Origin of the sequence: Mesorhizobium sp. M0340, from assembly GCF_040321535.1 — a bacterium.
In the GTDB taxonomy this organism is placed as follows: domain Bacteria; phylum Pseudomonadota; class Alphaproteobacteria; order Rhizobiales; family Rhizobiaceae; genus Mesorhizobium.
The window spans coordinates 1-55,479 of record NZ_JAMYRR010000022.1 but is presented as its reverse complement, the minus strand read 5'-3'; the positions used below and the strand labels follow the sequence as shown (position 1 = coordinate 55,479).

54 protein-coding genes, 1 tRNA gene and 1 pseudogene (1 of these 56 only partly in view) are annotated in these 55,479 nt (G+C 62.9%); 28 read left to right on the top strand and 28 right to left on the bottom strand.

The window, feature by feature from the left end:
- Positions 1-495, top strand: partial view of a LysR family transcriptional regulator gene (locus tag NKI79_RS25760; RefSeq protein ID WP_352649318.1) — the 3' portion only. It extends 363 nt beyond the left edge of the window; the window shows 495 of its 858 coding nt (coding positions 364-858); its start codon lies off the left edge, out of view; it ends in the stop codon at positions 493-495.
- A 71-nt stretch (positions 496-566) separates the two neighbouring features.
- On the opposite strand, the gene NKI79_RS25755 is transcribed toward NKI79_RS25760, so the two are convergent.
- Positions 567-3,182 (bottom strand): TIGR02302 family protein, encoded by a 2,616-nt coding sequence (locus NKI79_RS25755; RefSeq protein ID WP_352805548.1) that lies wholly within the window; start codon positions 3,180-3,182, stop codon positions 567-569.
- A gap of 212 nt (positions 3,183-3,394) precedes the next feature.
- Entirely contained in the window at positions 3,395-4,336 is a 942-nt protein-coding gene (locus NKI79_RS25750) for a threonine/serine dehydratase (protein ID WP_352476277.1), read from the bottom strand.
- Between the two features lie 63 nt (positions 4,337-4,399).
- Here NKI79_RS25750 and NKI79_RS25745 point away from each other — a divergent pair, with 63 nt between their 5' ends.
- The gene (locus NKI79_RS25745) at positions 4,400-4,702 is read left to right on the top strand and encodes an ArsR/SmtB family transcription factor (RefSeq protein ID WP_254816660.1); all 303 of its coding nucleotides are present in this window, start codon (positions 4,400-4,402) and stop codon (positions 4,700-4,702) included.
- A 10-nt stretch (positions 4,703-4,712) separates the two neighbouring features.
- Here the strand turns inward: NKI79_RS25745 and lysA are convergent, their stop codons facing one another.
- The 3 genes from lysA to argH all read right to left on the bottom strand — a co-directional run bounded on the left by lysA (position 4,713) and on the right by argH (position 7,677).
- Positions 4,713-5,981: a diaminopimelate decarboxylase gene (gene lysA, locus NKI79_RS25740; RefSeq protein ID WP_352476278.1), complete on the bottom strand. Its 1,269-nt coding sequence runs from the start codon at positions 5,979-5,981 to the stop codon at positions 4,713-4,715.
- 17 nt (positions 5,982-5,998) lie between these two features.
- A complete protein-coding gene (locus tag NKI79_RS25735; RefSeq protein WP_352476279.1) occupies positions 5,999-6,205 on the bottom strand; it encodes a hypothetical protein in 207 nt (68 codons plus the stop codon).
- 71 nt (positions 6,206-6,276) lie between these two features.
- The gene (gene argH, locus NKI79_RS25730; RefSeq protein ID WP_254816662.1) at positions 6,277-7,677 is read right to left on the bottom strand and encodes an argininosuccinate lyase; all 1,401 of its coding nucleotides are present in this window, start codon (positions 7,675-7,677) and stop codon (positions 6,277-6,279) included.
- A gap of 35 nt (positions 7,678-7,712) precedes the next feature.
- Between argH and tlpA the strand changes: the two genes are divergently transcribed.
- Positions 7,713-8,393 carry a thiol:disulfide interchange protein TlpA gene (tlpA, locus tag NKI79_RS25725; protein ID WP_254816663.1) on the top strand — a complete coding sequence of 227 codons (681 nt, stop codon included), beginning with the start codon at positions 7,713-7,715 and terminating at the stop codon, positions 8,391-8,393.
- 2 nt (positions 8,394-8,395) lie between these two features.
- On the opposite strand, the gene NKI79_RS25720 is transcribed toward tlpA, so the two are convergent.
- On the bottom strand, positions 8,396-10,828 hold the full coding sequence (locus tag NKI79_RS25720) for a bifunctional diguanylate cyclase/phosphodiesterase (RefSeq protein WP_352805546.1): 2,433 nt from the start codon (positions 10,826-10,828) through the stop codon (positions 8,396-8,398).
- Positions 10,829-11,121: 293 nt separating this feature from the next.
- Between NKI79_RS25720 and ugpB the strand changes: the two genes are divergently transcribed.
- The 4 genes from ugpB (at position 11,122) to ugpC (ending at position 15,330) form a co-directional block, all read left to right on the top strand.
- The gene (ugpB, locus tag NKI79_RS25715; RefSeq protein ID WP_352805544.1) at positions 11,122-12,432 is read left to right on the top strand and encodes a sn-glycerol-3-phosphate ABC transporter substrate-binding protein UgpB; all 1,311 of its coding nucleotides are present in this window, start codon (positions 11,122-11,124) and stop codon (positions 12,430-12,432) included.
- Between the two features lie 81 nt (positions 12,433-12,513).
- Complete coding sequence (ugpA, locus tag NKI79_RS25710) at positions 12,514-13,398, top strand: sn-glycerol-3-phosphate ABC transporter permease UgpA (RefSeq protein ID WP_352805607.1); 885 nt, start codon at positions 12,514-12,516, stop codon at positions 13,396-13,398.
- 8 nt (positions 13,399-13,406) lie between these two features.
- Complete coding sequence (gene ugpE / locus NKI79_RS25705) at positions 13,407-14,255, top strand: sn-glycerol-3-phosphate ABC transporter permease UgpE (protein WP_352476283.1); 849 nt, start codon at positions 13,407-13,409, stop codon at positions 14,253-14,255.
- Between the two features lie 7 nt (positions 14,256-14,262).
- Positions 14,263-15,330: a sn-glycerol-3-phosphate ABC transporter ATP-binding protein UgpC gene (gene ugpC / locus NKI79_RS25700; protein WP_352805542.1), complete on the top strand. Its 1,068-nt coding sequence runs from the start codon at positions 14,263-14,265 to the stop codon at positions 15,328-15,330.
- A gap of 22 nt (positions 15,331-15,352) precedes the next feature.
- Here ugpC and NKI79_RS25695 read toward each other — a convergent pair whose 3' ends face one another.
- From NKI79_RS25695 to NKI79_RS25685, 3 genes are all read right to left on the bottom strand, one after another.
- Positions 15,353-16,435, bottom strand: a complete 1,083-nt coding sequence (locus tag NKI79_RS25695; protein WP_352805539.1) for an ABC transporter ATP-binding protein — start codon at positions 16,433-16,435, stop codon at positions 15,353-15,355.
- The gene (locus NKI79_RS25690) at positions 16,432-18,015 is read right to left on the bottom strand and encodes an ABC transporter permease (RefSeq protein WP_352737905.1); all 1,584 of its coding nucleotides are present in this window, start codon (positions 18,013-18,015) and stop codon (positions 16,432-16,434) included. The genes NKI79_RS25695 and NKI79_RS25690 overlap by 4 nt, the downstream gene beginning before the upstream one ends.
- 166 nt (positions 18,016-18,181) lie before the next feature.
- On the bottom strand, positions 18,182-19,189 hold the full coding sequence (locus tag NKI79_RS25685; RefSeq protein WP_352805536.1) for an iron ABC transporter substrate-binding protein: 1,008 nt from the start codon (positions 19,187-19,189) through the stop codon (positions 18,182-18,184).
- Between the two features lie 201 nt (positions 19,190-19,390).
- Here NKI79_RS25685 and NKI79_RS25680 point away from each other — a divergent pair, with 201 nt between their 5' ends.
- Together NKI79_RS25680 and NKI79_RS25675 are read left to right on the top strand one after the other, a co-directional pair.
- A complete protein-coding gene (locus NKI79_RS25680) occupies positions 19,391-19,933 on the top strand; it encodes a sigma-70 family RNA polymerase sigma factor (RefSeq protein WP_254816670.1) in 543 nt (180 codons plus the stop codon).
- A 2-nt stretch (positions 19,934-19,935) separates the two neighbouring features.
- The gene (locus NKI79_RS25675) at positions 19,936-20,574 is read left to right on the top strand and encodes an NrsF family protein (protein ID WP_352805534.1); all 639 of its coding nucleotides are present in this window, start codon (positions 19,936-19,938) and stop codon (positions 20,572-20,574) included.
- Positions 20,575-20,583: 9 nt separating this feature from the next.
- Here the strand turns inward: NKI79_RS25675 and NKI79_RS25670 are convergent, their stop codons facing one another.
- The 7 genes from NKI79_RS25670 to NKI79_RS25640 form a co-directional block, all read right to left on the bottom strand.
- Positions 20,584-21,462, bottom strand: a complete 879-nt coding sequence (locus NKI79_RS25670; RefSeq protein ID WP_352476291.1) for a 3-hydroxybutyryl-CoA dehydrogenase — start codon at positions 21,460-21,462, stop codon at positions 20,584-20,586.
- A 114-nt stretch (positions 21,463-21,576) separates the two neighbouring features.
- Positions 21,577-22,506 carry an electron transfer flavoprotein subunit alpha/FixB family protein gene (locus tag NKI79_RS25665; protein ID WP_352805532.1) on the bottom strand — a complete coding sequence of 310 codons (930 nt, stop codon included), beginning with the start codon at positions 22,504-22,506 and terminating at the stop codon, positions 21,577-21,579.
- 18 nt (positions 22,507-22,524) lie between these two features.
- Positions 22,525-23,274, bottom strand: coding sequence for an electron transfer flavoprotein subunit beta/FixA family protein (locus NKI79_RS25660; protein ID WP_352805529.1), 750 nt, complete (start codon positions 23,272-23,274; stop codon positions 22,525-22,527).
- Between the two features lie 198 nt (positions 23,275-23,472).
- Positions 23,473-24,276 carry a rhomboid family intramembrane serine protease gene (locus tag NKI79_RS25655; protein ID WP_352805527.1) on the bottom strand — a complete coding sequence of 268 codons (804 nt, stop codon included), beginning with the start codon at positions 24,274-24,276 and terminating at the stop codon, positions 23,473-23,475.
- 22 nt (positions 24,277-24,298) lie between these two features.
- A complete protein-coding gene (locus tag NKI79_RS25650) occupies positions 24,299-24,880 on the bottom strand; it encodes a cob(I)yrinic acid a,c-diamide adenosyltransferase (protein WP_352805524.1) in 582 nt (193 codons plus the stop codon).
- Positions 24,881-24,905: 25 nt separating this feature from the next.
- Positions 24,906-25,097 (bottom strand): twin transmembrane helix small protein, encoded by a 192-nt coding sequence (locus NKI79_RS25645; protein ID WP_023677950.1) that lies wholly within the window; start codon positions 25,095-25,097, stop codon positions 24,906-24,908.
- A gap of 23 nt (positions 25,098-25,120) precedes the next feature.
- Positions 25,121-25,987 carry an SDR family oxidoreductase gene (locus NKI79_RS25640; RefSeq protein WP_352476295.1) on the bottom strand — a complete coding sequence of 289 codons (867 nt, stop codon included), beginning with the start codon at positions 25,985-25,987 and terminating at the stop codon, positions 25,121-25,123.
- A gap of 57 nt (positions 25,988-26,044) precedes the next feature.
- Between NKI79_RS25640 and NKI79_RS25635 the strand changes: the two genes are divergently transcribed.
- On the top strand, positions 26,045-26,896 hold the full coding sequence (locus NKI79_RS25635) for a YihY/virulence factor BrkB family protein (RefSeq protein WP_254816677.1): 852 nt from the start codon (positions 26,045-26,047) through the stop codon (positions 26,894-26,896).
- Between the two features lie 45 nt (positions 26,897-26,941).
- Here NKI79_RS25635 and NKI79_RS25630 read toward each other — a convergent pair whose 3' ends face one another.
- Positions 26,942-27,817 carry a DMT family transporter gene (locus tag NKI79_RS25630; RefSeq protein ID WP_352476296.1) on the bottom strand — a complete coding sequence of 292 codons (876 nt, stop codon included), beginning with the start codon at positions 27,815-27,817 and terminating at the stop codon, positions 26,942-26,944.
- Positions 27,818-27,966: 149 nt separating this feature from the next.
- Complete coding sequence (gene gluQRS, locus NKI79_RS25625) at positions 27,967-28,842, bottom strand: tRNA glutamyl-Q(34) synthetase GluQRS (RefSeq protein WP_352805521.1); 876 nt, start codon at positions 28,840-28,842, stop codon at positions 27,967-27,969.
- Between the two features lie 123 nt (positions 28,843-28,965).
- Between gluQRS and NKI79_RS25620 the strand changes: the two genes are divergently transcribed.
- Positions 28,966-29,607, top strand: a complete 642-nt coding sequence (locus NKI79_RS25620) for a DNA-3-methyladenine glycosylase family protein (RefSeq protein ID WP_254816680.1) — start codon at positions 28,966-28,968, stop codon at positions 29,605-29,607.
- 129 nt (positions 29,608-29,736) lie between these two features.
- Positions 29,737-30,294 (top strand): HNH endonuclease, encoded by a 558-nt coding sequence (locus NKI79_RS25615; protein WP_254816681.1) that lies wholly within the window; start codon positions 29,737-29,739, stop codon positions 30,292-30,294.
- 220 nt (positions 30,295-30,514) lie between these two features.
- Here NKI79_RS25615 and NKI79_RS25610 read toward each other — a convergent pair whose 3' ends face one another.
- Positions 30,515-31,033, bottom strand: a complete 519-nt coding sequence (locus NKI79_RS25610) for a disulfide bond formation protein B (RefSeq protein ID WP_352805518.1) — start codon at positions 31,031-31,033, stop codon at positions 30,515-30,517.
- Positions 31,034-31,062: 29 nt separating this feature from the next.
- The gene (locus tag NKI79_RS25605) at positions 31,063-31,650 is read right to left on the bottom strand and encodes a YqaA family protein (protein ID WP_352805515.1); all 588 of its coding nucleotides are present in this window, start codon (positions 31,648-31,650) and stop codon (positions 31,063-31,065) included.
- 274 nt (positions 31,651-31,924) lie between these two features.
- On the opposite strand from NKI79_RS25605, the gene NKI79_RS25600 reads away from it, so the two are divergent.
- Positions 31,925-32,009 (top strand) — tRNA-Leu (locus NKI79_RS25600).
- Positions 32,010-32,125: 116 nt separating this feature from the next.
- Here the strand turns inward: NKI79_RS25600 and NKI79_RS25595 are convergent.
- From NKI79_RS25595 to NKI79_RS25585, 3 genes are all read right to left on the bottom strand, one after another.
- Positions 32,126-32,734 (bottom strand): hypothetical protein, encoded by a 609-nt coding sequence (locus NKI79_RS25595; RefSeq protein WP_352476299.1) that lies wholly within the window; start codon positions 32,732-32,734, stop codon positions 32,126-32,128.
- A gap of 557 nt (positions 32,735-33,291) precedes the next feature.
- Positions 33,292-34,572, bottom strand: a complete 1,281-nt coding sequence (locus NKI79_RS25590) for a GNAT family N-acetyltransferase (protein WP_254816685.1) — start codon at positions 34,570-34,572, stop codon at positions 33,292-33,294.
- The gene (locus NKI79_RS25585; RefSeq protein ID WP_352805512.1) at positions 34,572-35,972 is read right to left on the bottom strand and encodes a lipopolysaccharide biosynthesis protein; all 1,401 of its coding nucleotides are present in this window, start codon (positions 35,970-35,972) and stop codon (positions 34,572-34,574) included. The genes NKI79_RS25590 and NKI79_RS25585 overlap by 1 nt, the downstream gene beginning before the upstream one ends.
- A 141-nt stretch (positions 35,973-36,113) precedes the next feature.
- Between NKI79_RS25585 and NKI79_RS25580 the strand changes: the two genes are divergently transcribed.
- Genes NKI79_RS25580 through NKI79_RS25570 form a run of 3 tightly spaced genes read left to right on the top strand, consistent with a single transcriptional unit; the run spans position 36,114 to position 40,671 of the window.
- Positions 36,114-36,986, top strand: a complete 873-nt coding sequence (locus tag NKI79_RS25580) for a DNA methyltransferase (protein WP_352805510.1) — start codon at positions 36,114-36,116, stop codon at positions 36,984-36,986.
- Positions 36,983-38,125 (top strand): DNA methyltransferase, encoded by a 1,143-nt coding sequence (locus tag NKI79_RS25575; RefSeq protein WP_352805508.1) that lies wholly within the window; start codon positions 36,983-36,985, stop codon positions 38,123-38,125. Before NKI79_RS25580 ends, NKI79_RS25575 begins: the two co-directional genes overlap by 4 nt.
- Positions 38,122-40,671, top strand: coding sequence for a DEAD/DEAH box helicase family protein (locus NKI79_RS25570; RefSeq protein WP_352805506.1), 2,550 nt, complete (start codon positions 38,122-38,124; stop codon positions 40,669-40,671). The genes NKI79_RS25575 and NKI79_RS25570 overlap by 4 nt, the downstream gene beginning before the upstream one ends.
- Before the next feature lie 151 nt (positions 40,672-40,822).
- Here the strand turns inward: NKI79_RS25570 and secA are convergent, their stop codons facing one another.
- Complete coding sequence (secA, locus tag NKI79_RS25565; RefSeq protein WP_352805504.1) at positions 40,823-43,555, bottom strand: preprotein translocase subunit SecA; 2,733 nt, start codon at positions 43,553-43,555, stop codon at positions 40,823-40,825.
- A gap of 252 nt (positions 43,556-43,807) precedes the next feature.
- On the opposite strand from secA, the gene NKI79_RS25560 reads away from it, so the two are divergent.
- Positions 43,808-44,725: a peptidylprolyl isomerase gene (locus NKI79_RS25560; RefSeq protein WP_352476303.1), complete on the top strand. Its 918-nt coding sequence runs from the start codon at positions 43,808-43,810 to the stop codon at positions 44,723-44,725.
- 43 nt (positions 44,726-44,768) lie between these two features.
- On the opposite strand, the gene NKI79_RS25555 is transcribed toward NKI79_RS25560, so the two are convergent.
- Positions 44,769-45,425 (bottom strand): TetR/AcrR family transcriptional regulator, encoded by a 657-nt coding sequence (locus tag NKI79_RS25555; protein WP_352805605.1) that lies wholly within the window; start codon positions 45,423-45,425, stop codon positions 44,769-44,771.
- Positions 45,426-45,588: 163 nt separating this feature from the next.
- On the opposite strand from NKI79_RS25555, the gene NKI79_RS25550 reads away from it, so the two are divergent.
- The gene (locus tag NKI79_RS25550) at positions 45,589-45,774 is read left to right on the top strand and encodes a putative antibiotic biosynthesis monooxygenase (RefSeq protein ID WP_352805502.1); all 186 of its coding nucleotides are present in this window, start codon (positions 45,589-45,591) and stop codon (positions 45,772-45,774) included.
- Between the two features lie 3 nt (positions 45,775-45,777).
- Here NKI79_RS25550 and NKI79_RS25545 read toward each other — a convergent pair whose 3' ends face one another.
- Positions 45,778-47,004, bottom strand: a complete 1,227-nt coding sequence (locus NKI79_RS25545) for a caspase family protein (protein ID WP_352805499.1) — start codon at positions 47,002-47,004, stop codon at positions 45,778-45,780.
- A gap of 180 nt (positions 47,005-47,184) precedes the next feature.
- Here NKI79_RS25545 and argJ point away from each other — a divergent pair, with 180 nt between their 5' ends.
- The 5 genes from argJ to NKI79_RS25520 all read left to right on the top strand — a co-directional run bounded on the left by argJ (position 47,185) and on the right by NKI79_RS25520 (position 50,362).
- Positions 47,185-48,426, top strand: a complete 1,242-nt coding sequence (gene argJ, locus NKI79_RS25540) for a bifunctional glutamate N-acetyltransferase/amino-acid acetyltransferase ArgJ (protein WP_352805497.1) — start codon at positions 47,185-47,187, stop codon at positions 48,424-48,426.
- Entirely contained in the window at positions 48,426-49,205 is a 780-nt protein-coding gene (locus NKI79_RS25535; RefSeq protein ID WP_352805496.1) for a GNAT family N-acetyltransferase, read from the top strand. The genes argJ and NKI79_RS25535 overlap by 1 nt, the downstream gene beginning before the upstream one ends.
- Positions 49,202-49,624: a (deoxy)nucleoside triphosphate pyrophosphohydrolase gene (locus NKI79_RS25530; protein WP_352491816.1), complete on the top strand. Its 423-nt coding sequence runs from the start codon at positions 49,202-49,204 to the stop codon at positions 49,622-49,624. Before NKI79_RS25535 ends, NKI79_RS25530 begins: the two co-directional genes overlap by 4 nt.
- A 126-nt stretch (positions 49,625-49,750) precedes the next feature.
- Positions 49,751-50,056 (top strand): hypothetical protein, encoded by a 306-nt coding sequence (locus NKI79_RS25525; RefSeq protein WP_254816695.1) that lies wholly within the window; start codon positions 49,751-49,753, stop codon positions 50,054-50,056.
- Positions 50,057-50,182: 126 nt separating this feature from the next.
- On the top strand, positions 50,183-50,362 hold the full coding sequence (locus NKI79_RS25520; protein ID WP_352476309.1) for a Flp family type IVb pilin: 180 nt from the start codon (positions 50,183-50,185) through the stop codon (positions 50,360-50,362).
- A 47-nt stretch (positions 50,363-50,409) separates the two neighbouring features.
- Here the strand turns inward: NKI79_RS25520 and NKI79_RS25515 are convergent, their stop codons facing one another.
- Positions 50,410-51,282, bottom strand: a complete 873-nt coding sequence (locus tag NKI79_RS25515) for a methyltransferase domain-containing protein (RefSeq protein ID WP_352805492.1) — start codon at positions 51,280-51,282, stop codon at positions 50,410-50,412.
- A gap of 54 nt (positions 51,283-51,336) precedes the next feature.
- Here NKI79_RS25515 and NKI79_RS25510 point away from each other — a divergent pair, with 54 nt between their 5' ends.
- From NKI79_RS25510 to NKI79_RS25495, 4 genes are read left to right on the top strand one after another with little or no spacing between them, the layout of a single operon-like run.
- On the top strand, positions 51,337-52,137 hold the full coding sequence (locus NKI79_RS25510) for a ComF family protein (protein ID WP_352805489.1): 801 nt from the start codon (positions 51,337-51,339) through the stop codon (positions 52,135-52,137).
- A gap of 37 nt (positions 52,138-52,174) precedes the next feature.
- Entirely contained in the window at positions 52,175-52,444 is a 270-nt protein-coding gene (grxC, locus tag NKI79_RS25505) for a glutaredoxin 3 (RefSeq protein ID WP_254816699.1), read from the top strand.
- A gap of 10 nt (positions 52,445-52,454) precedes the next feature.
- Positions 52,455-53,339, top strand: a complete 885-nt coding sequence (locus NKI79_RS25500) for a carbon-nitrogen hydrolase family protein (protein WP_352649345.1) — start codon at positions 52,455-52,457, stop codon at positions 53,337-53,339.
- Positions 53,336-53,761, top strand: coding sequence for a DUF1178 family protein (locus NKI79_RS25495; protein ID WP_352805486.1), 426 nt, complete (start codon positions 53,336-53,338; stop codon positions 53,759-53,761). Before NKI79_RS25500 ends, NKI79_RS25495 begins: the two co-directional genes overlap by 4 nt.
- A gap of 144 nt (positions 53,762-53,905) precedes the next feature.
- Here the strand turns inward: NKI79_RS25495 and NKI79_RS25490 are convergent, their stop codons facing one another.
- Positions 53,906-54,706 (bottom strand): SDR family NAD(P)-dependent oxidoreductase, encoded by an 801-nt coding sequence (locus tag NKI79_RS25490; RefSeq protein ID WP_352805483.1) that lies wholly within the window; start codon positions 54,704-54,706, stop codon positions 53,906-53,908.
- Between the two features lie 180 nt (positions 54,707-54,886).
- Here NKI79_RS25490 and NKI79_RS25485 point away from each other — a divergent pair.
- Positions 54,887-55,384: pseudogene (locus NKI79_RS25485) on the top strand (helix-turn-helix domain-containing protein); the annotation flags it as partial.
- Positions 55,385-55,479 lie beyond the last annotated feature (95 nt).

Below are 55,479 nucleotides of genomic sequence, written 5' to 3'. Positions count from 1 at the left end.
GTCGACATCACCGTCCGCTACGCGCATTCCGGTGCGCAGATCGCGGCGCTCGCCGCTGGCGAGCTCGATCTGGCGGTGGTGTTCGAATGGCAGGATCTGTCGGGCGGTGAGGTGCTGATGCATGACCCGACCGTATGGGTGACGTCAGAGCTGCATCACATGCATGAGGAGCGGCCGGTGCCGATCGCGCTCTACAACCGTGCCGGTTGGTGCAAGGATTTCGCGATAAAGTCGCTGGAACAGCGCGATCTCGCCTATCGTGTCGCCTACACCAGCGATACCAATGGCGGCCTGCGGCTCGCCGTCACCTCCGGGCTGGCGATTGCGCCGATCTCGCGCAGCAACATCCCGGCCGGCTGCCGCGAGCTTACGACCGCCGACGGGTTCGGCGACATCGATTCCTCGAACGTGGTGCTGCGGCGCAACCCGAACGCTTCCGGCGAGGCCATCGACGGCATGGAAGAGGCGATCCGCGAGGCTTTCACCAACCGTTAAAGAATGCCGCTCAGTCCGGCGGTGGCGGCCAGCACGGACCGCGCGCGGCGATCTTCCGAATACAGGCAGCCTTACTTCAGCTCCAGCAGCCGCTCCAGATAGCTGCGCTCGATATCGGGGCTGAGTGCATTGCCGAGCCGCTTGCGGATCGCTTCGAGGATTTGGCGGGCACGCTGCACGTCGATCTCGTCAGGCACTCTCACCGAACTCCCGTCATCGGGACCCTCGCTGGTGCGGGGCCGCCCGAGCGGGTCACGATCGGCATTCTGCTGTCGTCCGCCCTGGCCGTTGCCGCCCTGGTCGCCTTGCATCGCCTGCAATTGCTTCATCATGTCCTTGGCGCCCCTGCGCAAGGCTTCCAATGCGCGGCCCTGGTGACCGACGGCCTGGTCGCCTTCGCCTTCGCCGAGCGCCTGTTCGGCATTGCCCATGGATTTGCCGGCCTCGCCAAACCCCTCATTGGGGTCGAGGCCCATGCCTTCGAGGCTCTTCCTCAATTGATCGAGCTCGCTCTGCAGCTTGCCCTGGCCTTCCTGCAACTGCTTCATCGCATCGGCGAATTCCTGCGGCGTCATCTGCCCCGGCCGGCCGAGCGGATCGCGGTCGTCGCCCAGGCCGGGCTTGCCCTGTTCGTCCATCGGGCCCGGCTCACCGTTCTCGCCGAGCTGCTCGTCGCGGTTCTGCCCGCGCTGTTGCTGGCCACGCTGCATCTGGTCCATGCGGAAGGTGTCGTTCATCATCTCCTGCTGGCGCCGCATGATCTCGCCCAGCTTATCCATCTGCTGACGCATCTCGCTGTCCTGCTGACCGCCTTGTTGCTGGCGGCCTGCCTGCAGATTGTTCATCATGTCCTGCAGCTCAGACAGCAATTGCTGCGCCTGGTCGCGATTGCCGGATTTCGCCAGGTTCTCGATCTGGTCCATCATGCGGTCGATGTCGCTCTGGCGCAGTTCCCGGCCGTTCTGCTGCATCTGTGGCGCATTCGGATTCTGCTGCGCCCGCGCCGTGAATTCCTGCAGGAACTGGTTCATCGCCTCGCGCAGTTCCTTCATCGCCTTCTCGATCTCCTGGTCGCTGGCGCCGTTCTTGATCGCATCCTGCAGCGCCTGCTGCGCCTGGCGCAGCCGCTTCTCGGCCGCCGACAGATTGCCTTCCTCGATGCCGAGCGCGATCTCCCAGAGGTAAGCGACCTCGTCGCGCAATTGATCGTCGCTGCCGGCCATCTTCAGCCGGGTGCGGGCGCTCATGATGGCGAGGTAGTGCGTCATGTTGTCGAACGTGTCTTCGGGCCTGAGCGTGATCGCATCCATCAGGTCGAGCACGCGGTCCTTGGCATAGGCGTCGAGCGCCAGCATGCGGCGCTGCTCGACCACAGCCCGCGCCAACGGGTTGGAGAATGGCCGCTCCGGCATCACCAGCGTCTTGGTTTCGCTGGTCGCCGTATGTCCGGCACCGTCGGTGGCGACAAGCGACAGCTTGACGTTGCCACCGGCCCAGGCATGGTCGGTCAGGTCCTTCGTCGTCTTAGCGGCATTGGCCTTGCCGCCGCGGCGCGGCAACGTCAGCGGCATTTCCGGCGGGCCATAGAGCGGATGCGCGTTGGGCGCCTGCGGATCGGCCAATGCGAAAACCGCCTTGGCGGAGGCCGCGCCATAGTCGTCGTCGATCTGGTAGTTGAGTTCGAAGGCGCCGTTGACGGCGCGCTTCGGCTCGCCGACAAAGCGGATCTGCGGCGGCTTGTCGGGAATTATGGCGAAGGCCCAGCGGCCGAGCTCGCCGTCGCCGGACTGCAGCGTCAGCGTGCCGTCGGCCGTCAACTTGCCGCTGAACTGGCGCACGGTGGAAGGCGTTGCCGGAGCTGCCTCAGTCTTGGCGGCTTGCGGCCCGGTCGGATCGATGGCGCGGGTGTTGCCGCCAGTGTCGGCGTAGCTCAGCGTTTCCTCGCCCGAACCGCCGGTGACGCGCAGCGACACATCGCTGCCCTCCGGAACGGTGAAGGTCGGCGCCGCTTGAGTGGCGTTGTTGGCAAGGACTGGGGCGTTCAGGAATATCGGCGGCCTGCCGGTATAGGCCGGCGGCGTCACCCAGGCATCAATGCGCGGCGGCACGACGTCGCGGGCGGTACGGGCAACAAAGCCGTCGCCCAGCCTGCCGCCCGACGGCCCGAAGGAGAAGGCAAAGGCAGTGACCAACAAAAGCGCCGCAACGGCGCGCAACGCCCACGGGTCGCGTTCCGGCACGCGTGTGCGCGGCACGTCGCCGCCAAGCTCGCCCAGCCGGTCAGCCATGCGCCGCTGATGCTCGCGCCACAGGGCTTGCGAAAAAATGCTTTCCTTGCCGCTCGGACGATCGGTCTGGACCTGCACCGGGCTGTGCAGGAGCCGGTTGGCCGCCTCGATGCGGCGGTCGACCTCGGCACTGGATGGCGTGCGGAAGAAACGCAGCGGATAGAGTGCGGCAAGCGCTGCGACGCCGAATGCCGTGATAAGACCGATCCGCGCCAGATCGGGCAAAAATGGGAACAGGCCGAGCCACGAAATGCTGAGGAACAGGCTGGCGACGATGATCAGCGGCAGCAGCAATGGCCAGCCGCGTTCGACGATTATCGAGACCTGCGTCCCCAGCCGGCTCAAGGCAAGGCGCCTGGCCAGACTGCGATCGCTGGTGAAAATGGGTCGTTGCGTCATCGGCCCTTCCTGGCCGGGCGGGATAGCCCAGGCCTCACGAGTCTATCGCATGGGCCCGAAAAGTCGATTTCCGGGAAGCACGATGCGAAGACCTAAAATCTTAGCGCGTACTTCGTGCGTCCAAGCGGATGCACATCGCCCTAAGGATACCAACAAACACGGCGAAGGCGAGGCGGTTCCCCAAAACGTGAACAATAATGCCCCGGATATTGTCAGAATTTCGCCGGATTGGCGTTTGCGCCGCAGACCAGTACGGCAACGCGCTCGCCTCTAGCCGGTGCGTAGCGGCCGGACAGGAGCGCCGCGAAGGCGGCCGCACCGCCCGGCTCGGAGATGATTCGCACGCGGTCCCACAGCGCCGCCTGGGCGGCGACAATGTCGTCGTCGCCGACCAGGATCGAGCGCTCGACGAATGCCTCGGCGATAGGAAACATCATTTCGCCGACACGCTTTGGCGCGAGCGAATCGGCGGCGACGCCCTCAGCCGGCGCGTCGACGGGTCGGCCCGCCGCGAACGCGCGATGAAGCGTCGGCGCACCCTCCGGCTCGACCGCGATGATCCTGATGCGGCCGGAAAACCAGGCGGCGATGCCGCCGATCAGGCCGCCGCCGCCGACAGCGACCAGCAGGGTGTCGAGCTCCGGCAGGTCGGCCTCGATTTCGAGGCCGAGCGTGCCCTGCCCGACCAGCGTCTCCTCCTGGTTGAAGGCGTGGATCTGCAGGGCGCCGGATTTTTCGGCGAAGCTCTCGCTGGCGGCCAGCGCCTCGGCATAACGGGCGCCGCCGACGATCAGCTCGGCGCCGTAGCCGCGGATGCGGTCCAGCTTGGCCTGCGGGCTCACTTCGGGAACAAAGATGGTCGCCTTGTGGCCGAGTCGCATGGCGGCATAGGCGACGGCGGCGCCGTGATTGCCGCCCGATGCGGCGACGACGCCGGCCGCAGGAACCGGCCGTTCGAGGAGATTGGTGAACGCACCACGCGCCTTGAACGAGCCGGAATGCTGCAAGCACTCAAGCTTCAGGTCGACCGGCAGAGGCGGACGGCCGAAATCGGCCATGTCGACGCGCAGCACCGGCGTGTGGCGCACGAAGGGCCGGATGCGTGGTTCCATCGCCGCAATGCGCTCGCGTGTGATCGTGTGGCCGTGCAGCATGCATTCACTCCCAGGGCTGACATTCAGAGTTGACATTACTTAGTAACTTGGCAAAGTAGCTAAATGCAAGAGGTCGATGTCTTCAAAGCGATTGCCAACGAGCGCAGGCTGCAGATCCTCGATTGGCTCAAGGACCCGCGCGCGCATTTTCCGCCGCAGGCGGACGGCGATCTGGTCGACGACGGAGTCTGCGCGCTGCTGATCGCGGAAAAGCTGGGGATCACCCAGGCGACGCTCAGCGAACATATGCGTGTGCTGACCCAGGCAGGGCTTTTGCGCAGCAAGCGCATCAAGCAGTGGACATTCTATCGCCGGAACGAGAACAGGATCGCCGAAACCAGGGCGCTCATTCAGCACCGCCTGTAGCTGCAGAGTTCTACTCCAACCAGTCCGGCACCGAATCCAGTCCGATCAGCTCGTCATAGGTCTGGCGCGGGCGCACAACGTGGAAGCGGTCGCCGTCGACCAGCACTTCCGGTACCAGCAGCCTGGTATTGTAGGTGCCGGCCTGGACGGCGCCATAGGCGCCGGCGGTGGCGACAGCGATCAGGTCGCCGGATTTCAGCCGGGGCAGGTCACGGTCGAGCCCGAGATAGTCGCCGGTCTCGCAAACCGGGCCGACGACATCGACCTTCATGCGCGGTGCTGCGGCCGGCTGCTGCGCCACCGGCTTGATGTCGTGGAAAGCGTCGTAAAGCGTCGGCCGGATCAGGTCGTTCATCGCGGCGTCGACGACGAGGAAGTTCTTGGCGTCGCCCTCCTTCACGAAGATCACCGCCGAGACCAGGATGCCGGCATTGCCGACGATCAGCCGGCCTGGCTCGAACATCACTTTCAGCCCGAGCTCGGCGACATGCTTTCTGACGATCCGGGCATAGGCATCGGGCAAAGGCGGCGGGTTGTTGTCGACGCGGTAGGGAATGCCAAGGCCGCCGCCGACATCGATGTGCTCGATGGCATGACCGTCGGAGCGCAGGGCGCCGACCAGCTCCACCAGCAGCGCAAAGGCCTCGTCGAAGGGCTGCAATTCGGTGATCTGGCTGCCGATATGGGTGTCTATGCCGGTGACCTTGATGCCCGGCAGCTCAGCCGCGCGGGCATAAACCTTTCGTGCCTGCTGCCAGGGAATGCCGAACTTGTTCTCGGCCTTCCCAGTCGAAATTTTGTTGTGCGTCCTGGCGTCGACATCCGGATTGATGCGCAGCGAGATCGGCGCGATCTTGCCCAGCGCGGTCGCGCGGGCCGACAGCAGCTCCAGCTCCGGTTCGGATTCGACGTTGAAACAGAGAATGCCGGCCGAGAGCGCAAAATCCATTTCGCGCCCGGTCTTGCCGACGCCCGAAAACAGGATCTTGCTTGCCGGAATGCCGGCCGCCAAAGCGCGGCGCAATTCGCCCTCCGAGACCACGTCGGCGCCGGCGCCGAGTCTTGCCAACACCTTCAGCACGGCCTGGTTCGAATTCGCCTTCATGGCATAGCAGACGAGGGCGTCGAGCCCGGCAAAGGCCTCTGTGAAGACGCGAAAATGCCTGGTCAGCGTCGCCGTCGAATAACAATAGAACGGCGTGCCGACGCTGGCGGCGATGTCTGATATCGCCACGTCCTCGGCATGCAGCGCGCCGTCGCGGTAGTCGAAATGGTTCACGAGATTGGTCCGAAAAATCAGAGCAGCGGGTCGAGGATGAATTTCTTGTCCTCAACAGGTTTTTCCGGCTCCGGCGGCAAAGGTTGCTTGGCCTTCTCGGCGTCCTTGCGGGCCTGCACGGCGGCCGCGTAGGGCGTATCGAGCGCAGCCTTCCTGCCGCAGGCCGCAACGGTGGCCATTGCTGCCAACAGCGTCAGCGTCACCAAAATCCTGCTTTCGGTCATCGTGCCATCCGTCCGAAACTGTTGCCCGCAGCCGCTTCTAGCCGAGTTTTGCGGCCATTGCACCCCGCGTCTTACGCTTTGGCGAGTCGCTTTTTCCAGTAGCGGATCTGCTTGCGCACCTCGGACGGCGCGGTGCCGCCGAAGCTCGTGCGGCTCTTTACAGAATTCTGCACGGCAAGAACCGAAAACACGTCGGCGCTGATACCGGGGTGAATGGACTGCAGATCCTCCAGCGAAAGCCTGTCGAGCCCGATCTTCCTGTCGTCGGCCAGCGCCACCGCCCGGCCAGTGATATGGTGCGCCTCGCGGAACGGCAGGCCGAGCGTGCGCACCAGCCAGTCGGCGAGGTCGGTCGCAGTCGAATAGCCGGCGCCGGCAGCCTTTTTCATCGCCGCAGTGTTCACCGTCATGTCGCGCACCATGCCGGTCATTGCCGCCAGCATCAGGTCGAGCGTCTCGGCCGCGTCGAAGACGGATTCCTTGTCTTCCTGCATGTCCTTGCCATAGGTCAGCGGCATGCCCTTCATTACTGTCAGCAAGCCGACGAGGTGCCCGGTGACGCGGCCGGTCTTGCCGCGCACCAGTTCGGCAGCGTCGGGATTCTTCTTCTGCGGCATGATCGACGAACCCGTCGAGAAACTATCCGACAGCCTGACGAAGCCGAATTGCGGCGTCGACCAGATGATGATCTCTTCAGCCAGTCGCGACAGATGCGTCGCGCAGATCGCTGCTACGCCCAGGAACTCGAGCGCGAAATCGCGATCCGAAACGCTGTCGAGCGAATTGCGCATCGGCTCGCGGAAGCCAAGCGCCTTCGCTGTCTCGTGCCTGTCAATCGGAAAGCTGGTGCCGGCAAGGGCGGCAGCGCCGAGCGGGCTTTCATCCATACGCTCAATCGCATCGCGGACGCGAGACAGGTCGCGCGCAAACATCTCGACATAGGCCATGCAGTGATGGCCGAAGGTCACCGGCTGCGCCGCCTGCATGTGGGTGAAGCCCGGCATCACCGTTGCCGCATGCTCCTCGGCGCGATCCAGGAACGCCGTGATCAGGCCCTTCAGCGCCTCGGCGACGCGAAAGCACTCGTCCTTGACCCACAGCCTGAGGTCGACCGCCACCTGGTCATTGCGCGAGCGGGCGGTATGCAGGCGGCCAGCTGCGGGCCCGATCAAATCGGCCAGACGGGCCTCGATATTCATGTGGATGTCTTCCAGCCTGGTGGAGAACTCGAATGTGCCGGTCTCGATCTCTGCCAGGATCGTGTTCAGCCCGTGAGTGATTTTTTCTTGATCGGCCGCCGAAATAATGCCCGTTTGCGCCAGCATCTGGCAATGGGCGATCGAGCCGCGAATATCCTGCGCATAGAGTTTGCGGTCGAACGAGATCGACGCGTTGATCGCTTCCATGATTGCGGCCGGACCCGAGGCAAAACGTCCGCCCCACATCTGGTTGCTGGCCTTCTTGTCGTTCATCGCTATAACCCGTGCTCCGGAGCAGTTTTTCAAAAATGGCAGACGGCAATAGATTCTTCCCGGCTTTGCGTCTCATCCTCGCCGCTTTGGTTGCGGGCATGCTGGCCGGCGCGGTCGCGGTATATGTCAGGGAAAGCAGTTCTGGCAACAAGGCGCCCGCGCAAGTGGCCGCCGGCGGCAAGGACGACGCCGCCTGCGTCGCCAAGACCGACCGTGCCAAGAAGATCGCCGCCGCTGCTACCGGCCAGGTTGCCGCGCTTTTGCCGGCGGATCCGCCGCAATCCTTGAAAAGCCTTGCCTTCAACGGCCCCGACGGCAAGCCGACGACGATAGCCGATCATGCCGGCAAGACGGTGCTGCTCAATCTGTGGGCGACATGGTGTGCGCCTTGCCGCGCCGAAATGCCGGCGCTCGATGCGCTGCAGAAGGAGATGGGCAGCGATGCGTTTCAGGTTGTTGCCGTCAACGTCGATGCCGGCGACGATGCCAAACCGAAGAAATTCCTGGAGGACACCGGTGTCAAGTCGCTCGGCTACTATCGCGATGCCACGATGGCGCTGTTCAACGACGTCAAGACGCGCGGCCTGGCGCTAGGTCTGCCCGTCACCATGCTGATCGATGGGCAAGGCTGCCTCATCGCCCATATGAACGGCCCGGCCGAATGGTCGGGGCCGGATGCCAAGCGTCTGGTCGAGGCGGCGCTTCAGCCGGGATAGGCTCAGACCGTGCGCAGGCGCGGCTTGAGCACGGCAATGCTTGCGCCGCGTCGGCTGGCTGTGCGGATTGCCGGAGCAGCCACGCCCGTCAGTTCGCCGAACGTCTCGATCGGAGCCGGTTTGCCGAGGTAATAGCCTTGCCCGATCTCGCAAGCCTCGGCGTCCAGGAACTGCAATTCACCGGGCGTCTCGATGCCTTCCGCAAGGACCGGTAGGCCGAGACCGCGTCCAAGCCCCAGCACGGCGCGGACGATCGCCGCGAACTGGGCGTTCTTGTCGACCGATTTGATGAACGACCCGTCGATCTTGATCTTGTCGAAGGGAAAGGCACTAAGGTTGGACAGCGAAGAGTAGCCGGTGCCAAAATCGTCCATCGCTACATGCACGCCAAGCGCCTTGACCTGCCTCAAGGCTGCCAGCGCGCGGGGCATATCCTTCACCAGGGCTGTTTCGGTGATCTCCAGTTCCAGCCTGCCGGGTGCCAGGCCTGACCTCGCCAGTGCGTCATGCACCTTGCGGCTGAAGTTCGGATTGTGAAGCTGCACGGCGGAGACGTTGACAGCGACCATCAGCGGATTTGTCCAGCGAGCAGCATCGTTACAAGCCGTCGTCAGCACCCAGTCGCCGATCTGGGCGATCGCGCCACTGTCCTCGGCCACGGGGATGAAAACAGCCGGAGAAATATCGCCCCGCTCAGGGTGCTGCCACCGGACCAGGGCTTCGAAGCCGATCATCCTGCCGCCGCGGATTTCCTTCTGAGGCTGGTAGACGAGGTGGAACTCCTTGCGGGCGATGGCCTGGCGCAATTCATGCTCCATCACGCGCTTGTCGCGGGCCGCAGTGCCCATGGCTATCTCGAAAAACCGGTAAGTGTCCCTGCCTTCGGTTTTGGCGCGATGGAGTGCCGTGTCGGCATGGCTGATCAGGCCGGCCTGGTCTTCGGCATCCAGCGGAAAGAAGGCGATGCCGATGCTGGCCGAGACGAGGCCGGAGCCGACCGAAACCCTGTTTTCCTCGCGGATCGCCGCCAACAAGTCCTCGGCTATCCGGCCTGCGGCCAGGGGGTCGGGGAGGTTCGGAGCTATGATGGCAAATTCGTCACCGCCGAGACGCGCGAGCATCTGTCCGTTGCGCGGGATGCCGGAGATGCAGTGCGCGAGCTTCTGCAGCATCGCGTCACCGGCGCTGTGGCCGTAGAGGTCGTTGACTTGCTTGAACCGGTCGAGGTTAAGCAGCAGGAGCGCCAGATATCCATCCTTGCCGCCACGATCCATCGAGGCGAATTCTGCTTCCAGCCGGGAAGAAAAGCTCCGCCGATTGGCAAGCCCGGTAAGCGGATCGAAATGCGCGAGGCGGAGGATCTCTTCTTCTGCCTTCTTGCGCTCACGGATGTCGCGAACGGCAAGCACCGTATGAGGCCTGCCGCAGTAGGTGATCTTCCTGGCGATCAGCTCGACAGGAATTCTCGCGCCGTCGCTGCCCCTTAATTTCGCTTCCTGCGCCTGTTCGCCGAAGCCGGACATAGCGGCTGCGCTCTGTCCGTCGAAAAGCTCGCCGAGTTGCATCGTGTTCAGGGTGGCTGTCGCTGTTCCGGTCAGCTTCGCCATACTGTCATTGGCGCTGACGATGCGGGTGCCATCGCAAACGATCAGACCTTCCACCGCCGCATTGGCGAGATCGTGCATGCGCTCGGCCTCGAGCTTCTGGCGGCGAAAGCGCAGATCGATCCACAGCGCGGCACCTGACAGCACAAGGATTACAAGGCTGGCGACCGCTGCGGCAAAGGCCTGGGAAATGGGCTCGACGGAATGTTCGGATATTTCAATCGAGGAATCCGGAATGATCGACACCGCGGCCATCGCGATGAAATGCAAGCTGCAAATGGCCAGCGTCAAAAGCGCGGCGCCGCCGAGAGTCGCGAGTGCTGACGGGCGGCGCAAGACGACCAGGAGCGCCAGTGCCGCAAGGGTCACGCCGGCCAGAAGCGATATCGCGACAAGGAGCAGGTTCCATACGACCCGGCCTTCGACCTCGAAAGCCGCCATGCCGATGTAGTGCATCGTCGCGATGGCGCCGCCCAGAATGGCACCACCGACGAGGAAATGGTCGATGCCGCGGCGCAAGGTGGCGACCCACATCCCAAGCGCGGTCAGGATGACGGCGGCGGCAAGCGAAAAGGCGGATAATCCCGGATTGTATGCGTTCGGTATTCCCGGCGTAAACGCGGTCATGGCGATGAAATGCGTCGCCCATATGCCGAACCCGGTCGAGGCCGCGGCGATCATCAGCCAGACAAGCCGGTTTCGCTCGGTCGATCGGCCGACATGCTTAAGGAGATTAACCGCAGAGAAACAAGAAATTCCACAGACGAGTGCGGCGAGCGCAACCAGTCTCAGGTCGTGCTGATTTACGATACAATTATAGACCGTCAGCATCCTGGTTCACTCGGTCAAAACTAACAGGGGAGGTGTGACGGATTAGCTCTTGGAGATTTTAACGAATAGTTAACCCGTAGGCCATGAGGCGGGTCTTTTCGGGGGAAAACCGATGCCGCTGCGCCGAAAAAGGCGGTGATGTCGTTTCTGACGCCCGGTTTCGGTAGCGAGTGCACTTTAGGAAGGAATGGTGTTCATTGATTGGCAACAAAACCGTTGTCCGATTGTCATCAGCGCCACATATTGGCTTTGCGGAGGTGCCCCTTTCGCCAATGACAAACGGGAGATGAAACATGAAGTTCTTCGGCTTTGCGGCCGGTATCGCCGCCACCGTGACCCTGCTTTCCACCACCTCCGCCTTCGCCGTCACGCAGATCAGCTGGTGGCACGCCATGACCGGCGCTAACGCCGAGGTCGTCGCCAAGATCTCCAAGGATTTCAACGCCAGCCAGAGCGAATATGAGCTCGTTCCGGTGTTCAAGGGCACCTATCCGGAGACGCTGAATGCCGGCATCGCTGCCTTTCGTGCCGGGCAAGCGCCCGATATCCTCCAGGTGTTCGACGTCGGCACCGGCGTGATGATGGCGGCCGAGGGTGCGATAAAGCCGGTGGCCGATGTGATGACCGGCGCCGGGATGACTTTCGACAAGAGCCAGTATCTGCCCGGCATCGTCGGCTATTATTCCAAGCCGGACGGCACCATGCTGTCCTTCCCCTACAACTCCTCCTCGCCGATCCTCTACTACAACAAGGACATCTTCCAGAAGGCAGGCCTCGACGTGAACAATCCGCCCAAGACCTGGAACGAGGTTTGGGAAGCCGCCAAGAAGATCAAAACGAGCGGCGCCGCCTCTTGCGGCTATACCTCGACCTGGCTGACCTGGATCCATCTGGAGAATTTCGCGGCGTGGAATGACGTGCCTTGGGCCACCCAGCAGAACGGCCTGGCCGGCGGCGACGTCGAACTCAAGATCAATGCGCCGATTTTCGTCAACCACTTCCAGGCGCTCGCCGACCTGGCCAAGGACGGCACGTTCAAATATGGCGGACGCACCTCCGAAGCCAAGCAGATCTTCCTCGCCGGCGAATGCGGCATCTTCACTGAATCGTCGGGCGGCCTCGGCGATATCGTCAAGTCCGGCATGAATTATGGCATCGGCCAGCTTCCCTACGACAGTGACGCCAAGGGTGCCCCGCAGAACACGACGCCGGGCGGTGCCAGCCTGTGGGTGTTCGGCAACAAGTCGGACGAGGAATACAAGGGCGTTGCCGCCTTCTTTGCCTATCTGTCCAAGACTGATGTGCAGGAATACCTGCACCAGAAGTCGGGATACCTGCCTGTGACGCTCGCCGCGTACGAGGCGACCAAGAAATCAGGCTTCTATGAAAAGAACCCCGGCCGCGAGACACCCATCCTGCAGATGATCGGCAAGTCGCCGACCGACAATTCGAAGGGCGTGCGCCTGCCGAATCTGCCGCAGGTGCGCGATATCCAGAACGAGGAGCTGGAGAAGATGCTGGCCGGCCAGCAAACCGCCCAGCAGGCCCTCGACAATGCGGTCGCGCGCGGCAACGCCGCAATCAAGGAAGCCCTGGACAACTAACGAGATCGTCTCGGTCAGTCGGTTGGAATATCGCCCACGCGAGCGCGCGTGGGCGATGCCTGGATAGCGAGGGAAATCAGCCTGTCTCCACGCGTCGTCTTTCCCAACAAGATCCTGCCCTACCTGCTGGTGGCGCCACAGCTCGCCATAACCCTGGTTTTCTTCTACTGGCCGGCCGGTCAGGCGCTTTACCAGTCGATGCTCAGGCAAGACCCGTTCGGGCTGAAGAGCAGGTTCGTCTGGTTTGCCAATTTCCGGAAGGTGCTGGCCGATCCGGCCTACCTCAACTCGATCAAGGTTACGGTGGTGTTCTCGCTTGCGACCGCGATCGTTGCCATGGTTGTGGCCCTGCTGCTCGCGGTCATGGCCGAGAAGGCCGTGCGCGGCAAAGGCCTCTACCGCACACTGTTGATATGGCCTTATGCCGTGGCGCCGGCGATTGCCGGCATGCTGTGGCTGTTTCTGTTCAACCCTTCGATAGGCTCGTTGGCCTATTTGCTGAGAAGCCTCGGCATCGCATGGGACCCACTGCTCAACGGCACCCACGCCATGATCCTGCTGGTGTCGGCGGCTGCCTGGAAGCAGATCAGCTACAATTTCCTGTTCTTCGTCGCCGGCCTGCAGGCGGTGCCGAAAACGCTGATCGAAGCGGCGGCCATGGACGGCGCCGGCGAAACCAAGCGCTTCTGGACCATCGTCTTCCCGCTGCTTGCTCCGACAACCTTTTTCCTGCTGGTCGTCAACACCGTCTATGCCCTGTTCGACACGTTCGGCATCGTTCATGCCGTCACCGGCGGCGGGCCGGGCAAGACGACCGAGACGGTGGTCTACAAGGTCTACAATGACGGCTTTGTCAATCTGATCCTGGGCGACTCGGCGGCGCAGTCGGTCATCCTGATGGCCATCGTCATCGCGCTCACAGCGATCCAGTTCCGCTATGTGGAACGCAAAGTCCACTACGGCTGAGGGCAGCGATGATCGGCCAGTCCCCGCTCCGCACCTTCATCGCCCATGCCGTGCTCATCCTCGGCATATTGATCGTGGCTTTTCCGATCTACTACACTTTCGTGGCCTCGACGCACACGCTGCAAACGATCCTCAGGCCGCCGCTGCCGCTCTTGCCGGGCAGCCAGCTATGGAACAATTACAGCGAGGCACTGTTCGGCGGCATCGGCCGTATCGGCGGGGTCAGCGTCGGCAGGCTGCTCCTCAACACCACGATCATGGCGCTCGGCGTTGCGGTCGGAAAGATCTTCATCTCGATCCTGTCGGCCTACGCGATCGTGTTCTTTCGCTTTCCGCTGCGCATGACCTTCTTCTGGCTGATCTTCATCACCTTGATGCTTCCAGTCGAGGTGCGCATCCTGCCGACCTACAAGGTGATGGTCGATCTCGGCATGATCGACACCTATGCCGGCCTGATCGTCCCGCTGATCGCCTCAGCCACCGCAACGCTGCTGTTTCGCCAGTTCTTCATGACCATACCGGGCGAATTGGTCGAGGCGGCGCGTGTCGACGGTGCCGGGCCATGGCGCTTCTTCTTTGATATCCTCCTGCCGCTGTCGCGGACAAACATCGCCGCGCTGTTCGTGATCCTCTTCATCTATGGCTGGACGCAGTATCTTTGGCCGCTGCTCGTCACCAACAGCAACGACATGAACACCATCGTCATCGCGCTGAGAAAGATGGTTTCCTTCGCCGATGCCGACACCCAATGGCACCTCGTGATGGTCACGGCAATGCTGGCTATCGTGCCGCCGATTCTCGTCGTGGTGATGATGCAACGCTGGTTCGTGCGTGGCCTGGTCGAATCCGAAAAGTGAGACTCTGATGGCGACCGTCGATCTGAAGGACGTGAAGAAGGTCTATCCCAGCGGCGTCGAAGCCGTGAAGGGCGTCTCAATCGCCATTCCCGACAAGGAGCTTTGCGTGCTGGTCGGCCCGTCAGGTTGCGGCAAGTCCACGCTGCTGAGGATGATCGCCGGGTTGGAGACCATTTCGGCCGGTACAGTCGCCATCGACGGCAAGGTGGTCAACGCCATCGGCCCGACCGAGCGCGACATCGCCATGGTGTTCCAGAATTACGCGCTCTACCCACATATGAAGGTCTATGACAACATGGCCTATGGCCTGCGCAACCGCGGCACGCCGAAGGACGAGATCGACAGCAGGGTACGCTCGACGGCCAAGGTGCTGGAGCTTTCGGCGCTGCTCGACCGGCGCCCGCGCGAGCTTTCAGGCGGTCAGCGCCAGCGCGTCGCCATGGGTCGCGCCATCGTGCGCAACCCGAAGGTCTTCCTGTTCGACGAACCACTGTCCAACCTCGATGCGAAATTGCGCGGGCAGATGCGCATCGAGATCAAGAATCTGCAGCGCTCGCTTGGCGTCACCTCGGTTTATGTCACGCACGACCAGCTTGAGGCGATGACGCTGGCCGACATCCTCGTCGTCATGAACGCCGGACTGGTCGAGCAGACCGGCGCTCCGCTTGATGTGTACGAGAAACCGGCTTCGACCTTCGTCGCTTCGTTCATAGGCGCACCGCCGATGAATCTGCTGGCGCTCACAGGGGCCTCCCCAAGCTCGGTATTGGCCGACGGTACGGTGATTGGCTTGGCGCCTCGACAGGGCAAGGTGGTGACACTGGGCTTTCGTCCGGAGGACGCCGATATCACCTTCGCGGCAGAGGCGCCGGCCGGCGCGCTCGCGCTGCCTGCGACAGTGGAAGCGGTCGAACCGGTCGGTGCCGAAAGCTTCCTCCATTGCGTGGCAGCCGGCAGCCGCATCGTGGTGCGCGTCTCAGGCCGCGCCAGCGCCAAGCCAGGCGACCAATTGCGCGTCGTGGCCAGGTCCGAAAAGCTGCATTGGTTCGATCAAGCGGGCAAACGGGTCGATTGAAATCGGCCTTGCGCAAAACCGTTCAGGCAAACACATGCGCCTTGCCCGACACGGTCAGCCGCACGATCTCGCCGACCGCCGGCGCGTCCATGCCCGGCTTGCGCAGGATCAATGGCGTGTTGCCGATGGCGGCCGCGTCGGGCGGATCGGGACTGTTCAAAAGACGCACGGCGATCGTGCACATCGAGCCGGCGAACTCGGATTCCGTGACCTCGCCGAACAGCATGTCCGGCGTGCCCGACATGCCTTCACGCGAGGTTCGTTTCAGCAGCACCTGCTCGGGCCGCAGCATGATGCGGGCGATGTCGCGCCGCTCGGTGCTGTCGACGGCGATGCGGCCGAGCGGCGAGGTAGCGAAGCCATCGGCGATCCTGGCCGGCAAGACGATGGCGTCGCCGAGGAACTCGGCGATCATCCTGTCCTTCGGCCTGAAATAGAGCTCGCGCGGCGTGCCGATCTGCGAGAATTTGCCGTCGCGCATCACCGCGACCTGGCTGGCGAATGACAGCGCCTCGGCCTGATCATGGGTGACCAGGATGGTGGTGATGCCGGCGGTTTCAAGGAGCTCGGCCACGGCCTTGCGCATCGAGGCGCGCAGGCCGGTGTCGAGCGCCGAGAACGGCTCGTCGAGCAGCATCAGCCGCGGCTTCATGGCCATGGCGCGGGCGAGCGCGACGCGCTGCTGCTGGCCGCCGGAGAGTTCGTGCGGACGGCGCTTCAGGATACCTTTGTCCAGCCCGACGACATAGGCGAGCTCGGCGATGCGCTCGCTGCGCTTTTCCTCGTGACGCCCCATGCCGAAGCCGATATTGGCGGCGATGCTCAGATGCGGGAACAGAGCGCCGTCCTGCGCCACCAGCCCGATGCCGCGGCGATGCGCCGGCACGGCCGTGTCGCCATCGGCCAGCACCTCGCCATCGAGCACGATGCGGCCCTGGTCCGGCGCCTCGAAGCCGGCGATCAGCCGCAGCAAGGTGGTCTTGCCGCAACCGGATGGCCCGACGATTGCCGTACGGCTGCCGCTGGCCACGCTGAGGTCGACGCCGGCAAGTGCTGCGACAGGCCCGTAGTGCTTGTGGATGCCGCTCAGCTCGAGAAAGCTCATCGCCCGGCCATCCGCTTCGACTGGACGTAGAGCAGCCAGGTCAAAGGCAGCGACATCGCTACCATGATCAGGGCATAAGGCGCCGCCGACGCATAGTCGATCTCGCCGCTATAGGACCAGAACGCCATGGCCAGCGTGCGGGTGCCGTTGGGTGCCAGCATCTGGGTTGCGGTCAATTCGTTCATGATACCCAGCGCGACCAACGCCATGCCGGCTGCGGCGCCCGGCGCCGACAGGCGGATGGTCGTCGACCACAGCGCCTTGAGCGGCGACCGGCCTAGGCTCGAGGCGGCGCGTTCGAGCTCGACTGGCGCCTGTGCGATCGACGCCCTGAGGCTAATCAGGGCGCGCGGCAGGAACATCAGCGCATAGGCGACCAGGATGGTGAACAGGGTCTGGTAGAGCGGCATGGCGATACGCACGGCGATGGTGACCAGCGCCAGCGCGATGACGACGCCAGGCAACGCGCCGACGATATAGTTGCAGCCCTCCAGGACGCGTTGCAGCCTTCCCGGCGCGCGGATCGAGATCCACGCCATCGGCATTGCCGCGACGGTGGCGAGCAGCGCGCCGGCAATCGCCAGGAACAGCGTCTGGCCAAGCGCCAGACCGATCTCGTCGAGCCGCCAGACATTGGCGCCGCCGGCCACGAGCCAGCGGCCGATGGTGGCGAACGGCACGCCGAGCGCCAGTAGCGTGGTAATGGCAGGCAGCAGCAGGCAAGGAATGGTGGCGCGCCCAAGGCCCGTGCGCTGCTGCTGGCGCGCAGCACCCGAGCCGACGCGGGCATAGCGCTCTTCGCCGCGTACCAGCACCTCCAGCCCGAGCAGCACAAGGCAGCAGGTCACCAGCACGCCGGCCAGCATGTTGGCGGCGGGACCGTTGAAGGTCGACTGAAACTGGTCGACGATCGCGGTGGTGAAGGTGTCGAAGCGGATGAAAACGTAAAGGCCGTATTCGGCCAGGAGGTGCAGGCCGACCAGCAGCGAGCCGCCGCAAATGGCGAGTCGGAGCTGCGGCAGCACGACACGCCGAAACACGCGCCATGGGCCAAGCCCGAGGGCCGCTGCTGCATCTTCGAGAGCGGGATCGAGCCGGCGCAAAGCCGCCGCTATCGGCAGATAGAGGAACGGGAAATAAGCGATGACGGACACAAGCACGCCGGCCCACAGGCCGTGCAGTCTGGGCGCCATGGTGATCCAGGCGTAACTGTGGACGAAGGCGGGAATGGCGAGCGGCGCCACCGACAACCAGGCCCATAGGCGGGCCCCCGGCAGATCGCTGCGCTCGGTCAGCCAGGCCAGCGCCACCGACAGCACGATCGAAATCGGCACGGTCAGCACCACCAGCAGACTGGTGTTGACCAGAAGTTCCCCGACGCGCGGCCTGAACACCAGCGCCGCCACGGTTTCCCAGCCAGTCTGCACCGCCACCCAGACGATGAAGGCAAGTGGCAGCAGCGCGAAAAGCGAAACAAAGACGGCAGCCAGTGCAATCCATGAGACCGACCAACGACGTGCCCGCACGGCCGTCGTATCGGCTGGCAAGCCTGAAGGTGCAAGATCGATCGCCGACTGCATCAGATCAGACGTTGTGCCGTTTCCGCCCGAAGGCGGAAACAATCGTCGGCGAATGCGGCGAGCAGCTTGTGGTCATGGACAAATGCCATCTTGAAAACAGAGCGCTCCCGCGGAAAGCGAATTCCCACAGGAGCGCAGTCGGTTGCCCTTTTAGGACGAACGCCGGCTAAAGCAAGCCGGCCGCCGTCATCAGGTCGGTGACCTTCTTCGAGTTCAGCGTCGTCGGGTCGACTTTCGGCGCCTGCAGATCGGCCAGCGGCACCAGCTTCGGATTGGACTCAGCGCCCTTGCCGACTGCGTATTCGAACGAATCGCCTGTCTTCAGTATGTCCTGGCCGCCCTTGCCGGTGACCCATTTCAGGAAAGCCTGCGCTTCCTTCGGGTGCTTGCTCGAGGCCAGCACGCCACCGCCGGACACTGAGACGAAAGCGCCGGGATCCTGGTGCTTGAAATAGTGCAGCTCGACGTTCTTGCTGTTCTCGCCGGTCTTGGCCTGATCGCCGTAATAGTAATAGTGATAGATCACGCCGCCTTCGACCTCGCCGGCATTGACCGCCTTCATCACCGTGCTGTTGCCCTTATAGGCGGTAAAATTCTCCTTCATCGCCTTTAGCCATTCGGCCGTCGCTGCCTCACCCTTGAGCTGCAAAAGCGCGCTGACGATCGCCTGGAAATCGGCGCCGGAGGGCGATGCGGCCCAACGGCCCTTCCAGCTCGGATCGGCGAGATCGAGAAGCGATTTGGGCAGCTGGTCGGCGGCCAGCTTGGTCTTGTTGTAGGCAAAGACCGTGCTGCGCGCGGCGATGCCGACCCATTTGCCGCTCGCCGGCTGGTACTCCTGCGGAACCTGGGCCAGCGTCTCGGTGTCGACCGGTGCGAACAGGCCGGCCGCCTCGACTAATGCCATGGCCGGCGAATTCTCCGTCAGGAATACATCGGCGGGCGAAGCGGTGCCTTCCGCAACGATCTGATTGGAGAAATCGCTGTCGCCGCCATTGCGGACGGTAACCTTGATGCCGGTTTCCTTGGTGAATCCCTCCGCCCAGGCCTTGGTCAGGTTTTCGTGCTGGGCGTTGTAGACGACGATACCCTCGTCCTCTGCTATTGCCGGGCCGGCGATCAGGCTGATTGCAAGTGCTGTCGCACCGGCAAGGGCGGAAAGAGCATATTTCATGGCGTCGTCCTCGATTTCGATGGTCGTTGGCTTGGCACGCTGCACCTACCAATACATGACTAGCGCAGTCAACATTGCTGGCCCACTCAATTGCTCAAAAGGCCAAACTTTCGTGATGCTCAGCTAATTTGCCTTGGACATTATTTCGCCGGCCCCGTAACAAATCAGCGCCGAGACGCGAATATCGGGGAGTGAACTCTTGTGAGCGGCAAGGACGAAGCCGAGCTTTCACGGCTGCTGCGGGCCGCGATCGCCGGAGACGAAAGGGCCTATGCCGACTTTCTGCACCGGATCGCCGCGCTCGTTCGTGGCTTTGCCCGGCGCAAGATCGTGCAGGGTGGGGTGGATCCCGAGGATGTCGTGCAGGAAACCTTGCTGGCCATTCATGTGAAACGACACACCTGGCGCGATAATGCGCCGGTGCTGCCTTGGGTCTATGCAATAGCCCGCTTCAAGCTGATCGACGCGTTCCGGCGGCGCGGCCGGCGGATCGAGGTCGAGATCGACGAAATCGCCGAGACCTTTGCCGAGCCGGAATCGGAGACGGTGAGCGAGCGCGACGTCAACCGGGCGCTCGACAGCCTGTCGCCGGCACAGCGTTCCGTCGTCTCGGCCGTATCGGTCGAAGGCCGTTCGATCGGCGAGACGGCGGCAAAATTCGGCATTAGCGAGACGGCTGTGCGGGTGTCACTGCACCGCGGGCTTGCCGCCATTGCCAAACGGTTCGGGGCGAGGCGGGAATAAAAATGAGGACCGAAGATCTCATCAAGGCGCTCGACGCCGATGCCCGCAGCAAGGCGCTGCCGCTAGGCGCCGCCTGGTGGCTTGCCGCCGGTGCGGCCATGGTGATCGCGGCCGCGGTTTTCTGGCTGACGATCGGCCCGCGCCCCGACATTGCGATCGCCATGCACACGATGCGGTTCCTGTCCAAATTCGTCTTCACGATCGCTCTTTCGGCCAGCGCCTTTGCCCTGGTGCATGCGCTGTCGACCCCCGGTGCATCGACCCGCCGAGCGGCAAGCTGCATGATCGCCGCCCCGCTGCTGGTGATTGTGGCCGTGATTCTCGAACTCTTCGCCGTGCCTGCGTCCGACTGGGGCACACGCCTGGTCAGGACGAACATGGTCATCTGCCTGACCTTCATTCCGTTGATCGGGATCGGCCCGCTTGCCGTCTTTCTCGCGGTCCTGCGCCATGGCGCGCCGACAAGGCCGGTGCTTGCCGGTGCGGCCGCGGGCCTGCTTGCCGGCGGGCTGGCGGCGACCTTCTATGCGGCGCATTGCTTCGACGATTCGCCGCTTTTCGTCGGCACCTGGTATACGATCGCGGTCGCCATCCTTGCCGTGCTCGGGGCGCTCGGCGGACGACTTTTTGTGCGCTGGTAGCGATAAGAATCAGCGTGTCGGAACGGGATGCTCGCCGCGATAGTCGTAGAAGCCGCGCCCGGTCTTGCGGCCGAGCCAGCCGGCCTCGACATATTTGACCAGCAGCGGGCAGGGGCGGTATTTCGAATCCGACAGCCCGTCATGCAGCACCTGCATGATCGACAGGCAGGTATCGAGCCCGATGAAATCTGCAAGCTGCAGCGGCCCCATCGGATGGTTGGCGCCGAGCTTCATGGCGGTATCGATGGCGTCGACCGAGCCGACACCTTCATAGAGCGTGTAGATCGCCTCGTTGATCATCGGCAGCAGGATGCGGTTGACGATGAAGGCCGGGAAATCCTCCGAGACGGTGATCGTCTTGTCCAGCTGCTTCACATAGGTTTTTGCCGCCTCGAAGGTCTGGTCCTCGGTAGCGATGCCGCGCACCAGTTCGACCAGCTTCATCACCGGAACCGGATTCATGAAATGTATGCCGATGAAGCGTTCCGGCCGGTCGGTCTGCGAAGCCAGCCGTGTGATCGAGATCGATGACGTGTTCGTCGCCAGGATGGCCTCGGGGTTGAGCTGCGGGCAGAGCTGGGCATAGATCTTGCGCTTGACCGTCTCGTCCTCGGTCGCTGCTTCGATCACCAGATCGGCGCCCGCAAGGTCGGCCATGGCCGGCGCCGCCGAAATGCGCGCCATCGCCTCATTGCGCAGCGTTTCCTCGAGTTTGCCGGAGCCGACCTGACGGGCCATGTTGCCGCTGATCGTAGCGATGCCCTTTTCGATGCGGTCGGGCGAAATATCGTAAACCAGCACCTTATAGCCCGCCAGCGCCGACACATGGGCGATGCCGCCGCCCATCTGGCCCGCGCCGATGATGCCGATCGTCTCGATCTTGCTCATTACCCGATCCCGTCGAGGCCTTTGCGGCCCGTTTTTTGTGCAGTGCAAACTAAAAGGGCGGGGCGACTTCGTCTACCCCACCCCTCGGAATTTAATACGCTTTGGCAGAAGGCGTCAAAGCGCCTTTTGCAGTTCCGGCAGAATGACGAAGAGATCGCCGACGAGACCGTAGTCGGCGACCTGGAAGATTGGCGCCTCCTCGTCCTTGTTGATGGCAACGATCACCTTCGAATCCTTCATGCCGGCAAGGTGCTGGATGGCACCCGAGATGCCCACGGCAATATAAAGGTCGGGCGCTACAACCTTGCCGGTCTGTCCGACCTGCCAGTCGTTCGGCGCATAGCCGGCATCGACGGCGGCGCGAGATGCGCCAACCGCCGCACCGAGCTTGTCGGCGACCGGCAGGATGACCTCTTGGAACTTCTCGGAGGAGCCCAGCGCACGGCCGCCCGAGATGATGATCTTGGCCGAGGTCAGCTCTGGACGGTCGGTCTCGGAGAGCTTGTTCTCGACAAAGCTCGACAGGCCGGGATTGGCCGCCGCCTGAACCGTCTCGACCGGCGCGGAACCACCCTCGGGTGCTGCCTGGAAGGAAGCGGTGCGCACCGTGATGACCTTCTTGGCGTCACTCGACTGCACCGTCTGGATGGCGTTGCCGGCATAGATCGGCCGCTTGAAGGTGTCGGGCGACAAGACTTCGATGATTTCCGATATCTGGGCGACATCGAGCAGCGCCGCCACGCGGGGCGCGACATTCTTGCCCGACGAGGTCGCCGGCGCGATGATCGTCTCGTATGGCTCAGCAAGCGAAACGACGAGTGCCGCCAGCGGTTCGGCGAGACGCTCGGTCAGTTCGTCAGCGTCGGCGAGCAGCACCTTGGTAACGCCCTTGAGCTTGGCGGCTGCGTCCGCTGCCGGCTTGGCACCTTTGCCGGCAACCAGCACATGCACGTCCGAACCGATCTGCAGCGCCGCCGAAAGTGCCTTGGCGGTCTGGTCGGAAAGCGCAGCGTTGTCGTGTTCGGCAATCAGAAGAATTGTCATTTTTTATCCCTTCCTGGCCTACAGCACGCCGGCTTCGTTCTTCAGCTTGTCGACCAGTTCGGCGACGCTCTTGACCTTGACGCCCGCCTTGCGGCCGCCCGGCTCCTCGGTTTTGATCACCTTCAGCCGCGGCTTGACGTCGGCGCCGTAGTCGGCAGGGCTCTTCTCGTCGAGCGGCTTCTTCTTGGCCTTCATGATGTTGGGCAGCGACGCGTAGCGTGGCTGGTTCAGGCGCAAATCGGCGGTGACGATTACCGGCATCTTCAGTTCCAGCGTCTGCAGGCCGCCATCGACCTCGCGCGTCACCGTGGCCTTTTCACCGTCGAGCACGATCTTGGAGGCGAAGGTGCCCTGCGCCCAGCCGAGAAGTGCGGCCAGCATCTGGCCGGTTTGGTTGGAATCGTCGTCGATCGCCTGCTTGCCGAGAATGACAAGGCCGGGCTGTTCTGCCTCGACGACGCCCTTCAGCACCTTGGCGACGCCCAGCGGCTCAGTCTGCTCGTCGGTCTTGACCAGGATGGCGCGGTCGGCGCCCATGGCGAGCGCCGTGCGCAAGGTCTCCTGTGCCTGCTGCGGCCCGATCGACACCACGATGATCTCTTCGGCCTTACCGGCTTCCTTCAGCCGGATCGCCTCTTCCACCGCGATCTCGTCGAACGGGTTCATCGCCATCTTGACGTTGGCGAGTTCCACCGCCGAACCGTCCGCTTTCACCCGGACCTTGACGTTCGCATCCACAACCCGCTTCACGGGCACAAGGATCTTCATTTGCCTGTCACCTCTTTCACGATAGTCTTTCGGGCGCGCTATAGCAGCGTGCACCTCTTCAGAGTTGTCGAAAGCCGACATTCCGGACGGAATTCTGGTCTTCGCCACGCCAGTAGGGTGGCGCTTCCGTAGTTGCGGCGACCCCGCGCGTCAATATCCGGGGTGCACTCGGATCTTCGGCGAAGCACTCAAATCGGTTCAGTCCGGACCGGAAACGCTCCCCCGGCCCCATCGCGGCGCCGGCTGCGCAGGTTGTGGGTCGCTTGGCGCCGGCTCCACGGCTACGGGCACCTGGCCGGCGACCACCACAGTCTCTTCATCCGCCGCGGCGAGCAGTGGCACGCCGCGGCTGCGCAAGACAAGCACCAGCACGGCTCCGGCGATGATGCCGCCGATATGGCAGGCCCAGGAAACCTGATCCTCGCCACCCTGCGCGAACATGAAGATCTGGAACAGGATCCACAGGATGAGCGGGATGAAGGCGGGGATACGCAAGGGGATGCGGGCGAAGACCAGCACCCATACCTTTACGCGCGGATAAAGGATCAGATAGGCGGCGACCACACCGGCGATGGCGCCCGACGCGCCGATCAGCGGCACTTGCGAATCCCAGGCCACCAGACCCTGGAAGAAAGCGCCGGCAATGGCGCAAAGCAGGTAGAAGATGAGGTAGCGGATGTGGCCGAGTGCATCCTCGACATTGTCGCCGAATACCCACAGGAAAAGCATGTTGCCGCCGAGGTGGAAGATATCCGCGTGCAGGAAGGAATAAGTCAGGTAGCTCAGGCTCTCGGGAATGACGACGAATTGCGGAGCGAGCTCGACGCTGTCATGCACGACCGACGGGATGAAGCCGAGGCCCAGCACCGCGGCGTTGGAGAAGTCCTCACCGCCAAGCGTAGTGACAAGGTAGATCAACACATTGAGCGCGATCAGGCCGATGGTCACATATTGCAGCTTGATGTGCCGCAGCCTGTTGGTGTCGTAAAGCGGGATGAACATCGGGTCCCCAGCTCGGCGGATTTCAGCGGTTCTTGCCAGGAACCCATAGCACGTCGGCGTTTCCGTTGTCATTGACCGCGCGCGCGGCAACGAACAGGAAGTCCGAGACGCGGTTGATGTACCTTATTGCCTCGCGGTTGACGGGCTCGTTTGGGTGTTGCGACAGCGCCACCATGATGCGCTCGGCGCGGCGCGCGACCGTGCGGGCGAGGTGAAGGGCGGCGGCGGCCGGCGTGCCGCCATTGAGCACGAAGGATTTGAGCGGCTGCAGATTTTTGTTGAGGAGGTCGATGTCCTGTTCGACGCGGTCGGTCTGCGAGGCGACGATGCGCAGCGGCTCGTAGTCCAGCGGCTTGCCATTATCGGGGACTGCCAGATCGGCGCCGAGATCGAAAAGATCGTTCTGGATGCGGCCGAGCATCGCATCGATCGCCGGATTTACTGCCGCTGTATGGATGCGGGCCATGCCGATGCAGGCATTGGCCTCGTCGACCGTGCCGTAGGCGTCGATGCGAAGGTCGGATTTCAGCCGCCGCTCGCCGGAGCCGAGGCCGGTGGTGCCGTCGTCGCCAGTGCGGGTGTAGATCTTGTTGAGCTTGACCACGGGGTACCTCCCGGCTGGTGCCGCGTCACTTACGGGTGAAATACACCGCCAGCATGATCAGCACCAAGGCCACGAACTGCAAGAGCACGCGCGTCTGCATCAGCTTGTTGGAGGTCATGCTGGAGCCGCCGCGCATCATGTTGATGAGGCCGCGGATCAGCACGATCACCACTGCGACCATGACAAGAACGGCGAGGATGTTGAAGACGGTTGCCATGATGTGTTCCAGATGAATTGCGTTCAGGCGCGTTTGGCGAGCAGACGGTAGAGTGCAGATGCCGGCAGGATGCGTTTAAGGATCGCGCCGATCCTGGCCGGCACTGTTACCACATAATGCGGGCGCGGGCGCCGCGACAGAAGCGCATGGTGCAAGGCGGCATAAACCACCTCCGGCCCGGGCTTCAGCCGCGATGTGCTGCCGCCGGCCCGCAGCCGTTTGAGTTGCGCCGCATAGGCGAGGCGATGAACGGAATTCTCGTGATCGATATTCGCCAGGAACCATGCGAGGCTGTTGCTGGCGATCTTCGATTTCACCGGCCCCGGCTCGATCAGCGAAACATGGATGCCGCTACCCCGGAGTTCTTGATAGAGGGACAGCATCAGCCCTTCGATAGCGTGCTTCGATGCCGAGTAGGCGCCGCGAAAAGGCACCGGCGCGAGGCCGAGGATCGACGAGCAATGAACGAGACGACCATGGCCCTGGCGGCGCATCACCGGTACGACGCGGCGAGTGAGATCATGCCAGCCAAAGACATTGGCCTCGAACTGCTGCCGCAAAGCCTCGACCGGCAGGTCCTCGACGGCGCCGGGCTGTCCGTAGGCGCCGTTGTTGAAGAGCGCATCGAGCCGGCCGCCGGTCCGTTCCAGCACCGACGTCACCAGCGCCTCGATCGATCCGGGTTCGGTGTAGTCCAGATAGAAGGCCTCAATGCTGTCGGCCTCGAGCGCGGCGATATCCTCGGGCTTTCGGGCCGTTGCGAACACCCGCCAGCCTTCCTTCTTAAGAGCATGGGCGCAATAGGCGCCTATACCGGAAGAGGCACCTGTGACAATGATGGTGCGCAACTCTTTTCCGGGAGGAATGGTGGTTTGACCTAGGGTTGTCATTTACTGCAAACCCTTCCCATATTCGCGGCGTCCGGACAATCGAAGGGAACGCGGTTCTTGTTGCGGAAGATCGTAGCCCTTAAACGCGTCCTCTACGACGCGCTCGGCCATTTCAACACCGACGACGGCTGGGCAATGGCCAGCCATCTGGCGATCACCGCGCTGATGGCGCTTTTTCCTTTCCTGATCTTCGCTACGACGCTGGCGAGTTTTTTCGGCGCGCAGGCCTTCGCCGACACCGCCGTGCACCTTGTGTTCGACACATGGCCCGAGCAGATCGCCAAACCGATCGCGCGCGAAGTGCTCAACGTGCTTACCGTTAGGCGCAGCGACCTGTTGACGTACGGTATCGTGCTTGCCGGATACTTCGCCTCGAACGGCATCGAGGCGCTGCGCACCTCGCTCAACCGCGCCTATCGTGTCTCGGAAACGCGGGGCATCATCTACCGGCGGGTGCAGAGCATCATCTTCGTGCTGATCGCGACGGCCGGGTTTTTGGCGATCAGCGTGCTGCTGGTCTTCGCGCCGTTGCTGGCACGGCTGGCCGAGTCGCATTTCGAATGGATAAAGCCCTACATGGGCACGATCACGCTGTGGCGTTACGTCATCGCCTCGGTCGTCATCATCGGCGGCCTGTTCGCCGTGCATTTCTGGTTGCCGGCCGGCAAGCGCCGCTTCGTTTCGATCGTGCCTGGCATCATCTTCACGCTGATCGGCTGGCTTATCGGGTCGACCATCTTCGCCGCCTATCTCGATCATTTCTCGTCCTATGTGACGACCTATGCCGGCCTCGCCTCGATCATGATCGCCGTCGTATTCCTCTATATCGTCTCGGCGATCTTCATCCTCGGTGGCGAGCTCAACGCCGCGATCAGCCGCTATTTAGAGGCGCGTGCGAGAGTCGGCTGAGTTAAGCATGATCTTTTCCGAAAACCGGTTCCCACTTTTTTGGGATCATGCTTTTGGCGGCTGAGCGGTCGCCAGCCCGACGCCGAGCGTCGCGATTGCCATGCCGGCAATCTGGAGCGGGCTCAACTGCTCACCGAACAATGCCCAGGCGATGACCGCGGTGACGGCCGGCACGAGGTAAAACAGCGAGGCGACCTTCGACATCTCGCCGTCGCGGATCATCACCATCAACAGGAAGATGGCGCCGATCGACAGCACCAGCACAAGCCAGGCCATGGCAAACATCAGTTCGCCGTTGACGATGACCGTTCGGGTCTCGAAGGCGAGCGAGGCCAGAGCCATCACCGATGCGCCGCCGACATATTGCCAGAACGTGGCAGCCACCAGATCGCCGCCGGAGGCGAAACGCTTCTGCCAGATCGTGCCCGCACTCATGCCGAGTACGGAGACCAGCGAGGCGCCCAGTGTTTCGGCCGTCACCCCGCCGCCGAGCGCGCCGAGCTTCGGCCAGAGCACGATTACCACGCCGATCAACCCGAGGCCGAGACCGGCCCAGTGGCGCGGCAGGATGGCCTCGCCCAGAAGCCGGCCGGCGAGCACTGCCGTGATCAGCGGCTGCAGGCCGACGATCAGGGCTGAAAGCCCAGCGGGCATGCCCCGGTGGATGGCCCAGAACACGCCGCCGAGATAGACCCCATGCATCAGGATGCCGGCGCCGGTCGCGTGCAGCGCCTCGTCGCGGGTGGCGCGGCTCGAACCAAGTGCGGCCATCAAAGCGACAAGCAGGATTGCGGCCAGGACAAAGCGCGCGGCCAGGAAAGTAAAGGGCTCCGCCCACGGCATGGCATAGCGCGCGCCGATGAAGCCGGTCGCCCACAGGAGGACGAAAGAGGCGGGGATGAACCGCTTGAGGCTGTGCATTTTCAGGAGGCCGCGGTGAATTCGGGTGGGGGATCGACTGCCGCGATTGCTTAATGCCGTTCGGGCCGGCAAGCAAAACCAAACGGTTGATCCATAGAGTCATTTGAATTGAAGGAGCGCCATTGATGGCCGTCAGCTCGCCGGTCTAGCTAGAGACCGACCAGCCGCCTAACATCGTCGGGCGAGGCACCCGCCGCACGCTGGGCGGCAAGGCTGGTATCGCCAAGACTCTTCGACAGTTTTCGTCCGTCCGGGCCGAGGATCAGGCGATGGTGAAAATAGGCCGGCTGCGGCAGGCCAAGCAGCTGCTGAAGCAGCCGCTGCACACTGGTCGCGGAATAAAGGTCCTGGCCGCGCACGACATGGCTGACGCCCTGCAGCGCGTCATCCACGGTGACGGCGAGATGATAGCTGGTCGGGATTTCACGGCGCGCCACGACCACATCGCCCCAATCCTGCGGATGGGCTTCGACACGACGCGCTGCGGAGAGCGTCTCGTCCGTGTATTCGGCCCATGACAGGTCCTTGCCAGCGCGCCCTATTGCCGCATCGACGTTCAACCGCCAGGCAAATGGCACATTTTCGGCGATGCGCCGTTTGCGTTCGCTCGCCGGCAGCGCCTTGTCGGCGGCGGGATAGAGCGGCACGCCGTCCGGGTCGCGCGGCCAGTCGCGGCCGCGCTTTTCGCTGTCGGCGATGAAGGCGCGGATCTCGCTTCTGCTCATGAAGGCCGGATAGACAAGCTCCGCTTCGATCAGCCGCTCGAGCATCGCCCGATATTCGGCAAAATGCTCGGACTGGCGGCGCACCGGTTCCTCCCAGCCAAGCCCCAGCCATTTCAGGTCGCGAAAAATGCCTGCTTCGAATTCCGGCGTGCAGCGCGTCGTGTCGATGTCCTCGATGCGCAGCAGCAGGCGTCCGCCCGCCGCCTTTGCCAATTTCTGATTGAGCAGCGCCGAATAGGCATGGCCGAGATGCAGTTCGCCGTTCGGGCTCGGCGCGAAGCGGAATGTCAGCAGTGTCATTGTCCGGCGGGCAATCGGGTTGTGCGGCGCTTTCGCCAATTGCTACTTTGCGCCGGCGGCGTCGTGCGTCCAGAGGGACACGTGACGGAACGTGCGGCACTTTTGATTTTGGAACAAGCAGACATGCAACGCATCGCCAGCCTCGACGACATTGCGCAAGGGCTGGATAGGCTATGCTTGCTCGACCCACGCCTGGAAAAAGTGCGCGGCATGGCCGGCGAGGTGCCGCTCAGGCTGTCGGAGCCGGGGTTCAGGAGCCTTGCTTCCATCGTCGTTTCGCAACAAGTGTCGCGCGCGAGCGCCGATGCCATCTTCGGCCGCCTGACGGAACTGCTCGATCCGCTGACGCCGCAGGCGATCCTAGCCGCCGATGAGGCGATCTTTCGCAACGCGGGACTATCGCGGCCCAAGCAGCGCGGCCTGATTGCCGTCGCCCAGGCGGTGGCCGACGGGCTCGACCTCGATCACCTCTGCCGGCTCGATGCAAGCGAGGCTATCGCGGCGATGACCAGGGTGCCGGGCATCGGCCCGTGGACGGCTGAAGTCTACCTTTTGTTTGCCGCCGGACACCCGGACATCTTTCCGGCGCGCGACGTTGCTTTGCAGAGCGCGGTCGGCCATGCGCTCGGCATCGACCCGCGTCCGCCGGAGAAAATGCTGATCCGGCTTGCCGAATCATGGAGCCCGTGGCGCGGTGTCGCATCGCGGCTTTTCTGGGCTTATTATCGCGAATTGAAGGGCAGGGATGCCGCGCCTCCGGCCTGAATCAGCAAAAAAGCATTGAAATCATGCGTTTTTGAGACCCGGCATGATCGACAATCCGCTTCACATCCCTGTCATGTCGGGCTTACAGTATCCGCGTCGACCGGTTCTAGGGTGAAGGAGGTCAACGACGTGACGGTTGCCGTATCTCCGGATGGGCTTCCAGCGCTGGTGCTGAATGCGGATTACCGTCCGCTCAGCTATTACCCCTTGTCGCTCTGGTCCTGGCAGGATGCCATCAAGGCGGTGTTCCTCGAGAGGGTGAACATCGTCGCCGAATACGAACACGCCGTCTCTTCGCCGACCTTTTCGATGAAGCTGCCGAGTGTCGTCAGCCTGAAGGCTTACGTAAAGCCGTCGAGGCATCCGGCGTTTACCCGTTTCAACGTCTTCCTGCGCGACCGTTTCCAGTGCCAATATTGCGGCACGCCGGACGATCTGACGTTCGACCATGTCATTCCGCGCCATCGCGGCGGCGCCACGACGTGGGAGAATGTCGTCGCTGCCTGCTCGCCCTGCAATCTGCGGAAGGGCGGCATGATGCCGGCCCACGCCAAGATGTGGCCGCTGCAGAAGCCCTACCAGCCGACGGTGCATGATTTGCATAATAACGGCCGGCTGTTCCCGCCCAACCATCTGCACCAAAGCTGGATGGATTATCTGTACTGGGATGTCGAACTCGAACCATAGAGTTCTGCAGAGATCCGCCATTCCGGTCGCCTGACGCAGCTTTCTGCGCTTCCGGCCTTCGCCGGCCGAAGCATTCATGAGCGGTCGTGGCGTGGTGGTTAAGGCTACGGCCGGCGTAGGCCAGTGCTCACGTAGTTTAGCACGCTCCGCTCCGGTTCTCGAAAGCCACGTCATGCACTCCGGCCTGACGAATTTCTGACCGAATTCTGCGTTGTGCCACTCAGTCGCGGGCAAAGGCGCCGCGGAACGCGACGGTGGCGAGGACAAAGCTGGCGATGGCATTCCAGCCCGCCAGCGACAGGCCGAGGATGCGGAGCGCCGCCTTGTCGCAGGAAGGCGGGACAAATTTGTCGAGCGCGTCGAGCACGCCCTTGCCGCCGGTGTCCACCGGCCCTGCGGCTGCGGTGCAATCGGTCGGGCCTGGCCACCACGCCCATTCGACGCCGGAGTGATAAACGCCGAGATAGACGCCGTAGAGCATCAGCAGGCCGCCAATGGCCAGCAGGCCACGGCTTACCCAAGCTGGCGCCCGAAGCGCCGACGCAAGCACCGCCAGCAGCATCAAGGGCACGCCGACGTAGTAAGGCGTTCGCTGCTCGAGGCAGAGCTTGCAGGGGATGTAGCCGCCAACATACTGGAAGGCCAGCGCCGAGCCGACCGTGGCGGCCATGGCGACGGCGAGAAACAGGGCGGTGCGCAGCCGCTGGCGTCCGGTATCGGCATTCACGGTCGCTGTCATCGGGCTCAGTCCGTTCGGTTCGATGCCGTTCAGACGGCGTATTTGACGACGATATAGAGCAAAATCAGGGCAGCGGCGCCGGCGCCCGCAATCTGGCCAAGGCGCTTTTCGATGAAGTGGCGGATCGGCTCGCCATAGCGGCGCAACAGCCACGCGAGAAACAGGAAGCGAGCACCGCGCGCCATGATTGCCAGCACGATGAACAGCAGCAAAGGAACACCGATGACGCCCGACAGGATCGTCACTACCTTGATCGGCGGCAGATGGGCGAGGCCGGAGGTGACCAGCATCAGGATGATGAAGCCGACACCCGATGAGACGCGCATCGCTTCGAACTCGTCATATTTGCCATAAAATTCGAGGATCGGCCGCGCCACCGCATCATAGGCATAATGGCCGATGAACCAGCCGGCGATGCCGCCCAGCACCGAGGCGACGGTGGCGACCAGCGCGTAACGATAGGCGCGATCCGGCCGCGACAGCGCCATCGGCAGATAGAGGACGTCGGCCGGCACCAGGAACACCGAACTCTCGACGAAGGCGATGAAGGCCAGCCACCATTCGGCGGATTTGCTCGCCGCCAGCGACAAGGTCCAGTCGTAAAGTCCGCGAAGCATCGGCACTCCTAATGCACGCCCAAACCAGAAGCGGTCTTGGGATCACGACATGTACAAACAAGACTTGGAAGCGCCCCGCATCAACCTCGTCGGACAAGGTGCGCTTCAATGACATGCGCCGCCTGTCTAGAAAGATTTTCCGCGCTGCACAATGGCAGCTGCTTCACGAAATCGAAAGGCTGAGGCTTGAGCGAGCCGAGATGTCGGGATTTGGCCAGTTGACGAACAGGCCTCCAACCGTATAGTCCGCGCCCATCCAGGCCGCTCGGCCTGAGCCCCTATGGCGGAATTGGTAGACGCGCTCGACTCAAAATCGAGTTCCGCAAGGAGTGCTGGTTCGATCCCGGCTAGGGGCACCATTTCCCACCTGAGAAACCGCGAACTCGGCTGGCGTTATCCCAGGAGCCCTCCTGGGATAACCGCTATTGAGGCCGCGGCCGGCCCCTCCGACAGCCTCAGGCGGTAACGAGGTCGCTTACATCGGCCCCGGCACCATCTTGGTCGGCTGCTCCGGCATCGGAAACGCATAATTGTCGCATTTCACGTCCGGGTTCGTCGGACTGAACATTCCGAGCGGGTTCTCCTTGAACAGCCAGGCGTGAAGGTCGTAGTGGTGGAACTCCTTCGGGATGAGCGGATAATGCCCCTCCATAGGCCCCATGAATGTCTGGCCGAAAAGCTTCGGCGGCTCCTTGGTGTCCGGCGTCAAGGGCACGAGCCATTCCACGCCGACCAGGCGCAACTCGTTACCGACCGGCTCATAGATCAGCACATTGGGGCGCGTCGGATCTGCGGTCGGGCCGACAGTCGTGACATTGACGAAATGGATGCCCATTGCGCCTTTCGGGTAGTCCATCGCCCCTTCCACCTTTTCGCCGCTGTAGAAGACGCATCCAACCGTCGACAGATAAAGTTCGCGAACGGCAACCTTGTAGTCTTCATATCTGGACAGCGATTTGCGCAGGGCATCTATCTCGGCCTTGTCGGGTTCGGCGGCCCGAGGCGCGGCGGCGCTCAGACACGCGCCAACGAGACCTGCCAATGTGAGGATACCGAGATGCCTGAGGTGAGTTGGTTTCGTCATGCATTCCTCCCAGTTTTTTCTTCTGGCCGTGCAGGACCGAGGCGGCAATGATGCTGGACGCGCGGCCGAAATTGATCGCCTCATCCCTGTTGGGACTGCGTTGATGCTAGTCCCTTCCGGTGATTGGGAGAATTAACCCTGACGACCTAGGTCGTCGGCACAGAGGATTTGGTTCTGCGACTGAGTCTGAAAGGGACTGTCGACGGTTGCTGCCGACCGGCTTCCTTCGTCATCCCGGGGTCTGCGCCGGAGCGAAGCGACGTCGCGTAGACTCTGGGTTCGAGCTCTTTCGCGGAAACGGCGTGGTAGCGTTCGGTTCTCGTCCGCCGGAGCACTGCCGCCAGGTAACGGCATGGATCCCAGGGTCTGCGCCGCGTCGCTTCGCTCCTTGCTCCGCCCTGGGATGACGAAGGGAGGGATGTCTCGGCTAATCTCGAAGGTTTGCGATTTGCCGCTGACAGGAATTCTTGACGTTAATTATCGACGTTCGCTGCTGATTGGCCCGACCTGTCAAAATCACCGTGTCGAGGAACTAGGCCCCAGCAGGACCCCCAAGTCTACCGCCGCCGCAGCAAGCTCTTCATCCGGTTGCGCAGCAGGCGGGCCATGTTGCGGGTCTCGCGGTAGAGGTGAAGCTGCGATGCCGCCTGGCGGGCAGGGCGGTCGGCATCCGGCGTCAGACCGATCACCAGCGTGCCCATCGGCCTGCGCTCCGTCCACAGCCGGCTCATCACCGGATGGTCGGGCACGGCGCAGGAATCGGTCATCATGATGTTGGGGTCGTCGAGATGCTGCCTGGTCACCTCGATCATCAGCAGCGTGCCTGGCGAATAGGCAGCGAGCGTTTCGTCATAGGCGGTCTTCCAGGTATAGCCGACGCCGGCCTCGACGAAGACGACCAGGCAGGCGATGGTGCGGCCGTCGAGCGTCAGCGAATGGATACGGCAAAGATCCTGCTCGGCCAGCCGGTGCACCGCCTCGCGGGCGAAGGCGGCGCGGTAGCGGTCGATGGCCATGGCGGTGCGCTCGCGGCCTTTCCAGCCAGCGGCCTCCAATGTCAGGAAATTTTCGATGGCATGGCGGATCTCGTCCGGCCCGCGCGCCACCACATGCTCCAGCCGGCCGAGGTCGGCGAGGCGGCGCTTCAGGCGGCGGAACTCGCGATAATGGTGGGCGCGCAGCGAAGCTTTCAGATATTCCTCGCCGTCGAGCGCGCTTTCGAGCACCGGGCGGTCGGCCTTGCCGGTGGTGACCAGCGTCAGGCCGCGCGTTTCGGCGACGCTGGCGAGCAGGCTGGCCACCGGGCCGTCCAGCCTTATGTCGGGCAGCACGAAGACTTTCGGCAGCTTGAGGTGCGGCCGCGACAGCATCGAGAAGAAATCCTCGATCACGCCGATCGGATCGTCGCGGTCGACCAGCGGCGTGCCGATCGGGCCGAACGGGCTCGACCAGGTGCGCATGACTGGAATCCCGAGCGGCACCGCCGGCCGCTCGACCGAGAACGGCACCAGCAGGCGCAGCCGGTTGCGGTACTGGTCGCCGTCGCGGATGACGGCCAGCCGCACCTCACGGTCCTCCAGCCTGGGCATGGCCGGCGCCAGGAAGCGCGGGTTGAAGAAGACGTTGGGCTCGATTGTGCGGGTGCAGAGATAGTCGAGCTCCTCGACCAGGTCGAAGCCGGCGGAGGCTGGATAGATGGCGAGCTTGCGCTCGGGCCGGTGGTTGGCGAGGATCTCGATATGGGCGGGATCGGCCTCGCGGGCGAGCCCGGCAAGACCGGACACCATGGCGCCGGCCGGGCCGCCGCTGGTTTCCTCGAGCAGGGGGACGGCAGCCATCAGGCGGCTCCTTTGGCTGATACGAAAATGACCATGACGATGCCGAGCTTGCGCCAGACCGTGAAGGACAGCGCGCCGGCCTCGAAGATCATCGCGAAGACGGTGGCCATCGCCGCGCCCCACAGGCCGAAGAGCGGGATCAGCACGACGCTCAGCGCGATGTTGAAGGCCAGCGTCAGGGCGTAGACGGCGGCACAGATGTTCTGGTTGCCGCTCATGGTGAGCAGGCTTTCGCAAGGGCCGACGGCGGCCCGCGCGACGACGCCGAACACCAGCAGGAACAGCAGCGGATAGCCGGCGGAAAATTCGGGGCCGAACAAGGTCAGCATCGGCTCGCCCAGTGCCAGCACCAGCAGCGCCATCGCCAGCGACGGCCAGAAGGTCCACGACACCGTCTCGCGGGCAAAGGCGGCGAGCTTTTGCGGCTCGCCATGGGTGAACTGGGCATAGCGCTGGGCGACGCCGGCCTTGACCGCGAAATAGACGAAATGCACCAGCGCCAGCGTCTTGACCGTGGCGAAATAGACAGCGACGTCGTTGGGATCGAGGTAGGCGCCGACCATCAGCACGTCGGCATTGGTGAGCAGGAAGAAAAAGCTCTCGACCAGGAAGATCGGCAGCGAGACGATGAACCATTGGCCGAAATGCAATTTCATCGGCCCGGCCGGGATCCTTCTGTCCATGCGTGACGTCACGCCGATGAGCTGACCGAGTGTGGTGGCGTAGGTGGCGGCGATGGCGGCGAAGATCGCCGTCCTGGCGTCGGGCGCGTAGCCCACCAGCAGCATCAGCGCCATGAAGGCCAAGATCAGCAGCGGCCGCACCAGAAAGGTCGGCGACAGCGCAAACAGCGCCCAGGAATTGGCCCGCGCCAGCCCTTGCAGAAGGTCGGACATGGCGATCATCGGCAGGCAGATGATGCCGAGGATGAACGGCACGACGTAATAGTCTTCGATAAAGGGCGACAGCAGCCAGACGGCGAGCGCCCCGAGGCCGGCGATCGCAGTCGAGGCAACCAGCACGAACAGCCGGCTGGCCCGCACAATGCCGCGCAATTCGGCCAGCATGCCGCGCGCGCGATATTCGGGGATGAAGCGGATAACCGAGGTGTGGAAGCCGAGGCAGGCGAGATTGCCGACGATGACCATCGTCACCCAGACGAGGACGAAAATGCCGTACTCGAACGAGCCCATCCAGCGCGCCATCAGGACCTGGCTGACGAAGGCGATGACGGCGCTGACGATGCGGACCGAAAAGGCGATCAGCGACATGCGGCCGGCTTCGCCGCGCTCGCCGGCGGTGAACAGCACGGCATCGATCAGGCCAAGCAGCGGCCTTATGCGCAGCGCAAGGCGCTGCGGCAGGAACCGCCCGGCTGTCGTCGCCGCGGAAAAGCGCACCCAATACTCTCCGTTTTCCGCCAATTTACAGGGGCTGGGTGTAGCGGAGACACATTAAGAAACGGTTGGGTGGGCTTTCCTTCGCCCCGTCTCTATACGGGGAGAAGCTGCCGGCAGGCGGATGAGGCGCGGCGCTGGCTTATGAAAGGCCTTGCGCTGCCTCACGCCTGCTCCTTGGCGAGAGGTGAGGACAATTCTGCTGAAGCCAAAGTGCGACGGATCGGAGCATCCTATCCACATCGAACACTAAGCCGCGCACCCTTCGCCCTTGCCTCATTGCCATCAATCGGACAAGAACAACAAGACTCAAAAAAATTGAGAGCGGCGTGGTGCATGGCGGGAAAATATGACGAACTAAGCCGCGAGCAGCTTGTCCGCATCCTCGAGAAGCGGGACCGTGAACGCAAATTCGGCCTGGTCTGGGAACGCGATGAGATCGAGGCCGACCAGGCGATCGACGAGAATTTCGTCGTCGCGACGCTTGATCTGGCACTCTGCGAGCGTCCGGCACCGTGGGAAAACCTCGTTATCGAAGGCGATAATTTCGATGCGTTGCGGTGGTTGCGCATGGCCTATGCCGGGCGCGTCAAATGCATCTATATCGACCCGCCTTACAACACGGGCAACAAGGATTGGGTCTATAATGACCACTATATGGATCCGTCCGATCGCTATCGGCATTCTACATGGTTAGAGTTTCTCTATCGTCGTCTGTCACTTGCGCGAGACTTGCTTGCGGACGACGGGGTACTGTTGGTTTCTATTAATGATGAGCAGCGCGCAAAGCTCGAAATGCTATTGGATGAAGCATTGCCAGGGATGCGGGTTGGAAGTCTTGTTTGGAGGACCAGAACCGGTGGAAATGAAGGACGTGAAGCGTTTCTATCTGACAATCATGAGTATATTCTAGTATATGGTCGTAGTGATTTCCGGTTTGGCGGAAACAGTAAGACATTGATATGTATTCGAACCCAGACAATGATCCTCACGGCGATTGGACAAGCGGAGATTTGACCGTCAACGTTGGATATTTGGACAAAAGGGCAGGCAAGGGTTTTTTCCCCATTCAGAATCCGGAAACAGAGATATGGTATCCTTGCAACCCTGATTCCGTTTGGAGGTATGCATCCAGAGCACTTTCTGGTGAAAATACAAAAATAAAAACTCGATTTATGGAAGATTGGATCGCCGATCGCCGAATTCGCTTCCCGCCAAACGAGAAGGTTGTGGTCTGGAGTTCCAAAGAAGAACTGTTGTCTGCTATACGCGTTGGCGATGTCCCCAAAAGTGGCCGATCGCCGATGTTGCGGGAAGAACTACCTGATCTCGATTTCTGGGTTGGCAAGAAAGTTGGTTTTGGTACGCCGCGGTTCAAACGTTACAAGAAGGATCTTCGCAGTCCAACCCAACCGCTATCGTCGTGGATTACGCCACGGTCCGAAATCGATACGATCGAAGCTGGTGTAAACGCAATTGTCTCTGGAACTAACGACGAAGGGGCGAAGGTTATCAAAGATGTATTCGGCGAAAAGGCTTTCAACTATGCCAAGCCGGTATCTCTTATTCGCGAATTGATACGGCAGTCGACGGGTCTCGCGGATATTGTCCTCGATTTTTTCGCCGGTTCGGCGACCACAGCGCAAGCGGTCATGGAGCTTAATGCCGAGGATGGGGGCGACAGGCGCTTCATTATGGTGTCGTCCACGGAGCGAACCGAAGCCGAACCAGACAAGAATCTTTGCCGCGACGTCACCGCCGGGCGTATTCGTGGACTGAACCGCACGGATGACGGTAAATATGCCGAGCTTTCCGCCGGGTTTGCTTATCTCGTTACGCGAGAGATCGATTTTTCTGACCTCGACTACGACCTAACACCGCAAGAAGTGTGGTCGGCACTGGAGGCTATCCACGGTTTATCTCTCACCGTCTATGACGAGACGCTACCGTTCAATGCTCACGATAGTGACGACGTGACTCTGGTGTTTTCGGATCGACCGGATGAGCGTTTGCGCGGCTACATCGAAAGTCTTGGCCCGGGACAGTCCACCTTCGTCTATGTTTGGGCGCCGGGCGCGCTACGTGACTGGACTCTCGGCGAGGCGACTGAGGTTCGATCTGTTCATGATACGCTAAAGCAGAGATTCCAGCAGTGAATGCCGAGGCCGCATCAATCGACGTCGCCGAAACGATCCGGTTGCATTCGCTCGCCGGGTATCAATCGCTCGCCTGCAGCGCGCTGAGAGATACAGTCAAGCACATCGCCGGATTGCAGGCGACCGAACCGCACAATCGAGAAGCAATCGCGCGCCAGGTCGGCGTCATGTTGCTCGAAGCTCCGACGGCGTCTGGCAAGACGCTGATCCTTGGTCGTACTTTGGAATCCCTGCGCGGTGCGGTGCTCGGCAAATTTGTCTGGTTCTGGTTCACCCCGTTTTCAGGTCTTGTCGAACAGACGAAGGATGCGCTTTCAGCGCAGTGCCCGTCGCTTCGACTTCGCGAAATCGCTAGCGACCGAGTATCAGGCGGAACACGCGATGGCGACGTGTTTATCCAGACTTGGGCGACGGTTGCAGCGAACAATGCCGATGCTCGCAAGGTACGCCGGCGTGCAGAGGACGCACCCTCGATCGACGATCTGATCGCAGATCTCCGCGACAAGGATTTCTCTATCGGCCTCGTCATTGACGAAGCACACCTGAACTTTGGAACGTCGGCCAAAGCTGCCGCATCGTTCTATCTTGACGTGCTCAAGCCCGACGCTGCGATACTCGCGACCGCAACACCTAACGACGCTAAGTTGGAAGCATTCGAAAGGGAAGCTGGCATTCGGGTCGAAAGCCGGGTGGTGATCGCCCGCCAAGATGTTGTCGACGCGGGATTGAACAAGGTTGGGCTCTATCTCGGCATTGTTCGTTTTGCCGAAACCGACGAAAAATTGATCGATCCCGAACAAGCAGCGCTGAAGGCGGGCTGGCGTCAGCATTGCCGAGTGCGGCAGGATTTGAGCGCGCGCGACATTGCGGTAACGCCGCTGATGCTGGTGCAGGTCGAAGACCAGAAGAAGGGCGAACCCGACCCAGTTGTGCGCGTACGCGAAAAACTTGAGCAACTCGGCGTGCCATCGACCGCTATCCGCGCGCATACATCAGGCAAGCCCGACCCGGATTTTCATGCGTTGGCGTACGATCCGAATGTCGAGGTGTTGATTTTCAAGGTTGCCGTTGCCACCGGATTCGATGCACCGCGGGCTTGGACGTTGGTTTCGGTGAGGCCGAATCGCGGCATCGAGTTCGGATTGCAGATCGTCGGCCGCATTATGCGGGTTCATCCAGCAGTGCGGCATCTGCACAAGACGAGCGATTTGCTCGACAACGGCTACGTTATCTTGACCGATCCTCAATTGCAGGGCGGCCTTGACGAAGCTGTCGCCGAATTGAAAGCGGTGCGTCAGTCGATTGACATGGTGACCGATCATTTGAATGTCGTGCAGTTCGGCTCCGGCGCGCCCGTGTTCCAAGACATTCGCGTCGTTGGGGCGGCGCGTCAGCAGCTTCCGACCACTGAGCGGCTTCGGCGCATCGAGGAACTCGTCGGCCAAGGCGTGCTGAAGGACACGATATACGACCAACCGGCCGACTTTCAGGAGCGGGTTCTGCAAGCGGCCGAAGCGGGAGGGGAGCGAGACCTTTTCGGCGACTTGCCGTTTGTGCCCGCACCGGACCGCAGATCAGAGCCAGTGCGAGCCACAAAAGCTATAGGCTATAAGCTGCGCTCCGAACTCGGCGTGCCGGCGTGTCTGTTGCGAGAACAATTGCCTCAGATGCACGAGATCGGCGCCGGCTTTTCCGATCTGGTGGCGCGGGAGTTCGTTGCCCGCATTAATCTGACTGACTATTTGGTCAACAGAAATATGAGTGGCAGTTTGTCACTACGAGAATTGTTCAAAGGACGCAGGGAAACCGAAAATCTTGCCGTGCCGATCTCTGCAGCACGGGCGGCCGATTTGGCCCAACGTGCTTTTTCCTTTAATGATCAGATTGACCCGCGTGATCTTAAGCGGGCCATCCTAAGCGCGCTTGCCAATGCAGCCGAACACAGGGCCATTGAAGCGGATGAGAAAACGCTGAGGCGTGCGGTCGATCTTGCCGCTCTGGAAAACGAGAGCGCGATGCGCGAGGCAGTACGCGCGGCGCAACGCCAACATTTGACCGTAGTGCCTGGCGACGCAGTTCCAACAATGCATTTCGATGAAGCGGGGCGCGAACCTGCCCGCAAGGGCGCCTATGGTATTTTTCAATCGGCTATGAACGGGCCGGAGGCAGCGTTTGCCCGGTTTCTCGATTCCGACGAAAGCGGGACTATATTATGGTGGCTACGATGCGTGGAAAATACGAGATGGGCTGTAAAACTTGTGCTGCCTGACGGCCATAACTTTTTTCCCGACTTTGCCGTCGGAATAGCCCGCCGATCTAAGCCAGACGGAATTGCGTTGATTGAGATAAAGGACGATGGGGAAACAGGTAGACTGCAGGCCGACCGCAACCTAATGAAGTCGCGAGTCGACCATCAAGCTTATGGCAAGGTGTTCTGGGCCACACGCCACGGCGAGGATCTGTGGATGCGATTATTGTATGATGACGGGGCGAACCGTCTTCTGCAGCATGGGCGATTTGATTTTGCGAATTTAGTTTTTGACTGAACTGAGCGGTCCCGCGGGACAGCGCCCCCTCTGGCCTGCCGGCCATCTCCCCCTCAGGTGGGGAGATTGGCTAATTGCCAACGCCTCCGCTACCCCTCATCCGCCCTTCGGGCACCTTCTCCCCGTGAACGGGGCGAAGGAAAGCAATGCCTTACGCAAACGCCCCGTGGCAATGCTTGTACTTTTTCCCTGACCCACAGGGGCAGGTTTCGTTGCGGCCGATCTTGCCCCAGGTCGCCGGGTTCTTCGGGTCGCGGTTTTCGGGGGCGACGATGGCGTTGGTCTCCTGGCGGACCAGGACGGCCGTCTCGCCGCCTTCGAAATCGTCCTCGCCGGTCGAGCCGTCGATATGGCTGCCGAACATGTCGGGCGCCTCTGGCGGTGGCGCTTCCGCCGCCTGGCGGACCAGTTCGACGCGCATCAGCTGCGCCGTGACGGCCTGGCGCAGATTGCCCAGCATCGCCTGGAACAGCTCGAACGCCTCGCTCTTGTACTCCTGCAGCGGATCGCGCTGGGCGTAGCCGCGGAAGCCGACGACCGAGCGCAGATGGTCGAGATTGACGATGTGCTCGCGCCACAGATGGTCGAGCGTCTGCAGCACCACGGAGCGCTCGACATAGGTCATCACGTCGGGGCCGAAGCGCTCGGCGCGCTCCTTGGCGGCGGCGTCGGCGGCCTGGCTGATGCGCTCGCGGATGTCGTCCTCGGCAATGCCTTCTTCCTTGACCCAGTCTTCGACCGGCAGGTCGAGGTTGAGGAATTCGGCGATCTCGGCCTTGAGGCCGGCGACGTTCCACTGCTCGGCATAGGCGTTTTCGGGAATGTTCTTGGCGACGATCTCCTCGATGACGCCTTCGCGCATCTCGGTGATGGTCTCGGATAAGCCTTCGCCGTCCATCAATTCGAGGCGCTGCTCGAACACCACCTTGCGCTGGTCGTTGGAGACGTCGTCATATTTCAACAGGTTCTTGCGGATGTCGAAGTTGCGCGCCTCGACCTTCTTCTGCGCCTTTTCCAGCGCCTTGTTGATCCAGGGATGGATGATCGCCTCGTCTTCCTTGAGGCCGAGCTTCTGCAGCATGCCGTCCATGCGCTCGGAACCGAAGATGCGCATCAGATCGTCCTGCAGCGACAGGAAGAACTTTGACCGCCCGGGATCGCCCTGACGGCCTGAGCGGCCGCGCAACTGGTTGTCGATGCGGCGCGATTCATGGCGTTCGGTGGCCAGCACGTAGAGGCCGCCGGCGGCAAGCGCCTTTTCCTTCAGCCGGGCGATGTCGTCGCGGATTTGCTTTTCCCGGGCCTCGCGCTCGGGGCCGGCCGGCATGTCGCCAAGCTCGTCGGCGATGCGCATGTCGGCATTGCCGCCGAGCTGGATGTCGGTGCCGCGGCCGGCCATGTTGGTGGCGATGGTGATGGCGCCGGGTTTGCCGGCCTGGGCGACGATCGCCGCCTCGCGCTCGTGGTGGCGGGCGTTCAGCACCTCGAAATCCTTGAAACCTTCCTTGCGTAGGCGCTCGGCCAGTTGCTCGGATTTCTCGATGGAAGTCGTGCCGACCAGGGTCGGCTGGCCCTTGGCGCGGGCTTCCTTGATCTCCTTGACGATCGCCTTGTATTTCTCCTCGACCGTCCGGTAGACCTCGTCGTCTTCGTCAATGCGGATGACCGGCAGGTTGGTCGGGATTTCGGTGACGTCGAGATTGTAGATGTTGGCGAATTCCTCGGCCTCGGTCAGCGCCGTGCCAGTCATGCCGGCGAGCTTCTTGTAGAGGCGGAAATAGTTCTGGAAGGTGACTGAGGCGAGCGTCTGGTTCTCCGGCTGGATCGCCACATGCTCCTTGGCTTCGAGCGCTTGGTGGAGGCCTTCCGAATAGCGGCGGCCGGGCATCATGCGGCCGGTGAACTCGTCGATGATGACGATCTCGCCGTTGCGCACGATATAGTCCTTGTCCCTCTGGAACAGCCGGTGCGCCTTCAGTGCGTTGTTGACGTGGTGGACGATGGCGACGTTCTCGACATCATAGAGCGACTCGCCCTTGAGCAGACCGGCATCGCGCAGCATGTTCTCCAGCTTCTCGGTGCCTTCCTCGGTGAAGATCGAGGTCTTCTGCTTCTCGTCGATCTCGTAGTCCTGCGGCTGCAGCTGGACGATGAAGGTGTCGATGGTGTTGTACATTTCCGAACGGTCCTCGAGCGGACCGGAAATGATCAGCGGCGTGCGCGCTTCGTCGACCAGGATGGAATCGACCTCGTCGACGATGGCGTAGCTGTGACCGCGCTGCACCATCTGGGCGCGCTCGTATTTCATGTTGTCGCGCAGATAGTCGAAGCCGAGCTCGTTGTTTGTGGCGTAGGTGACGTCGGCGGCGTAGGCGACCCGGCGCTCCTCGTCGGACAGGCCATGGACGATGACGCCGACCTTAAGGCCGAGGAATTTGTAGACGCGGCCCATCCATTCGGAGTCGCGCGTGGCCAGATAATCGTTGACGGTGACGACATGGACGCCATTGCCGGCGAGCGCGTTGAGATAGACCGGCAGCGTCGCCACCAGCGTCTTGCCTTCACCGGTCCGCATCTCGGCAATACCACCATTGTGCAGCACCATGCCGCCGATCAGCTGCACGTCGAACGGGCGCATGCCGAGCACGCGGCGGGCGGCCTCGCGCACGGTAGCGAAGGCCGGGACCAGAAGGTCGTCGAGGCTGGCGCCGTTGGCGATGTCCTGGCGGAATTTGTCGGTGCGGGCCTGAAGCTCGGCGTCGGAGAGCGCCCGCATCTCGTTTTCAATGGCATTGATCGCCTCGACGCGGGGCCGGGTCGATTTGACCCGACGATCGTTGGAGGAGCCGAAAACCTTACGGGCGAGACCGCCGAGACTGACCATCCAATGGCCCTTTCGATAGCATTCCAAGTCGTTGCGACGGGCGCCGGCTGGCCCCATCAAATCCACGTGAACGCGGACAAACGCAAAAAGCGCCCGGAAAACGGTTCTGGACGCAAAGTCGTTGGACAGATAAGAGGGGGCTCATTCGATGTCAACGCCGCGCTCGCCCTGTCGACCGCGCCAAATTCCGCCACAATCCTGCTGGTCTGGAAGCCATTCCGCTCTAGCTACCCCGCTTTGGAGATAATCGTAATGTCCTTGTTGTTCCGCCGTGCGTCGCTCGCCAGCCTCGGTCTGGCATTCGGCCTGTCGGCCCTCTCGCTGTCGCCGCTGATGGCACAGGAAGCCGCCCCTGCCCAGCCGGCAGCACCCGCCCCGGCGGCCAAGCCGGTCGATCCGAACGCCGTGGTCGCCACCATCAACGGCCAGACGCTGACCGAGGCAGACCTTGGGCTTGCCGAGGGCGAACTGTCGCAGCAGTTCGCGCAGCTTCCGCCCGAGCAGCGTCGCGCCGCGGCACTGTCGGCGGCGATCGAAATCCGCGTCATGGCGGCTCAGGCGGTGACCACCGGCCTCGACAAGGATCCCGACTTCCAGCGCCGCATGGCCTTCCTGCAGCAGCGCGCGCTGCATGGCGAAATGGTCGAGAAGGGCGTCATCGACAAGGTTACCGATGCCGAGGTCCGCGCCCGCTACGACCAGGAAATCGCCAACACGCCGCCCACCAACGAGGTGCACGCCCGTCACATCCTCGTGAAGACGAAGGAAGAGGCCGACGCCATCATCAAGCAGCTCGACGGCGGCGCCGACTTCCAGAAACTCGCCAACGAGCACACCAGCGATCCGAGCGGCAAGACCAGCGGCGGCGATCTCGGCTGGTTCGGACCTGGCCAGATGGTGCCGGAGTTCGACAAGGCGGCGTTTGCGCTGGCGGTCGGCAAATACACCGAGCAGCCGGTGCAGTCGCAGTTCGGCTGGCATGTCATCAAGGTTGAGGACAAGCGCACCAAGCAGCCGCCGGCGTTCGACCAGGTCAAGGACCAGGCGCGCCAGGCGGTCATCCGCGACAAGTATTTCGCGCTGGTCAAGTCGCTGCGTGCCAACGCCAAGGTCGACATCCCCGATGCGAACCTGAAGAAGACGGTCGACGCGCTGGAAAGCGCCAAATAAGCCAGATTGGGCAACGACAGGGCGCGCTGCCGCCCTGTCGCTTCTATTTGGTAGGGCGAGCGAGGATGCGTCGACGCCGCCGCCGGATCGCCGTGGCGTCGCCGGCATCGTCAGCGACGATGCCTTTCAAGACATAGCCGACCGCCCTGCGTAAGATCGCCTCGTCCTCGTCCAGGCGGTCTGTCAGAAGGTGCGCCCAGGCAAACGAGGCAATCAAGTCGGCGACGACAGTGGCATCGACACCGGCTACCACCTCTCCCCTTGCCTTGGCGCGTTCGACCATCTGGCCGGTGTGGATGCGACGCCCTCTCGCGTATTCGGCAAGGGCGGCGGCGGCTTTTTCGTCCGACTGCGCCTCGGCGATCAGCGATCTGAACACGCTGCCCGACGATGTGTCGCGCCAATGCGCGAACAAGCTCTTCAGGAAGCCGACAAGATCCTCCGCAAGGTTCCCGGTATCGGGATTGTCGACGCGCTTTTGCCGCTGGTAAACGTCGAGCAGCAAGGCGGCCTTGCTTGGCCACCAGCGATAGATCGTCGGTTTTCCGGCACGTGCGCGGCGCGCCACGGCCTCGATCGAGAAGCCGGAATAGCCGGTCTCGACCAGCACCGCCTCGGCGGCATCGAGAATGGCATCGGCGCTTTCGGGGCTGCGCCGTGCGCCGGCTGACCTGCGCCCAGGATTGGTGGTCTCGCCCATTTCTTTGTCCTTGCCCGCGATTTCAGCAGCCATCATATACAACTCCTGACGAAACGGAACGATCCGTTTTATATGAAACGAAACGTTCCGTAACGATAAGGAGAGGCAGCAATGACTTCGGCCGTCGTGACCCGCTTTTCGCGCCTGCGCCTCGCCCCTGCTGGTGCTGCTCGGCGTCTATCCGCTGATCACTGCCATTCTGTACGTGGTTTTTCCGCTGACGCAGGAATGGCAGATCTGGCAGCGCACGCTGGTCATTGCGCCGCTGATGGTCTCGATCATGATCTGGGGACTGATTCCTGGCGTGCAGCGGATGTTTCGTGGCTTCCTCAACCCGACCGTCCGGTGATGTTCATTCCAGCGCTTGCGACGTTTCCGATGCAACGCGCCATTCGCCGTCGGCCAGAACGAGTTCCAGCGTCACCCGCGCCTTGCCGGTCAGGCGCTGCGCCGATTTGTTTTTTGGCACATAGTCGTAGCTCATGGCGAAAACCACGTCGGCACGATCCTTACCGTGCGGCGTCACCTCGAGGCTGCTGGGCTCGAGACCGAACGACCACGACGCCCATTGCGCGAACCAGTTGGTCTTGACCTTGACGATGGCCTCGCTGTCGTAACGCGTGCCGTAGATGGTGGCCGACGAACCGTAGAGCCGCTTGACGGTTTCGCGCATGCTCCTGGCATCAGGCGCCAGATAGTTTTCGCGCAAGAATTTTTCGATGGCACCCTCGTCGCCGACGGAGCGTCCGAGCGCAGCCACCTGCGACGCGGGAGCCGGGCTGACGGCCGGTTTCGGTTGCTGGGCAGTGTCTCCGCCCGGAACGAATTCGAAACGCTCGAGCAGCGACCCCTGCTCCCAGGGACGCTGCGACTCGCGCGTTGCGGAAATGACGTCGCGGCGCACCGCAATCATCATGTCGTTGATGCTTTGTCCGGGCTCGGCCATGTGCCGCAAAAGCGCCGCGGCGAAGGGCGAGTTGCGCCCCGTCCCGTCTATTGCCACAGCGCCGGGCGCCGTCGAGAAGGCGATGAAGGAGCCGCGTGTCGACTCGAACTGGGCAAGGCCGGCGAGAGCCGTCGCCGAGCGCGTCGTGGCGCTGTGGCTGAGACTTCGGGCAAACGGGTTGTTGCGGCAGGCATCGAGGAAGACCAGGCTGACCTTGGTCTGCTGCTCCATGATGTCGAGAACCTCGTCGATCGGCACCGCCTCGAGTTGCAGCTTGACCGGCATGTCCAACCGGGCGTCGACCGGCACGATGAAGTTGCGCCCGTCGACCTGCAGGCCGTGGCCGGCATAGTAGAACAACCCGGCACCGGCACCTTGCAGCGCATCTGAGAATTCGCCGATCTTGCGTTCGAGCTCGCGCTTGCCGAGATCGTTGCCTTCGATCACCTCGAAACCGATGGCGCGCAGCTTGTCGGCGATGTCGAGCGCATCGTTGACGGGATTGGCCAGCGTGCCGGCTTCGGCGTAGCTGCCGTTGCCGACCACAAGCGCCACGCGCCGCGCCGTCTGCGCATCGGCGCGCAGCAGCAGAAAGCCCAGAAACGCCAGTGCCAAGACCACAAGCCTGCCCATGGGGCAGGATCATAGCGCTACCGGTCGCAGCGACGCCAACAAATTTGCAACAGCCTGCTTGCCGCATGAGGCGGCGTCAGGCTTCCGGTATCCATAACGGCTGTGAAAACGCCTTGCGCCGGCGCGTGCTATCGGGCAAACCGGCGTTCCTTTCTCGATTTTTCCCGCCCGGGGTCTTCCATGTCCGCACAGGTTTCGCCGCTCGCGCCGAAGAAATATCCCAAGATGCCGGTGATCGAGGGCGTGCGCATCGCCACCGCCGAGGCCGGCATAAAATACAAGAACCGCACCGACTTGCTGGCCATGGTGTTCGACGCCGGCACCACCGTCGGCGGCGTGTTCACCAGGTCGAAATGCCCGTCGGCGCCGGTCGATTTCTGCCGGCAGAACCTCGTGGCTGGCAAGGCACGCGTGCTGGTGGTCAATTCCGGCAATGCCAATGCCTTTACCGGTCAGAAGGGCCGCGCCTCGACGGCACTCACGGGCGAGGTGGCGGCGAAGGCGGCCGGCTGCACAGCGGGCGAGGTGTTCCTGGCCTCGACCGGCGTGATCGGCGAACCGCTCGACGCCGGCAAGTTCAGCCATCTGCTTGCCGGGCTGGTCAAGGACGGCAAGCCGGAATTGTGGACCGAAGCCGCTAAGGCGATCATGACCACCGACACCTATCCCAAACTGGCGACCGTGACGGTCAAGCTCGGCGATGCCGACGTCACCATCAACGGTATCGCCAAGGGTGCCGGCATGATCGCGCCCGATATGGCGACGATGCTTTCCTTCGTCGCCACCGACGCGCCGATCGCAGCACCCGTGCTGCAGGATCTCTTGTCGCGCGGCACGGCCAAGACCTTCAACGCGGTTACCGTCGACAGTGACACCTCGACCAGCGACACGCTGCTGATGTTCGCCACGGGTGCTGCCGCCAGGCGCGGCGCGCCAGCAATTTCCGACCCCAAGGATGCGCGCCTCGGCGCCTTCCGCCGTGCCCTAGGCAAGGTGCTGAAATCGCTGGCACTGCAGGTGGTGCGCGACGGCGAGGGCGCCCGCAAGCAGGTCGAGGTCACCGTCACCGGGGCCAAATCGGCCCGCTCGGCCAAGCGCATCGCGCTGTCGATCGCCAATTCGCCGCTGGTCAAGACGGCGGTCGCCGGCGAGGACGCCAATTGGGGCCGCGTCGTCATGGCCGTCGGCAAGGCCGGCGAGCCGGCCGACCGCGACCTTCTGTCGATCTGGTTCGGCGACAACCGCCTGGCCTATCAGGGCGAGCGCGACGCCGCCTATTCCGAGGAGGCGACTTCGGCGTATATGAAGCGCGACGAGATACGCATCCGCGCCGATATCGGCATCGGCCGCGGCAAGGCGACGGTGTGGACCTGCGATCTCACCAAGGAATATGTCGCCATAAACGGCGATTATCGGAGCTGATGGCGTTGGCTTCCAGACATCCGGCAAGCGTGTTGGCGATCGTGCGCCGCTATGAGGCGGCCGGCTTTCGCGCCTGGCCGGCGGCCGCCGTCCATTATGACGGCACCTGGGTGGTTCGGCTGACGGCCGGCCACCCGGCCAAGCGGCTGAACTCGGTCAATCCGCTCGATCCGGGCGACATCCAGCACATTGCCGAGCGCATCGGTCGCGCCAGCCGCCGCTTCGACGCTTATGGCAGGCCGCTGACCTTTCGCATCTCACCGCTGTCGGGGCCTGATCTTTCAAAGTACCTCGACAGCGAAGGCTGGAGCACGTTCGCGGAGTCGCTGGTCATGCGGCTGCCGCTGCCCGACGCCGCGCTCGACGATGCCATGGACCAGATTCCGTTGAAGGACATCAGCCGTTTCATCGGTGCGGCGCTCAAGGTAAGCGGTTCTGATGTGTCGCTGCGGCCGGGCCTGTCGGAGATCATCGGCGCCATCCAGCCGGAGGCCGGACTGTTTGCGCTGGAGGCCGGCAGCGAGCCGCTGGCAACGTTGATCTGCGTACATGACGGCGATCTTGCCGGCCTGTTCGAGATTGCCACCGACAGATCGGTGCGCAACCAGGGCCATGGCCGCCATCTCATCCGGTCGGCGCTGAAATGGGCGCGGCTGCGCGGGGCGCGGGAAGCCTGGCTGCAGGTCGAGGCGGACAACGCGCCGGCGCTGGCGCTCTACCGTTCGCTCGGATTCGACGAAGTCTATCGCTATCACTATCGCCGGCCACAAGGCGCATGAGCGGCTTGGATACGGTCGGCAAACGCCTGCTCCTGGTCGCCGCCTGCGCGCTGGTCGATGCCGACGGGCGCGTCCTCTTGGCGCAGCGGCCCGAAGGTAAGCAACTCGCCGGCCTGTGGGAGTTTCCGGGCGGCAAGGTCGAGCCCGGCGAGACGCCGGAACAATGCCTGATCCGCGAATTGTACGAGGAGATCGGCATCGAGACCGATATCCCTTGCCTGGCGCCGCTCACCTTCGCCAGCCATTCCTACGACGATTTTCACCTCCTGATGCCGCTGTTCGTCTGCCGTCGCTTCCGCGGCATTGCCCAGCCGAAGGAAGGCCAGGTGCTGAAATGGGTACGGCCGCGCCAGATGCGCGATTTTCCAATGCCGCCGGCCGATGCCCCGCTGATCCAGTTCCTCATCGATCTGCTCTAACGGCCGACCTGCCGTAAACCGGGCAACTCCTCAACGCGATATCGGCAGCATTAATGAAAGATTTATCTGGTCGTGAAAAATTGACGCAAAGCGGTTACGCCGATTCCACCGCTGGGAGCGATGTGCATGAGCCTCGACAAGGACTGGGACTCGCCTTGGGCCGACCGCCTTCCTGGCGCCGCCAATGCCGGCATGGGAATATTGCGCATCGCCCTCTTGTTCGGCTCGGCCGCGGTGGCTCTGGCCTTGATCGCGACGCCCTACCTCGACAGCCGGACCCGCTCGCAGTTTGCCCGCGATGGGCTTGATACGATGAGCACCGGCTCGATCGGCCAGCGCGATAGCTATACGCTACGCAAGAGCGTGCTGCAGCCGCTGCCCAGTTCGGTCTGCGTTATACGGGCCGATGGCAGAAGCAGCGGCGACTGCTGACTCCTCAACAAATATCTAGGATTCGGATGTTTCCTGGAATGCGGCTGGTTCACCGCGCGTTAAGCCTGTCGCGTTAACCTTTCTTAACGGGTCGGCGCTAGGTTCGGGCAAGAGGGATGGGCGCCCATGAAAATCTTGCTGCAACGATTTTTAGAAGACGAGAGGGGCGCGACAGTTATCGAATATGGTTTGATCGTTGCCGTGCTGTCGCTTGCCATTGTCGCTGGTGTCGGCCGGGCTGCCGATGCGATTCAGTGGCTGTTCAGCGACAACAGCAGCAGGCTTGCCAACGCTTTTGCGCAGTGACCCGCTTAGCTTTGATGGATACGCTTAGCTTTTGCGCAAGGATACGCTCAGGGGCCGCCGGGGTTTTCCAGGATTGTCTTCAGCGATATTTTTGCCGAGCCCGGCTTCAGCGGCTTTTGCTGAGAGGCATCGGGCGCCCAGCCTGACATCCAGACCACCGAGAAACTCGCCCTGACGCGGCCATCGGCATCCGAAAACCGCTCCGCATAGATTTCGGCGGCGCGCGCGAACAGCTCTCGCGTGCCCGGCCGCCTGCTGCGGTCGACAAGCGCACTGGTCTCGCCCATGGCGCGCAGGTCGGCGACCAGGCCAAATAGCGAATCGTAGCGCACCGTGATCGTCTCGACGTCGGCCACCGGCAGTGCCAGGCCGGCGCGCTGCAGCAGCGCGCCGGCGTCGCGGACGTCGGTGAACGGGATCACACGCGGGCTGGCGCCGCCATAGAGCTCGGTCTCGGCGGCAAGCAGGCTTTCGCGCAGCTCGGAAAGCGTGCCTGTGCCGGCGAAGGCACCGAGGAAAAGCCCGTCCGGCTTCAGCGCCCGGCGGATCTGCACCAGCATGCCGGGAATGTCGTTCATCGCCTGCAGCGACAGCAGCGAGACTGCGAGGTCGAGGCTTTCCGGTTCGAATGGCACGGTTTCCAACGGCGCTACTACTCCTGGCTGGCCGGCCAGGAAAGCGGCGTCGGCCTCGACGCGCACGTTTTCCGTCACCTTGCCGCTTTCAGCGAGCACCTCTGCTGCTGCCGGCGTCTGGCAAAACAATGAGGCCGTCTTGCCGAACCTACGTTCGACGGCGTCGAGCCGGTCGGCAAGATCCTCGGCCGCCCGCCGCATGAGGAAATCTGCGCCGGCGATGGGACGGGTCAGTGCCCGGCGCTTGCGCGCCAGCCAGAGCGAGGTGTCGATTACAGGCTGCAATGGACAGGTCCTTGTGCTTCGCTCTCTGATATAGTGATGCGGAGGACCAACCACGTGGCCGATCCCATGCCAGAGATCAAGCGTATTGCGATCAAGAGCATTGCCCGCAAGGCATTGGGCTGGCCGGCGCGCCTCTTGTTCCCGCCGGTCTGCGCCGGCTGCCGCCGCCATGTCTCGCAGCCCGGCGTGTTGTGCGGCGCCTGCTGGCCCAAACTCAGGCTGCTGGAACGGCCGTGGTGCCCGGTGATGGGCACGCCGTTCACCCACAGTATGGGTGAGGGTTTCCTGTCGGCGGAGGCGATAGCCGACCCGCCGCCGTTCGAACGCGCGCGGGCGGCGGTTGCCTATTCCGGCGTTGCCCGCCAGATGGTGCAAGGGCTGAAATACCAGGACCGCACCGATCTGGCGCCGTGGATGGCGCGCTGGATGCTTCGCGCCGGTGCCGAACTCATCGCCGAGGCCGACGTGGTCGTGCCGGTGCCGCTGCACTGGCGGCGTTTCTTCCGACGGCAGTTCAACCAGTCCGCGGAACTGGCGCGGGCGGTGGCGCAGCTCGGGGAGCGGCCTTTCGCGCCATCAGCCATCAAGCGCGTCAAACTCACGCGCCAGCAAGTCGGGCTGGAGCGGCGGGAACGCGAGGAAAATGTTCGCGCCGCATTCAAAGTGCCGGATGAGGCGGAGATCGAAATCGCCGGCCGCCGGGTGCTGTTGATCGATGATGTCTACACCACCGGCGCCACCGTCCGCGCGGTCGCCAGGGCATTGAAGAAGGGCGGTGCCGGCGCGGTCGACGTACTGACCTTCGCGCGCGTGCTGCCGGGGGACTTTCGGGCCGACGAATCGGCGCCTATATAGCCTATATGACAGCAGAACGAGGCAGGATTGCTGACCGATGGTCGATGTGACGATCTACACGCGGATGATGTGCGGCTATTGCACCGCGGCCAAACGGCTGCTCGACAGGAAGGGCGTCGCCTATACCGAGCACGACGCCTCCTTCTCGCCGGAACTGCGCCAGGAAATGATTTCCCGGGCCCATGGCCGTTCCACCTTTCCGCAGATATTCATCGGCGATACGCATGTCGGCGGCTCTGACGATCTCCACGAATTGGAAGCGGAAGGACGGCTGGACGGATTGCTCGCCAACGGCTCGACCAGATAAGGACATGACGATGGGTGCTTTCAAGACCGGGGGTGCTTTCAAGGCAGCGGCGATCCAGATGCGTTCGGGAACCAGCCCGGAGCGCAATGCGGTCGATCTGGAACGGCTGGTCCGCGAGGCGGCAGGTCTTGGCGCGTCCTATGTCCAGACGCCGGAAATGACCGGCGCGCTGATCCGCGACAGCCAAGCGCGGGCCGCTTCCTTCACCTCCGAAGACAAGGACATCGTCGTCTCGACGTCGCGGAGGCTGGCCAAGGAGCTCGGCATCTTCCTGCATATCGGCTCGACCGCCATTCTGCGCGCCGACGGCAAGCTTGCCAACCGCGCCCTTTTGTTCGGGCCGGACGGCGCCACGATTGCCACCTACGACAAGATCCACATGTTCGACGTCGATCTCGACAATGGCGAGAGCTGGCGCGAATCCGCCGCCTATGAGCCTGGCACCGAGGCCGTCGTCGCCGAAATCAATGGCGTGAAGCTCGGCTTTGCCGTCTGCTACGATCTGCGCTTTCCGCAGCTGTTCCGTGCCGAGGCGCTGGCCGGCGCCAATCTGCTTTCGGTGCCCGCCGCCTTCACCCGCCAGACCGGCGAAGCGCATTGGCATGTGCTGCTCAGGGCGCGCGCCATCGAGAACGGCGCCTATGTGGTTGCCGCGGCGCAAGGCGGCGTGCACGAGGACGGCCGCGAAACCTATGGCCATTCGCTGATCGTCGATCCCTGGGGCCGCATCGTCGCCGAGGCGGCGCATGACGAGCCGGCGGTGATCGTCGCCGAGATCGACCCGGTGCAGTCAGTCGCCGCGCGCAAGAAGATACCGAATCTCAAAAACGCACGCGATTTTGCCGTAAACGCCGGTTCGGCGGAGGCAATGCCGCTCAGGGGTGCCGCCTCTTGATCCGCTTTTCCCTGATCTGCGAACACGAGCACGAATTCGAGGCCTGGTTCCGCAGCAACGACGATTTCGACACACAGAAGAGGCGCGGTTTCATCGATTGCCCGGCCTGCGGCTCGCACAAGGTCGAGAAGGCGCTGATGGCGCCTGCCGTCTCGACCGGGCGCAGCCAGGAGAAGATCGCGCTGGCCATGGGCGAGGCACAAAAGCAGGCGCTGGCGCAGCTCAAGGCGCTTGCCGAGAAGGTGCGCGAGAACGCCGATTATGTTGGCGATAAATTTGCCGAGGAAGCGCGCAAGATCCATTTCGGCGAAAGCGATCCGCGCGGCATTTATGGCGAGGCGACGCTGGACGAGGCCAAGAGCCTGGCCGAAGACGGCGTCGAGTTCATGCCTATTCCAAGTTTCCCCGACGACCGCAACTGATCGGTTAACTTGCTCCGGACATAGCGAGGCATTCTTCGCCAGGCAGAGCCATGATCGTGAAGGTCGGCGCCGTCGTCGGCGACAGGCGACCGGCTGCGTCGAGGGCGGCGATGCTGCCGCTCCCTTCCACAACCGTTCGCAGTTTCAGGCCGAGCAGCACGGATGGGCCTCGCGGGTAATCGTTTCGCTCTTTCCTTCATGCCCACTGCCTGACGGGCTTGCTTCACTTGCCGGGCTTGCTTCCGCATAGGCTGCAAACTGGCGTTCAAGCGCCTTGACCGCGCTGCTGCGCCAGCCCTCCGCCACGGATTCCGACATGGGATCGGGGAAGATCTCCTCCTCGCCATTCTCCACGCCGTCCAGGATTGCCCGCGCAACAGACTCCGGAGAGGCCTTCGCTATGTCCAGGCCCCGGGTCATGTCCGTGTCCACGGGGCCGGGAAGGACCCTGTGGACACTGACACCCTGTCCGGCCAAAAGGGTGCGCAACGACTGCGACAGCGAGAATGAGGCCGCCTTCGAGATCGAATAAGCCGGACTGAACGGCACGGCGGCAATCGAGGCCAGCGACAGAATGTTGACGATGGCTCCCCGCGACCGGGCCAGCAACGGCAGCAGAGCCTGGGTAACGTCATACGATCCGAAGAGGTTTACGGCGAGCTGTTGTTCGAGCACACGACGGTCGCTGAGGTCATCGAAGGGCGATACGCCGGCGTTGTTGATGAGGATATCGAGAGCATCGATCTTCTCGACGGCCTCCCGGATCTGCGCAACGTCGGTCACATCCATGGTCAGGGATGTCACACGCCGGTCCGGGTGGGCCATGGATTGGCGAGTTGCGGCATAGACGCGCTTTACGCCTCTGCTCAGGGCTTCCTCGACCAGTGCCCGACCGATGCCCCGATTGGCGCCAGTCACCAGGATGGCTGTACCTTCGATCTTCACTGCGTCTCTCCTAATGCTTATCGTTGCGTTCGAGCCCAGTGCACAATCTAGCCGCGACTCAAGGTTGGCGCGCCGCAACTCAGGTTGGCTACAGTCGCCGTTGTCGATACGACTGGTTGGTGAGATGGACTTAGCGCCGGATGTCGAAGCCATGGGAGTGACAAGTGTGACGGGATTCCGATGGACTCGCTGATCACGGCCGCGGCGCATGCGCTTGCGGCGGGCGATCCGCTCGGCGCCTTGAAGCGGGTTGCGCTGCGCGACGATGCGCCGGCACTGGCGTTGCGCGGTATCGCAATGGCGCAGCTTGGCGACCTGGTTCGGGCGAAGGTTCTTCTAAAAAGGGCGGCACACGCATTCAGCCCGAGGGAGGCCGTGGCCCGCGCGAGGTGTATAGTCGCCGAGGCCGAGATCGCGCTCGTCTCGCGGGACCTCGCCTGGCCGGCCAAGACACTCGACGCCGCGCGGGCGACGCTTGAAAGGCATGGCGACCGCGTCAATGCCGCACATGCGCGCAACCTCGAAGTCCGGCGCTTGCTGCTGATCGGCCATCTCGACGAAGCCGAGCGCAGGCTGGACGGCTTCGATCCCTCGCCGCTGCCGCCGGCATCGCGGGCCGCCCACGAGCTGGCTGTCGCCGGCATCGCCATCCGCCGCTTGCGGACCGGTCCTGGGCGCCCCCCCCGCGGCCGGGGGGGGGGGGGGGGGGCCGGGGGCGGGCAGACCCCCCCGAGAGCGGGGGGGGGGGGGGGCACGGGGGGGGGGGGGTAACC

What these genes read in the sequence shown, in the direction of transcription:
- NKI79_RS25755 (WP_352805548.1), bottom strand. Translation starts at nt 3,182, where the DNA reads ATGACGCAACGACCCATTTTCACCAGCGATCGCAGTCTGGCCAGGCGC.
- NKI79_RS25750 (WP_352476277.1), bottom strand. Translation starts at nt 4,336, where the DNA reads ATGCTGCACGGCCACACGATCACACGCGAGCGCATTGCGGCGATGGAA.
- NKI79_RS25745 (WP_254816660.1), top strand. Translation starts at nt 4,400, where the DNA reads ATGCAAGAGGTCGATGTCTTCAAAGCGATTGCCAACGAGCGCAGGCTG.
- NKI79_RS25735 (WP_352476279.1), bottom strand. Translation starts at nt 6,205, where the DNA reads ATGACCGAAAGCAGGATTTTGGTGACGCTGACGCTGTTGGCAGCAATG.
- argH (WP_254816662.1), bottom strand. Translation starts at nt 7,677, where the DNA reads ATGAACGACAAGAAGGCCAGCAACCAGATGTGGGGCGGACGTTTTGCC.
- tlpA (WP_254816663.1), top strand. Translation starts at nt 7,713, where the DNA reads ATGGCAGACGGCAATAGATTCTTCCCGGCTTTGCGTCTCATCCTCGCC.
- NKI79_RS25720 (WP_352805546.1), bottom strand. Translation starts at nt 10,828, where the DNA reads ATGCTGACGGTCTATAATTGTATCGTAAATCAGCACGACCTGAGACTG.
- ugpB (WP_352805544.1), top strand. Translation starts at nt 11,122, where the DNA reads ATGAAGTTCTTCGGCTTTGCGGCCGGTATCGCCGCCACCGTGACCCTG.
- ugpE (WP_352476283.1), top strand. Translation starts at nt 13,407, where the DNA reads ATGATCGGCCAGTCCCCGCTCCGCACCTTCATCGCCCATGCCGTGCTC.
- ugpC (WP_352805542.1), top strand. Translation starts at nt 14,263, where the DNA reads ATGGCGACCGTCGATCTGAAGGACGTGAAGAAGGTCTATCCCAGCGGC.
- NKI79_RS25695 (WP_352805539.1), bottom strand. Translation starts at nt 16,435, where the DNA reads ATGAGCTTTCTCGAGCTGAGCGGCATCCACAAGCACTACGGGCCTGTC.
- NKI79_RS25690 (WP_352737905.1), bottom strand. Translation starts at nt 18,015, where the DNA reads ATGCAGTCGGCGATCGATCTTGCACCTTCAGGCTTGCCAGCCGATACG.
- NKI79_RS25685 (WP_352805536.1), bottom strand. Translation starts at nt 19,189, where the DNA reads ATGAAATATGCTCTTTCCGCCCTTGCCGGTGCGACAGCACTTGCAATC.
- NKI79_RS25675 (WP_352805534.1), top strand. Translation starts at nt 19,936, where the DNA reads ATGAGGACCGAAGATCTCATCAAGGCGCTCGACGCCGATGCCCGCAGC.
- NKI79_RS25670 (WP_352476291.1), bottom strand. Translation starts at nt 21,462, where the DNA reads ATGAGCAAGATCGAGACGATCGGCATCATCGGCGCGGGCCAGATGGGC.
- NKI79_RS25665 (WP_352805532.1), bottom strand. Translation starts at nt 22,506, where the DNA reads ATGACAATTCTTCTGATTGCCGAACACGACAACGCTGCGCTTTCCGAC.
- NKI79_RS25660 (WP_352805529.1), bottom strand. Translation starts at nt 23,274, where the DNA reads ATGAAGATCCTTGTGCCCGTGAAGCGGGTTGTGGATGCGAACGTCAAG.
- NKI79_RS25655 (WP_352805527.1), bottom strand. Translation starts at nt 24,276, where the DNA reads ATGTTCATCCCGCTTTACGACACCAACAGGCTGCGGCACATCAAGCTG.
- NKI79_RS25645 (WP_023677950.1), bottom strand. Translation starts at nt 25,097, where the DNA reads ATGGCAACCGTCTTCAACATCCTCGCCGTTCTTGTCATGGTCGCAGTG.
- NKI79_RS25640 (WP_352476295.1), bottom strand. Translation starts at nt 25,987, where the DNA reads ATGACAACCCTAGGTCAAACCACCATTCCTCCCGGAAAAGAGTTGCGC.
- NKI79_RS25630 (WP_352476296.1), bottom strand. Translation starts at nt 27,817, where the DNA reads ATGCACAGCCTCAAGCGGTTCATCCCCGCCTCTTTCGTCCTCCTGTGG.
- gluQRS (WP_352805521.1), bottom strand. Translation starts at nt 28,842, where the DNA reads ATGACACTGCTGACATTCCGCTTCGCGCCGAGCCCGAACGGCGAACTG.
- NKI79_RS25620 (WP_254816680.1), top strand. Translation starts at nt 28,966, where the DNA reads ATGCAACGCATCGCCAGCCTCGACGACATTGCGCAAGGGCTGGATAGG.
- NKI79_RS25610 (WP_352805518.1), bottom strand. Translation starts at nt 31,033, where the DNA reads ATGACAGCGACCGTGAATGCCGATACCGGACGCCAGCGGCTGCGCACC.
- NKI79_RS25605 (WP_352805515.1), bottom strand. Translation starts at nt 31,650, where the DNA reads ATGCTTCGCGGACTTTACGACTGGACCTTGTCGCTGGCGGCGAGCAAA.
- NKI79_RS25595 (WP_352476299.1), bottom strand. Translation starts at nt 32,734, where the DNA reads ATGACGAAACCAACTCACCTCAGGCATCTCGGTATCCTCACATTGGCA.
- NKI79_RS25590 (WP_254816685.1), bottom strand. Translation starts at nt 34,572, where the DNA reads ATGGCTGCCGTCCCCCTGCTCGAGGAAACCAGCGGCGGCCCGGCCGGC.
- NKI79_RS25580 (WP_352805510.1), top strand. Translation starts at nt 36,114, where the DNA reads ATGAAAGGCCTTGCGCTGCCTCACGCCTGCTCCTTGGCGAGAGGTGAG.
- secA (WP_352805504.1), bottom strand. Translation starts at nt 43,555, where the DNA reads ATGGTCAGTCTCGGCGGTCTCGCCCGTAAGGTTTTCGGCTCCTCCAAC.
- NKI79_RS25560 (WP_352476303.1), top strand. Translation starts at nt 43,808, where the DNA reads ATGTCCTTGTTGTTCCGCCGTGCGTCGCTCGCCAGCCTCGGTCTGGCA.
- NKI79_RS25555 (WP_352805605.1), bottom strand. Translation starts at nt 45,425, where the DNA reads ATGGGCGAGACCACCAATCCTGGGCGCAGGTCAGCCGGCGCACGGCGC.
- NKI79_RS25545 (WP_352805499.1), bottom strand. Translation starts at nt 47,004, where the DNA reads ATGGGCAGGCTTGTGGTCTTGGCACTGGCGTTTCTGGGCTTTCTGCTG.
- argJ (WP_352805497.1), top strand. Translation starts at nt 47,185, where the DNA reads ATGTCCGCACAGGTTTCGCCGCTCGCGCCGAAGAAATATCCCAAGATG.
- NKI79_RS25535 (WP_352805496.1), top strand. Translation starts at nt 48,426, where the DNA reads ATGGCGTTGGCTTCCAGACATCCGGCAAGCGTGTTGGCGATCGTGCGC.
- NKI79_RS25530 (WP_352491816.1), top strand. Translation starts at nt 49,202, where the DNA reads ATGAGCGGCTTGGATACGGTCGGCAAACGCCTGCTCCTGGTCGCCGCC.
- NKI79_RS25525 (WP_254816695.1), top strand. Translation starts at nt 49,751, where the DNA reads ATGAGCCTCGACAAGGACTGGGACTCGCCTTGGGCCGACCGCCTTCCT.
- NKI79_RS25520 (WP_352476309.1), top strand. Translation starts at nt 50,183, where the DNA reads ATGAAAATCTTGCTGCAACGATTTTTAGAAGACGAGAGGGGCGCGACA.
- grxC (WP_254816699.1), top strand. Translation starts at nt 52,175, where the DNA reads ATGGTCGATGTGACGATCTACACGCGGATGATGTGCGGCTATTGCACC.
- NKI79_RS25500 (WP_352649345.1), top strand. Translation starts at nt 52,455, where the DNA reads ATGGGTGCTTTCAAGACCGGGGGTGCTTTCAAGGCAGCGGCGATCCAG.